Raw genomic sequence first — 57,671 nt, forward strand, 5'->3', positions numbered from 1 at the left:
GCCTTTGGCTAACACTTCCTACTGCTAAGCGTGTTCGGGACTTGCACCCTAGAGTTATCGCCCATGCCGGGCGCACAAACAAAAAGGAGGGGTCGCGAAAAGTCGCGCGCCCCCTCCTTTTACGGCAGATTTTCTATTATCAGCCTTTCCTTTCGAGCAGTCGCCACACCACAGCGGCAGCCACACCTCCCACGATGGGAGCCACGATAAACAGCCATAACTGGCTCAACGCGGCGCCGCCGGCCAGAATAGCCGGGCCGAAGCTACGGGCAGGGTTGACCGATGTGCCGGTAATCGGGATAGCGACCAAATGGATGAGCACCAAGGTAAAACCGATGGCGAGCCCGGCCATTGTGCCATTACCCCATTTGGAGGTGGTACCGAAGATGACAAAAAGGAACAGGAATGTCAGTACGGCTTCTGCCACGAACGCAGCGGTGGTGCCGTATTCATTCTGGTACCCTTCCCCCCAACCGTTGGCACCATAAGCCCATTCACCTGCTGTGAAACCCGCCAATTGGCCGCTTAGCACCTGCTGCAAGACGAATGCACCCAACAATGCACCGATGAACTGCGCAACGATGTAGGCGATGGCGTCGCCTACGGAAATTTTGCCATTGACGAGCATAGCGATGGTAACCGCCGGATTGATGTGGCAGCCCGTGATGCCCCCGATCGCGTAGGCAAACACAACCACCGAAAGGCCAAATGCCAATGCGATTCCTAATAAGCCCAAGCCCGAAAGGCCTGCAAGGGTGTCTACTCCTGCTACCGCAGCAGCTCCGCAACCGAAGAGCACCAAACCAAAGGTGCCTACCAATTCGGCCACGAGCTTCGTTGAAGTTTTGATTTCCATGATTCTATAAATTGGTTCACCCAAAGATAATAGCTTTCCTTGAAACGTGGTTACTTGCAACATAAAAAAAGCCCCACTTCACAGCGGAGCTTTTCCATTTAACCAAACCTAACAAAATGAATACTGCTTTGCTTCTTACTGATGCAAAAGTACCCACGGTTTGTTACGCTGCGATTAATTCGCAATTAACATATTATCATTAGCTGTCCAATGGCGAAATACGTCCATACCCAGCTTACACAGGATGGCTTGCATCAGATCACCAAACCGGTGCCTGGCTTAGCCACCGGAATGGCTTGCGCCCCCATACCCATGTGGAATTCCTCCGGGTGAGGACCGAACGTCACGTTCGAGTTCAATGCTCGCTCCCAGGTCACTTCCGCACCACTGTAAGCTGCCAACGTAGCCAATACACCGACCATGGTACTGTTGGTCATCCATTCGCCATCATTGATGGGCGTACCCGAACGGATGGATGCAAACAGTTCGTCGTGTTCCGTCTGATACATGTTATTGTTGGGACCCTCATATTTCCAAGGGTTCGGGCCCAGGATCTCATACCGACTACCTATATCGACCGCCATCTTACCTCCCGTTCCGACCACGTCGACGCTATTCCGGTTTGCCACACCCGTTTGCTGGCGCGCAAAATGGTATCCTTTCACGCCGTCTGGGTAGGTCAACTCCACTGCAAAATGGTCAAATACATTCCCTTTCTCTTCTTCTATCCGTACTTGCCGGCCACCACTCCCGATCGCCCTCTCGGGGGAAACATCACCCATTACCCAAGCCATCATATCCAAGCTATGTACCGCCTGTTCGATTACCAGGTCGCCAGACATCCAGCTGTAATAAAACCAATTGCGCAATTGAAATTCCAGGTCTGACCATCCAGCTTGGCGGGGTTTTAAGCTGAGGTCGCCGCCGTACCTGAATGACGACAACGATACCACCTCACCGATGGCGCCATCCCGTACCCGCCCGAAAACGGACCGGTTGGGATTGGCGTAACGGAAACAGAAACCTGAAACCACCGCAAGGTTCTTTTCTTTCGATTTACGCACCGCTTCCAATACACGCCGTACTCCCGGTGGATCGATGGCGACCGGCTTCTCACAGAAGATGTGCTTATCTGCATTTACTGCGGCTTCCAGGTGCAGCGGCCTGAATACCGGTGGTGTGGCCAGCAAAACGACGTCTACACCGGCGTCGATGACTTTCTGATAGGCATCGAACCCCACGTATTTGTGCTTGTCTTTCACCTTCATTTTGGCAGGCTCAATCTTCATCAATGCATCGTAAGCAGTGGCCAGCTGGTCTTCAAAAATATCGCCCATGGCCACCAATTGTACATCTGGATCGGCGCGTAACGCCTGCGCCGCGGCACCTGTACCCCGGCCGCCGCAACCGATCAGGCCAATCCTGAGTATCTTTTTCTTTGGAGGGAAAAGCTCACCCGCAAAACCGAACGGGTGTGCGAGCGGAAGGATTGCGGCCATTGTTCCAGCTGTCTTTAAGAATGTACGACGGGATGCACCCCCATTCGCGCTCGATGTGATTTCTGTCATGATGTAATTTATAGTGTTTCAGCATCTTCAAATAGGCCCCCAATATATAAATTTTTGCCGAAGTCGCTGTAATTTACCTACCCAGGAGCCTGTTCGAGCTTCTACGCACCAGCAACTCAGGTTCCAGTACGACCTTCTCGGGCTTATGCTTGTAGTAATCGCCTTTCTTAAGTAGTTTGAGAAAAAGACGGGCCACTTCCTCCCCCATCTCCACGGTACGCTGGTCTACGGTTGAAATGGTGGGACTTACCAGGTTCGTAAATGCCTCGTTGGCGAACCCTACCACCCCAACCTCTTCTGGAATACGCTTGCCCGCTGCTTTCAGCTCCTGCACAACGCCCATGGCTGTAAAGTCTTCCAAGGTGAATATCGCATCGAACCCGATACCCCTATCCAATAATTCCCGCACACACCCCCGTCCAAATTCAAGGGAAAAATCGCCCTTGATGATCAGGTTTTCATCGACCGGCAAGCCATACTGTTCCAACGCATCGAGGTAACCCCGCAACCGCTCGTTGAAGATATTGATGTTGCGGTACTGATTGATATGAACAATGCGGCGGTAGCCTGCTCGGATGAGGTGCTCGGTGGCCATGAAACCGCCCCGGTAATCGTCGATGGTGACGGATGGTACATTGAGCCCCGACGGCACCCGATCGAAAAAGGCCAACGGGATATTCCGTTCCTTGATTTCCATGAACCCGCCATTATGTTCCGTTTCGAGCGAGATGGAAGCAATGATGCCATCTACCCGCGAACGGAGAAAAGTATCTATCCCACGGCTTTCCTGTTTAATGGATTCCTGCGATTGGTACAACAAGATGGTATACCCATTTTCATTCATCACACTTTCAATGCCATGCACCACCGAACTAAAGAAACTTACGTCGAGACGGGGCACCAATACGCCGATAATCTTTGTTTTACCAGAGCGTAGCGAAGAAGCCACTTTATTGGGCCTATAACCGAGGCGATCGGCCGTCTCCCGGACCGCCTTTTTCGTATTGGCACTGATGGCCGGATGGTCATTGAGCGCACGCGCTACGGTAGAAAAGGTGATATCAAGTTCCTTCGCGATGTCTAGAATGGTGATTTTTTTCAAGTGAATATCGATTAAAAAAAGGTACGCTGTGCAAGCATCGGCTCGACTGTGAGCTCCAACAAAAGTAAAGATACATTTTGGAAATCAAAAAGTAATATATACCTTTATGCCAACGTTAGCATTATCCATGAAATTTATTAGTGTCCGATTATGTTATTATTAGGTGTCGATATTGGCACATCCTCCATCAAAGTCTCGGTGGTAGATGCTGACACGCAGGCATGCTTGGCCTCCGTCCGTTACCCGGAAGACCATGAAAACAACATCCTCTCGGTTGTACCGGGCTGGGCAGAGCAGGCTCCCGATATGTGGTGGGACCAAGTAGTGGCCGCCATCCAGAAGCTCACCGCGGATGCAACTTTCAAGGTAAACGACATCGGCGCCATCGGTATTGCCTACCAGATGCACGGCCTTGTGGTGGTGGATAAAGAAGGCAATGCGCTCCGTAATTCGATTATCTGGTGCGACAGCCGCGCTGTAGAAATCGGCGAAACGGCATTCGCACATATCGGCGAGCCGTTTGCGCTCGAACATTTGCTCAACTCACCCGGCAACTTCACAGCGTCAAAGTGGGCCTGGGTGAAGGCCCACGAGCCGGATGTCTATGCCAAAGCTCACCATATCATGCTGCCGGGCGATTACATCGCGATGAAGTTGACGGGAATCGCCACGACCAGCATATCGGCACTCTCGGAAGGGATATTTTGGGATTTCAAGAATAATTGCATCTCCAAGGAGGTGCTTGCGCATTTTGGCTTCGATGGGGCAATATTTCCGGAAATCCGGCCGTTGTTTGGCGAGCACGGCACGCTACGGAAAGAGGTGGCTGCACGGCTTGGGCTCCGGGCGGGGATTCCCGTGTCTTACAAGGCGGGCGACCAACCCAATAACGCGCTGTCGCTAAACGTGCTGCAACCCGGGGAAGTGGCAGCCACTGCCGGCACATCGGGGGTCATCTATGCGGTAAGCGACCAACTGGTATACGACCATGCATCGCGCGTTAATACCTTTGCCCACGTTAACTACATGCCGCAGGCTCCGCGCACAGGGGTCTTACTGTGCATCAACGGTACAGGCATACTGAACCGCTGGGTGAAGGACCATTTCGGGCATGGCCTCAACTACGCGCAAATGAATACCCTCGGCAAGGCGGTGAGTCCGGGCAGCAACGGCCTTAAAATCTTCCCGTTCGGTAATGGTGCCGAGCGCTTTCTGCACAATAAGATACTGGGTGCGCGTTTTGTGGACCTCGATTTCAACGCCCATGGCCGCTCGCAGGTGTTCCGGGCCTCACAAGAAGGCATTGCGTATGCTTTCCGCTATGGGCTCGATATTCTTCGCGAAAACGGCATGCACCCCGCAGTTATCCGTGCGGGCCAAGCGAATATGTTCCTCAGCGAGCTTTTCACTGAAATTTATGTAGAGGTTACCGGCGTGCCGGTAGAGCTGTACAACAGCGATGGCAGCGTAGGCGCCGCGCTGGGGGCAGGTATCGGTTCGGGTATCTTCGCGTCGCCCGCCGAGGCGTTCAGCAAGCAGGAACTATTGAAGACCGTTGAACCCCAGGGCACGGCCAGTTACGAGGCGCTATACCAGGAATGGAAGCAACTCCTCGACCAACAACTGGCTGAGGAGACGGCCCATGAATAAGCAGTTGAAACTAATAAATGAAATAAAAATATGTCAAACGTACTAATCGGCGAAAACGAGTATTTTAAAGGTATCGGAAAAATTGGCTACGAAGGCCCCGAATCAGACAACCCACTGGCTTACCGTTGGTATGACGCGGGCAGGGTAATTGCCGGCAAAACCATGGAAGAACACCTACGGTTTGCGGTAGCCTACTGGCATTCGTTCAATGGAAACGGCAGCGATCCGTTCGGTGGACCGACGCTGTTCTTCCCATGGGACAAAGACAGTGATGTCATCCAACGTGCCAAGGATAAGATGGATGCAGCATTCGAGTTTTTCACGAAGATAGGGATGCCCTACTATTGCTTCCACGATGTGGATGTGGTGGATTATGGCGACAACGTGGCCGAAAATGAAAAGCGGCTTCAAACACTCGTTGATTATGCCAAAGAAAAACAGGCAGCCAGTGGCGTAAAGCTGTTGTGGGGCACCGCCAACCTGTTCTCCCACAAACGGTATATGAACGGGGCCGCCACCAACCCTGATTTCGCTGCGGTAGCACACGCAGGCGCCCAAATCAAGGCGGCACTGGATGCCACCATCGCCCTCGGCGGGGAAAACTATGTGTTTTGGGGTGGCCGCGAAGGATACATGTCACTGTTGAACACCGACATGAAACGTGAGCAGGAACACCTCGCGCAAATGCTGCACAGCGCACGGGACTACGCCCGTAGCCAAGGTTTTAAAGGCACCTTCTTCATTGAACCGAAACCTTGCGAGCCCACCAAACACCAGTACGACTACGATGCGGCAACCGTAATCAGCTTTCTCCGCCAATACGGCCTCTTGGATGATTTCAAGCTCAACCTGGAGGTAAACCACGCCACGTTGGCGGGACATACGTTCCAGCACGAACTGCAGGTGGCGGCCGATGCAGGCCTGCTTGGATCGATGGATGCGAACCGGGGCGACTACCAAAATGGATGGGATACCGACCAGTTCCCGAATAACATCAACGAGTTGGCGGAATGCATGCTTATCATCCTGGAAGCCGGCGGTTTCGCAGGCGGCGGCATCAACTTCGACGCCAAGGTGCGCCGTAATTCAACCGATCGGGCGGACCTCTTCTATGCGCACATCGGGGGTGCTGATACCTTTGCCCGTGCACTCGTTGCGGCGGATAATATCCTCAACAAATCAGACTACCGGAAGTTACGGACGGAGCGCTACGCTTCGTTTGATAGCGGCAAGGGGAAGGATTTCGAAACAGGTAAACTCTCATTGACCGATCTGCGCGACATCGCTGCGGCGTCGGGCGAACCTGAAACAATCAGCGGCAAACAGGAATTGTTTGAAAATATCGTTAATCGATATATTTAATGGCTAGCAACGCGTGGTCGGCAGCAATAATTATCCGTCGACCACGCTTCATCACCTACCAAGCCGCTCAAACCCAAAAATCTTCTCCCTCTCATCTTTTACGCCTACCAGCTTATTCTTGATTACCTGTGCGGCGATCATGCTGAACGTAATCCCATTTCCGCCATACCCCAAGGCGAAATGCATCCGCTTTTTACCGGGCCAGGGGCCAATGAACGGCAGTCCGTCTTTGGTGGAGCTGAAGGTGCCACACCAAGCCATATCCACCACGAATGGGATTTCGGGGTATACTTCCCTGAACTTTCGTTCCAAGCGCTTGATTTTCCAACGCAACAACCGATCCCGCCGTTCGGGATTGCGGAACGGCACGTCCTCGCCGCCGACCATCATGCGGTTGTCTGACGTGGTACGCATATAGAAATACGGGGTGGCTGTTTCCCAAATCAGACTGCGTTCCGGCCAAAGTTGCGAGGGTTGCACGGGCTGCGAAATCAAGGCATACGTAGATATCAAATCCATTACTTGCTTGGGCAGGAATTGCCCCGCCTCGAATCCCGCCGCCACGACCACATACTTACAGCTGATAGGTATGCCCTCCCCCGTCAGCAGCTCGTATCCGCCTTTTCGCTCTTGGTAGCTCACAATTTCTGTATGCGAGAAGAGCAAAAGGTCGCTTTTCTTCCTATGGTACTTCAGCAATCCCGTAGCTGCCGAGTAACTATCCATCTGAGCGGCCGCGGTGTTTTTAAGTGCACCGGGTGCTTCGATCCGGTGTGCGGCAAGCAAGGCATCGGCGTGGAGGAATGATACGGGTAGGTTATGACGCCTGCGGACTTCATATTCCCGCTCAAGCAAACGGAAGCCTGATTGGTTGCTAGCGAGAAATAAGCTGGATACCCGCTTGAAGTTGGGATGTACCCCCGTGGATTCGAATACCTGTTCCAGATCGGTGATAGACTGCAAACTGGCGTGATAGGCAGTAACGGAAGCAGACTCACCCACTTTGTCGATCATGGCTGACAAAGGCACATCAATCTCATATTGCAATTGGGCAGTACTGGCACCCGTACTGCCGGTGGCGATGGTCCGTTTGTCGAATACCGCACAAGAAATACCCGCAAGGCACAACTCGTGGGCCACCAACGCTCCAGTAATGCCCGACCCGATGATCGCCACGTCAACGGTACATGCTTCTTTCAATGGGTGATGGTAGTTGAAAAGCTGATTTTTGACAATCCAATAAGGAAGCCCGGAATGTAGATCCATTTTCGGTTATTTCCCCAATAAACAGTATGCTGCCTGAATTGTTTCACGGCCGCACAGGGTTATCTAATGATATTTTTACCTATTATTGCGTGTATTTGGTTACAATGGACGTACAAACGCTCAAGAATCGGTTAACTGTCAGCAATGCGAACCAGGTTAGGGTGCCCGACTTAAAAGCACTTGGTAACGACTCGGGTGTCCCGATGGGCGAATTACATGACCTGTGCTATGATGACGAGCGACCCACACTAGCCTTCCGGGCGGCGTGGCTATTGGAATACATCGCCGTCCACCATCCGGACCGGTTTATGAGGGTGGCCCACATGTTCTTTACCCGATTGCCCCACCAAGAGAACCCAAGCTGCCAACGGCACTTCACCAATATCCTCCGGATGCTTACGCATCACAAAGCACCGAAATCCTACCAGGATATACTCCGATCGGCCGATCGCGAGCAATTGGTGGAAACCGTTTTCAATTGGTTTATCGATACACAAACCCCCGTGGCCATCCAAGCCAATTGCATGGACGTCCTTTTCCAGCTAAGCCATGAATTTACGTGGATCCGTGAAGAGCTTACACTGCAAATCGAATTTCTGCTCCGCGATGGATCGGCGGCGATACAAAGCCGGGGGAAGAAGGTATTGGAAAAATTGAAAAAACCGCTCAGAACCGGAGATTGACGCCTAGTGACAATAGCGCATAGATATCCCGGTGCTCATTACCCGGATAGGCGCCGCTATACCCATCCAGCTCATCATCAAGCGAGAAATTGAGCTGCCCATTCACGACCAGGTTCCATACATAGGAATCCAATAGGTTCGGTTTCAAGCTATGAAGGGGAATCTCAAACCCAACATCCGTGCTGACGATATAGCTGAAGCCGTGGTTCCGCCCTTCGTGTGCGGGCAGTACATTGTTGACAATTATAGTGTTACCAGCATTGTCTGTCGACCGTACCGGTCCCTCTGCACGCCGTTTATCCCATTGCAAGCTATGCAACACGCCTATACCGGCTCCTATGTACACGCTGTTCAGTGTGCGCTTCACAACAGACTCCCGGTATTCGACGCGCCGCAGGTGGTCGTCTTGCAGGAATTTGATTGGCTGGAAACGGACACCGAGAATCCCTGTATGGTATAAATTAACCGCTTTTCTTGTCTCACCATCCGTCTCGACACTGTCCTTTCCGCGAAGCAGCCCTTCTTGCAGTTCCAATCCGATGCTGAGACCGTGCGTAAGGAAATAATTTCCCCGGAGATAGACCCCGCCACCGATTTGCCGTTTATCTAGATCGCCATATAATTGGTTTGCTCCCAATCCACCCGTTACTGAATACCGGAAATACGGGACGGGCGACTCGTTACCAAATTGGGAATAACCAAGAAACGGAATGGCAAGACATAAAATGGCAAATAGCGAAATTCTTCTCATAATCCCTATTCCCCTCAATACTTGTACCATTTTTGATGAAAACGACTAAAAAAGTGTGTTGCCTTTGGCGTGATTTGTCTTCCCCAAATGTTTGTAAGCCAACTCCGTACACTCCCTGCCTCTGGAGGTCCGCATTAAATAGCCTTCTTGAATAAGGAAAGGTTCGTACACTTCTTCAATGGTTCCTTCATCCTCGCCCACCGCCGTCGCGATGGTTTTGACGCCCACGGGGCCACCTTTGAATTTATCGATGATTGTTAGCAAGATACGGTTATCCATTTCATCGAGGCCGTGTTCATCCACATTGAGTGCGTTGAGCGCATATTGCGCAATCGGGGTATCTATTTTACCGTCCCCTTTGATCTGGGCAAAATCACGCGTACGGCGAAGCAATGCGTTTGCGATACGGGGGGTACCGCGGCTCCTCCGGGCAATCTCATAGGCCCCCTCATCGGTAATGGGTGTACGGAGAATACTTGCCGACCGGAGCACGATGGTGGTCAGCAGCTTGGCATCGTAGTATTCCAACCGCGCATTGATACCAAACCGCGCACGGAGCGGTGCCGTAAGAAGCCCGGAGCGCGTGGTGGCCCCCACGAGCGTAAACGGATTCAACGTAATCTGTACAGAGCGGGCATTTGGGCCGGTCTCGAGCATGATATCGATCCGGAAGTCTTCCATGGCGGAGTACAGGTATTCTTCCACCAGTGGGCTCAGGCGATGTATTTCGTCGATAAACAGTACGTCACCTTCTTCGAGGTTGGTAAGTAGGCCCGCCAGGTCACCGGGCTTATCCAATACCGGCCCCGACGTAACCTTGATACCGGCACCCATCTCGTTGGCAATGATGTGTGACAGGGTGGTTTTGCCCAAACCGGGTGGGCCGTGGAGCAGTACATGGTCTAACGCCTCCCCCCGCAGTTTGGCCGCCTGCACGAAGACACTCAGGTTTTCCAATATTTTTTTCTGACCCGTGAAGTCTCCGAAAGCCTGCGGCCGCAACACTTTCTCCAACTCGCGTTCCGCGTTGGACAGCTTCTCTGCATTTGGGTCTAAATATTCGTTCATTTGCTGCGCTATGCCGTTTGTTATTTGCTATTCTGCTTTTTGCCAATATTCGCTCACCCGCAAGTCCCTATCAAGCGCTAAATACTAACTACTGAATAGTTACTATTTATACTTTCTGAACCAGCTACTTACTTTCATCTGTATGACACCGAAAAAGGCTTCGCGGAATATCCGTGTGCTCATTTTGGAGACGCCTTCCGTACGATCTGTGAAGATGATGGGTATTTCCACCACATGAAACCCATATTTGATGGCTGTAAATTTCATTTCTATCTGGAAAGCATACCCCACGAAGCGGATGCGATCCAGCGGGATGGCTTCCAGCACGTCACGCCTATAGCACACAAAGCCCGCAGTGGCATCGCGTATGGAAATGCCCGTAATCCACCGGACGTAACCTGAGGCAAAGTACGACATCAACACCCTGCTCATGGGCCAATTCACCACATTGACACCCTTGATATAGCGGGAACCGATGGCCATATCCGCTCCTGACATACACGCATCACGGAGCCGCGAAAGATCTTCCGGATTATGGGAGAAATCGGCATCCATTTCAAAAATGTATGAATAGGATCGCGAAATACACCATTTGAACCCATGTATGTAAGCCGTGCCGAGCCCGGATTTCCCTTTCCTTTCCTCTAAAAACAATCGATCGGCAAACTCCCCCTGCAAACGCTTTACAATGGTGCCTGTACCATCGGGAGAGCCGTCATCGACCACCAATATATGAAAACCTTCGGGGAGCGTATATACCTTTCGGATAATCTTCTCGATGTTTTCCTTCTCATTGTATGTAGGGATGATGACGATGCTATCTGACACTACCGCTCAAAATTTTGTACGTAAAGGTAAGGATTATAAGTAAAAGTCGAACACAAAATACCGTTACAGCGGTTCTTCGCCGTAACGGTATACCATTGGTTTCATCGCTGCTAATGGATGCCGTGCATCATCCGTCGCAACCGTGGTGAGAACAGAATCAGCAGCAATCCGGCGATGGCGGGTATCACAGCAAAAATCAGGAAAAACGTCGAGATGGAGTACGCTTCGCTGATGCGGTCGATTAAACTACCCGACATACCTGCCAAGAAATTGGCAACAGCACTACAGGCAAACCACACACCGAAAATCAGACCCACAAATTTTTTCGGCGACAGTTTGCTCATATAGGAAAGCCCTACCGGCGATACGCAAAGCTCGCCCGACGTATGGAAAAAGTAAGCTAAGATCAACCAGATCATGCTCACCTGTGCCGTCGCTGCACCTTGTGGGATGTCTTTCGCCCCATAGCCCAGTACGGCAAAACCGACGCCAAGCAGGATCAACCCGATGGCGAATTTCACCGGGCCGGAAGGGTTAATCACCTTTTCCCACATCTTGCTGAACACGGTGGCCAATGTGATAATGAAGAATGAATTTAATATCTGGAACCATGAAGCGGCCACTTCGGTCTCCAGGGCGTTGAATTCGCGGTGGATTTTCCATATACCCAGGCACCAAATAACCACGAAACTCAGCGCCGTAAACAGAATAGAAACCGGGTATGTAGAAAATATTTTCTTGGCTAGCGACCACAATACCCAAGAGACGATTAGCAAGGGAAATACGGTGAGTATGGCGTCTACCCATTTAAAAGTTACCGCCGCGTTACCGTCCAACAGCCGTTCGGTATAATCCAATGCAAAAATGCTCATTGATCCGCCCGCTTGCTCAAAAGCCATCCAAAAAAAGATACTCGACAACGAAAGGACAATGATCACGATGAGCCGATCCTTGACCACCCGCTTGGACGGAGGTTCGATCCCTTCCTCTTCTTCCTCGGTCGTCTGCACGGCATCCGCTACCGCTACGCCACGCTCGCGTGTCTCTTTCGGCGATTCGCCCAATACCCCGAAAATCCGCTGCGCATAATAAAATTGCAACATGCCGAAAAACATGAAGATACCAGCTAAACCAAAGCCCCAGTGCCAACCGATTTTTTCGCCGATATAGCCACAAAGCAGCATACCCAGGAAGGCGCCTGCATTGATACCCATATAGAAAATGGTGTACGCCGAGTCTTTCTTCTTGCTGTTATCCGGATAAAGCTGGCCAACGATCGAGGAGATATTCGGTTTGAAAAGCCCGTTACCTAAAATCATCAATACCAGTCCGATATAGAAAAACGACGAGCCGGCACCCTCAAGGGCCATGGATGCGTGGCCCAAGGTCATCACCAATGCGCCGATGACCACCGCCTTCCGGTAGCCCGTGAGCCTATCTGCAATGAAACCACCGATCAACGGAGTTAAATAGACCAATCCGGTATACCAACCGTATAATTTCATAGCGTCTTCCCGCGTCCATTCCCAGCCGCCGTTGGCAAGCTCAGACACCAAGAACAGGGTAAGGAGTGCCCGCATACCGTAATAGCTGAATCGTTCCCACATCTCTGTGAAAAACAGGACGAATAGTCCGACGGGGTGGTCAAATACGGTCTTCGTATCTACGCCATTCTTAACAAGATGTTTTGTTAATTGTTCATCATGATTGTGCTGCATATCTTGATATTAGGTGTTAAAAATTGGGGTTATTCATGTGCCCACGTTGCAAATAAAACAAACTTTTTGCGATTTCACTGTCGCGTAACGCAAAATTTATTTATCTACCAAGTTGGTATTCATTGTATGTTAAGACCGCTTTTAGGGTGGTTTCGGGGTTTTGTAGGGTCGTTAAATCGATGATCGTTCGGGCTAGGCGGATTCGTCAGCGACACATCCGAAATGAGTACCAGTCGCCCGTTTTCCACTTGCCAAGCATCATACGTCAAGTCGGGCCCGTATTGCTCGTATTGCCCTTGTTGCCGTAGATCTGCCGGTGCGAGGTGGTCAAACACGATGCGGCTTTCGAGGGTATCGTAGTCCAGATACATGCTGGCATTCCGATTGTACCGATAGATGGCCCGTGCTTGCATCCCACCGTCGGCAGCGTCAAAAATAGGCTGTCCCAATTGTGCTCCATTTTCCGTCAACCGCAGTACTTCGATAACTTTTTGCGTAACATAAGGAGTGTGTCCCTTCCAGCCAAGCAGGGCATAAACGCCATTGACGGGCACTATCCGGTAATATTGCGCCCCATACCAATGGTCCGGCGCGGTCACTGCCTGCTCCGGTGCCGCGATTTCATAGGTTTTATCCAGCAGCGGATACATTTTGAGGCTCCCGTCCGGCGTATTCAATTGAATGGTTCCGTAGTAGAGGTAGGAGCCGTCGTTCAGTTGGATGTGCCATGAAAATACACGGAAGCTATCGTCTGGCGCCCCAAGGATGGAAACCATGTGGAGCGAGTCAAACGGAAAGCGGTAGGAATACGGCTCTTTCAGCGCAGCCACTAATGTTTTGACGAACGTGAAGTTGGCATCCAACCGTTCGGGTTCGCTGGGCTCGTTGTACATGGTGTAACCCAGTTTGCTGAGGCTGTCTTGGAGCAATTGCATTTTCTGCCAGCCATCCTGCTGGGCGTAGACCGACCCGCCGTTGAGCAGTACAAATAGTCCGCACAACAACACCCATCGCGCAGCCACTACCATTTTCCGGGATTGCCCGACCACCGTAGCCAAACCTACCATGGGGCAAACTTAGCTAACCTGCCTTTCAAATGCAAGCGAACAAAAGCCGACCGATTATAACGATTTCGGCAGTCGCCCTCACGCATCGCTTCCTTTCAAGGCGCTAAGACGGGAGTATCCGCTCGATCACCAGCGCACTCGCACCGCCACCGCCGTTGCAGATACCGGCTACGCCAATACGGCCGTCGTGCTGCTGCAGTACTGAAAGGAGGGTGACGACGATACGCGCACCGGAAGCCCCCAATGGGTGCCCCATGGATACGGCGCCGCCGTTGACGTTCACGAGGTCGGCCGACAGGCCCAGCTCCCGGTTATTGGCGATGGCGACCACCGAAAAGGCTTCGTTTATCTCGTAGAAATCCACCTCGTGCGCGCCGACGCCGGCGTGCTGCAACGCACGGGGTATGGCTTTGGCCGGAGCAGTGGTAAACCATTCGGGGGCCTGCTGTGCATCAGCATACCCGCGTATGCGGGCCAATGGTTGCAGACCTAGCTCCTTCAGCTTGGTTTCGCCGATCAGTACCAGCGCTGCAGCTCCATCATTGAGCGTTGAGGCATTGGCAGCGGTTACTGTACCCTCTTTCTTGAATACGGGCCGCAACGATGGTATCTTATCGAACTTCACGGCGTGGATTTCCTCGTCTGCGTCGACCACGGTCACCTCCCCTTTCCGACTGGTAATCTCCACCGGAACGATTTCCGGTTTGAACCGGCCCGCCTGCTGCGCAGCCTGTGAGCGCCTGTACGATTCCTCCGCGTAGGCATCCTGGGCCTCACGGCCGATGCCGCATGTTTCTGCACAAAGCTCGGCCGCGGCCCCCATGTGGTAGTCGTTGTATACGTCCCACAACCCGTCTTTCACCAAACCGTCGGTCACTTGTTCATGCCCTAGCCGATAGCCTGTCCGGGCTTTATCGAGGTAATAGGGCACATTGCTCATGCTTTCCATACCACCGGCCACGATGATGTCTTTTGTACCCAAGGCAATGCTTTGGGCCGCCAGCATGATGGCCTTCGCCCCCGATGCGCATACTTTGTTGACCGTTGTGGCGGGAATATCAGGAAGTCCCGCGAATTTGGCGGCCTGCGTGGCCGGTGCCTGGCCCAGGTTAGCCGACAATACATTGCCGAAAAACACTTCTTCCACATAACCGGGAGATACATTGGCCCGATTCACGGCTTCCTTGATAGCGATACCGCCCAGTTGGGTCGCCGAAAGCGTGGATAAGCTGCCCCCGAAACTACCGATGGGGGTACGCACGGCCGAAACGATATATACTTCTTGCATAACGGATAATTGATTATCAAACAAAGGTACGGAATCTAGCCGGAATCGACGCGGCCGGCGAATCCAATCGAATAGTTAAAAATAACTTACAAAAAATGTTAGATTAATCTAAATTTTCTATTTTTGTATGAAATATGGGAAAAGTTTACAGCTTTTGCTCGGTAATTTCTTTGTTGATCTGTTGCCTTTCGTGCCAACAGCCGGTACGTGAGCGCACGGGATCGGGAAAGCCCTACATCCTCGCCACCACGGGGATGGTGGCCGATATGGTGCAGCACATCGCCGGCGACTCAGCTATCGTGGAAGCATTGATGCGGCCCGGTGTGGACCCCCATCTTTACAAAGCCAGCCAAGGTGATCTCCGGAAAATTCTGGACGCGGATTACTTATTCTACAACGGGCTGCATCTGGAAGGCAAGCTGGCTTCCATCCTGGAGAAACAGGCGCGGGTGAAGCCGGTTTTAGCAGTGGGCGATGGTCTTAATGGGCTGATCAAGATCAATGAAACGACATACGACCCGCATATTTGGTTCGACGTATCGCTTTGGAAAGCCGCCACGGCCAATGCCGTGCAGCAGTTGGTTGCATTGGATAGCACCAACGCGGTTTACTACCAGGAGAATGCGCGCCGTTATATGGAAGCCCTCGATTCGTTGGACACTTGGGTTCAAACCCGGATAAACACCATCCCGCCCGCCAAACGAGTATTGATTACCGCGCACGATGCGTTCAGTTATTTCGGCCGTGCGTATGGTTTGGAGGTACGTGGGCTGCAAGGCATCTCCACCATGTCTGAGTTCGGGCTGCGTGATGTATCGCAATTGGTGGATTATATCGTCGCGCGAGGCATACCCGCCGTTTTTGTAGAAAGCTCGGTATCCGACCGGTCGCTGAAAGCGGCACTAACCGGTGTGCGCCAGCGCGGTGGCACCGTACGTATCGGCGGCAACCTGTTTTCAGACGCTATGGGAACCGAAGGCACGGTGGAAGGAACGTATATCGGCATGGTGAAATACAATGTGAATACCATAGTAGACGCGTTAACGGAGAAATAGAACAACGATGATTATACACACACAAGAACCGATATTGGAAGTACACGACCTCACGGTCACCTACGGGCGTAAGCCCGTGCTTTGGGGTGTAGATTTCACCTTGCCCGCGGGGTGCATTGCCGGCATTGTCGGACCGAACGGTGCGGGGAAATCCACGTTGCTGAAAACCATCATGGGATTGATTCCACCATCCAGCGGGTATGTGAAGCTATTTGACAAGCCGTTGGACGACGTCCGATCGCGCGTTAGCTACGTGCCCCAACGCGAATCGGTGGATTGGGACTTTCCGGTTTCCGTACTGGATGTCGTATTGATGGGGCGCTACGGCAAGGTGGGGTTGCTGCGCAATACCGGTGCACGTGATCGTACCATCGCCAGCGAATGCCTGGATAAGGTGGGTATGTCGGCGTTCGCCAAGCGGCAGATTTCGCAACTCTCGGGCGGTCAGCAGCAACGTGTTTTCCTTGCACGTGCGCTGGCCCAGGAAGCGGACATCTATTTCATGGATGAGCCTTTCGCGGGGGTGGATGCCGCCACCGAGCAAGCCATCATCGAGCTGCTCCGCGATATGGCATCCAGGGGCAAAACCATCGTTGTGGTGCACCACGACCTGCAATCGGCTCGCAGCTATTTCGATTGGATCGTACTGCTCAATATGCACCTCGTTGCTGCCGGACCGACCGACGAGGCATTCACGGAAGAGACCGTCCAACAGGCCTATGGCGGGCGGCTCAACCTGTTGTCGCAGGTAGGTGATGTAATGGAGAAACGCGCATTCCCCAGCAGGGAGCGCTAAGCAAGCGAAACGATGGAAGGCTTATTTGACTTTTTCACACTTTCAGACCCCAATGTCCGCTACGTAGTGCTGGGCAATGTGTTGCTGGCCAGCAGCGCCGCCATGGTCGGCACGTTTATCCTTTTGCAGAAAAAGGCACTCATCGGCGACGCCGTATCGCACGCCGTACTACCGGGCATCTGTGCCGCCTTTTTGTTCTCAGGGAGTAAAAACATCGGTTTCATGCTGGCCGGCGCTTTCATAACCGGCTGGCTGGCATTGGTACTCATCGATTACATCGTAGCCAAGTCTAAAATCAAGAAAGATGCGGCCATCGGGTTGGTGCTATCGGTATTTTTCGGCACCGGCATGGTGATGATGACCTACATCCAGCAGTCGGGCAATGCGGCCCAAAGCGGCCTCGACCATTTCCTTTTCGGAAAGGCCGCTACCCTTATCGGTACCGACCTCGTGATTTTCAGTGTCCTATCGATCGTTCTCCTCACTGCCGTCGGCCTCTTTTTCAAGGCTTTTGCACTGGTCGCTTTCGACCGCCCATATGCCGAGGCTTTGGGTTATCCCGTACGCAAGCTCGACCTGCTGCTCACCAGCCTCACCGTGCTGGCGGTGGTAACGGGCATAACGGCGGTGGGCGTGGTGCTGATGGCGGCCATGCTGATCACGCCCGCAGCGGCAGCGCGGTACTGGACGGATAACATCCGGCGCATGGTCTGGCTGGCCGTTGCCTTCGGCGCATTGGCCGGATTGGCCGGAGCCTACATTTCGTACGCCGCACCCGCCATGCCCACCGGCCCGTGGATGGTCGTCGTGTCTTCGGCCATTGCCTTCCTTTCATTTTTCTTTGCACCCACCAAAGGCATCGTGCCGAAAATGTACACGCAATACAAAAACCAACGGATCATCGCCGAAGAAAACGCATTGAAACGATTCTATCACCTCGGGGAGCGGAACAGCCACCTCCTTGGGTTGCGGGCGACGAATGAATTGGTCGTTGCCGGCGACGTGAATGCACCAGCAGTAAGCGGGGCATTGCAGCGGCTCGTGGCGAAGAAGCTCGTCGTCACAAAAGGTGGTCGGTGGGGGCTTACGGAGGATGGCAAACGGAAAGCGGCGCGCGTGGTCCGGCTGCACCGTCTATGGGAATTGTATTTAACGAAGTATATGCATATCGCGGCAGACCATGTGCATGACGATGCGGAAACAATTGAACATATTATTACACCGGAGCTCGAGCGCGAGTTGGAACACCAATTGGGATACCCCGATAAAGACCCGCATAACACACAAATACCCAAAATTTAAGATTGAACACGGATGACACAGATTAAGCGGATTTAGACAGATTGAATACCATGATAGCATTTTGGATTATATTAACAGGGTCATTGGTGGCCGTTACCTGCGGGTTACTGGGGTGTTTTTTGGTTCTCCGCAAAATGAGCATGGTGGGCGATGCGATCAGCCACGCTGTACTGCCGGGCATCGTGATTGCCTTTTTACTCAGTGGCAGCCGTGAAACATTGCCCATGTTACTGGGGGCAGGCGCCACCGGCTTGCTGGCCACTTTCCTTATCGAGTATTTCCATCGGCGTGCGGGCCTGCAAACCGACGCCGCAATCGGTGTCGTCTTCACGTTCCTCTTTGCCGTGGGCATCATCCTCATCAGCGCCTTCGCGGGTCAGGTGGATATCGATCAGGACTGTGTACTGTACGGCGAAATCGCGTACGTGCCGATCGATCTTTGGGTGACCGGCAACGGCACCGTCATGGGTCCACGTCCGGTCTATATCCTATCGTGCGTATTATTACTGGTGGCCGCGTTTATCCGGCTGGGTTATAAAGAGCTCAAACTGACATCGTTCGATCCGGCATTTGCCTCCGCATTGGGCATTTCGACGGCGTTGTGGCATTACCTGTTGATGGCCGCGGTATCCATCACCACGGTCAGCTCCTTCGAGTCTGTCGGCGCTATATTGGTTATCGCATTCCTTATTGGTCCGCCCGCCACGGCTTACCTTTTGACACATGATTTAAAACGCATGCTGGCCATTACCGTGGCACTGGGTATATTCATCGCCTTCACCGGTTATTGGATGGCATACGGGCTCAATGCATCCATTGCCGGTTGCATGGCCGTGGTTACGGGTCTCTGTTTTGCAACCGTCTTTGTTGTGCAGCGGCTGGCCAGACCGAAAATCAGCCTACCCGCAGCCACGGAGGCTACCGGGTAGGGTGTGGAATGCTATTTCGTACCGATGGGGAAATTGATCATCCAGCGTACGCCGAACTTGTCTTCGAACGAGCCGAAATAATCGCCCCAGAACATTTCTTCCATGGGCATTTCTACTTTACCACCAGCCGATAGGCCGCTGAACAGCCGGTCGGCCTCCTCCCGGCTATCGGGCGTAATGGAGATGTAGTTGTTGTTGCCCACGTTCAGCACATGCCCGGCGGAGTCCAGGCAATCGGATGCCATCAGGTATTGTCCATTGCCCACTGGGATGGATACGTGCATGGCGTAATCGTGCTCTTTTTCCGGCAAGTTTTCTGCCTCCGGCGTTTCGCTCATTCGTTGGATGAACAGCTCGCCGCCAAAAACCGTTTGATAGAACTTGAACGCTTCTTCTGCGTTCCCTGCAAAATTCAAATAAGGATTGAAAACCATCGTATTTAATATTTAAGGGTTAACTTATTATTTCGCCGTTTAAATGACTTATCCTATAGTGATACAAAGATAATGTCCCTAATCGCAACCCGGGCGGGTAGATGCGCCAATCTGGAGGGGCTATTGTGACAAATCACGCGGCCCTACCGATAGGTGCTATTTTTGAAAAACATTTTGCGGAATACGGATTAATAAATACATTTGCATCCCCGATTAGGGGAATCGTACTTTAAAAGTTGCCCAGATGGCGGAATTGGTAGACGCGCTGGTCTCAAACACCAGTGGGGCGACCCATGCCGGTTCGATCCCGGCTCTGGGTACGAAACCCTCTTTACATGCTGTAAGGAGGGTTTTTCTGTTTTTCGGCAATCACAATATAGCTTCTTAAGCGCTAATTTCAAGCTTATACCCTTTGCCGCGTACGACAACGAGGTTGACATTAGGATCGAGTTCCAGTTTTTTCCGAAGTTTTGATATGAACATGTCCAAGCTACGCCCAACAATCACCCCTTCATCTTCCCATATCTCTTTTTGCAGCCGGCTTCTCGCTATCGTCTCGTTCGGAGACAACGCGAAAATGAGCAGTAGACGCGTTTCAGTCCTAGTCAGGTCAAAGGTTTCTTTATTTATGGTCAGTTGCCGTTCCTGCGCGTCAAACAAGACCGAGCCAAAAGTGAAAATCTTGGTGCGTTGACCCTTGGGTAAGACGCTTTGACGCTTAGCAGATCTAAAAAAAATAAAACCAACAAATGCTAAAAATGGCAGGCTGCCCAAAAGATATCCATCATTTGCCGTATACGTTTCTGTCGGTTTGAATTTAATGCTAATCATGTAACATGCAGGGGGTTGTACTCTCCCTATGCATGCAACGATATCATCTTTTTTACTTCCGGATATTGCGTATCCATAAGCTACACTGGCGTTGCCACAATTCAGCACATTAACTACATAGTCACGTGTAAGGGGGTCTTTGACCAACAAACGCCTGGTCGTATTCACCAAGGAGTCCGGTTGAAAAGTCAGCTCATTCTCAAACCAGATTTGGTATTCATCTTCTGCGATTTGTTTTACCGGGAGCACCCTTGATGAGCTGTCGCCCGACTGCAAGAGTAATTCGTGCCCGATCCTGCGGAGCAAAACTTCCCGTCTGGCAATGGCGAAGTCGTCGTTGCCTTCCATATGGAAAGCCACGCAGATTACGGAGATAAACAGGAGTATAGTCAATCCGAACACGTACTTGCGTTTCCCGGAGAGGAGATTTCTGCTGTTTGACATGCTATTGAGATTTTATTTACAAAGTTTACATTTTTATTTTACAATCCTGATGCCTCAATCTGAAAGATTACAAGGTATTTTCGCCGAATCCAATAGGTGGAATGTAAAATCTAATTAAAAGAAAAATGAAAAGCTACCCACAATTTTACAGCGTGTTTCTGATGCTTGTTTTTTGTATTTCCTGCAGGGGACAAGTCAAAACAGACCTGCCAAAAAGCGACAATAAACCCAAAATCAAAAACATAGTAACTTCCACTGGACCTAATGGCACCACCCGTAACATCATACAAGACAAGAAGGGTAACATTTGGATTGCTGCCTTCGATGGTATTTTTAGATACGATGGAAAATCGTTTGCTAATATCACCAATGAAGTAAGTTCGGCACGCTTCTTTTCTGTTTTGGAAGATAGGAAAGGCAACTTGTGGTTTGGCTCCATTGGATCGGGTGTTTATTATTATGATGGGAAATCATTTCGAAATTTCACAACCGAGGATGGGTTGCTTAATAACGAGGTTGGAAGTATTTATGAAGATACAAAAGGCAACGTCTGGTTCGGTGTTAATGGAGGAGCAAGCTGTTATGACGGGAAAACGTTTCGAAATTATAGGATGAACGGAGATGTTATGAGTGAAGATAGAACCGGGAAGACCTCTCCGGTTCTCAAGCGCCCCCCAAATGAAGTCAGTGCTATTATTGAAGACAAAACAGGCAAGTTATGGTTTGCTACCAGAGGCAATACGTTCGTGTACGATGGGAAAACATTTACCGTTTTCGCCCGTGACGGCAAACCTTTTACAAATGTCCGTTCGATTATCGAAGATAAAAAAGGCAATATTTGGCTCGGTGGCAATGACGGACTCTGGCGTTATGACGGCAGTACATTTACCCATTTCACACAGGAGTTTGTTGGTTATATCTACGAAGATAAAAAAGGAAACATTTGGACTAGCTCAGAACGTGATCAGACGAAAAGTTTCAAGATTGACCTACAAAACACGGGTAACCAAAAAGGCTGGTCACTTTCCCGTTATCACGAAAAGTCGCTAGCCAATCATGCCATGCTACCCGAACTCATAAGAACAGGAGAAGGAATGATTTTCGGAATCCTGGAAGCGGACGATGGAAACATTTGGTTTGGCACGTTAAACGGGGTTTATCGTTATGATGGAAAGACCATTACCCGTTTTAACGAAAAAAAAGGGGAGAACGCAAACTAACGCGGCAATAGATTGCCGATGCCATGTGTGTTGCCATACGATGGCGATGACTCCATTGAGCAACTGGCTTCCGTATTTATTAAACCGTAGGGCAATCGCAGCGCCCCTTTCTTTTTTTCAGCTATCTTTGCCCCTAAGCATCCACATGTATGGTAAAGCAGGCACTCCGTAATTTAAAGATAGACGCGCTCAACGAAATGCAGCACGCGGCGCTCCACGTACCGGAAAAGCAAGACCTCATCTTACTTTCGCCCACGGGATCCGGAAAAACGCTGGCCTTCCTGTTGCCCCTGCTCCACACGCTTCGCGCGGATATCACTACCATCCAGGCGCTGGTGATCGTTCCCTCGCGGGAATTGGCCCTGCAAATCGAACAGGTTTTCAAAAGCATGGGCAGTGGATTTAAAGTGAATTGCTGCTACGGCGGTCATTCCGTTTCCGTAGAAATCAAAAACTTGTCGCAACCCCCGGCCGTGCTCATCGGCACACCCGGACGACTGGCCCATCACTTGCGCCGCAATACATTCGACACCCGTACGGTGCATACGTTCGTACTTGACGAATTTGACAAAGCGCTAGAGCTTGGCTTCCAGGAAGACATGGCCTACATCATCAGCCAATTGCCGACGCTCGAAAAGCGGGTGCTTACCTCGGCTACGCCGATGGATGATATCCCCGCATTCACGGGTATCGACAAACCGGCAACACTTGATTATTTAGCGCATCAGGCATCGACACCCAACCTGACGCAAAAGGTGGTTACCAGCAGGGCGGCCGACAAGCTGGATGCGCTGTTTGCATTGGTCTGCAAAATCGGTAATACGCCCACGTTGGTTTTCTGCAACCATCGCGAGGCGGTGGAACGCATCAGCGACTTGCTGTGGGACAGGGGGCTACACCATGGCGTTTTCCATGGCGGCATGGAACAAGATGATCGGGAACGTGCCCTGCTCAAATTTCGCAACGGCAGCCACTGCATACTGGTGACCACCGACCTCGCCTCGCGTGGATTAGACATCCCCGAAATCGAGCATGTCATCCACTACCAGCTACCGCATACGGAGGAGGCTTTCCTGCACCGCAATGGGCGGACAGCACGGATGCATGCCTCTGGTACCTCCTACCTGCTGCTCGCGCCCGATGAAAAGCCCCGCTACTTAGCCGGATCGCCCGAACAGGAAACGCTAACGGAAAGCCCGATTTTACCGCCGCCGACCGACTGGGCTACGCTTTATATCGCCGCAGGGAAGAAAGAAAAAATAAACAAGGTCGACATCGTAGGGTTATTACTCAAAAAAGGCGGATTGGCGAAAGAAGACCTCGGACGCATCGAGGTGTTGGACCACTCGGCGTATGCGGCGGTAAAACGCGACCTTATCGAACGCGTTGTACAACGGGTCCGCAACGAAAAGCTAAAAGGCAAAAAAGTCAACATAAAAGTTTCCAGGTAACCGTATTGATAGGATGAGCAACAACGACATCATGAAAAAGCTCCGGGTAGCTTTAAAATTCACCGACGACGACATCATCGAGGTATTGGCACTCGCCGATTTCAGGGTAACGAAAACAGAATTGGGAGCGATATTCCGTAAGGAAGACCACCCGAATTTCAAACCGTGCGGCGACCAATTGCTCCGCAATTTCCTGAACGGACTTATTATTTACAAGCGGGGGCCCCGGCCGCGCAAGTAGGCGCCATCAGTTATTCACCCACACGCGTAGCCTTGAACGTACCATTAGGCTGGATAGCATACATGGTCGACGCCTGGGTTGCCCCTCCGTTTATTTCAAAACGGATGGAAAAACCATTCAGGGCTTTGAGCTTAAAGTTATGGTTACCCTGCGCAACCGTTTCGTAATTGGTCTGGCCGGGCACGTCCATGAATAGCACGCCGTTTTTTACCGTGATCGAGATCGTCATCCCGCTAACCACGTATTTTCCTACATAGGCTTGCAACTGGACTTGGGAGACTTCCGTAACCGTAGGCTGCCGCTTGAACTCGACCGGATTTCCCGACGGGTCGTCCATGGGAATAACGGCACTTTCCACCTTGCCATCCAGTCCGGTGCGGAAGTTGATTTTCGCCCCTCCCCCAGCGGTATCCGCCTCGCCATCTTCGCCTATATCCTTCATTTCAAACACATCGTAGTGGTAGTGGCTTAGCCATACCCGATCTTTGCCCACCGCTGCCTTGAGCGTATCGTCAACCACATTCACCAAAAACGTACCGTACGCTGCGTTTTCATAGGTTCCCGTGTAGTCTGGCAGTCCATGCGTCGGTCGCGTCCCCTTTATGCGCGCCAGATCCTCCTGTTTGGCGGTATCTGCCATGGCGGTATCTGGCTTAACGCTACGGGTATTCCAATCGATAGCCGGCAACTCCAGCCAACGGTCGGCAATCAAATTACGCACCACCGTTGGCACGGCAGAGCCATTCTGGTTAGTGAGCACTACAATACCCAGTCCATCGGCGGGAAAGAAGCTCGTGCTTGCTGAGAACCCATCGATGTTTCCCCCATGCTCCACTTGGTAGTGGCCGCGGTAGGAGCTGATCATCCAGCCCAACCCGTAATTGGCCAGGTAAATATCCTTATATTTTGTTGGCAATCCACCGGCTATCACCATCTGTGAGCTTGCCGCCTCTTTGACGAAATCCGACGGAATCAGTCGCTTCCCCCCATATTCACCGCCACCGATCCATAGCTTCAGCCAATTGGCCATCTCCAGCACGCTACTGTTTATACTTCCGGCGGGGCCCATCCCGCGGATTTCAAAATAGGGCAGCTTCTCTATAGCATCTTCTTCCGTCACGGTGTAACCCATGGATACATCGGCATCCGCCGCCATGTCGTTTACATCGAAGTTAGAACGCACCATACCAAGGGGTGCGAAGAATCGATCCTTTATATTTTCTTCCCACGTCTTTCCGGTCATCCGCTCGGCAATCATGCCCTGCGCCAGGTACATGAAGTTATTATATTGCCACTTGGCCCGCAGATCGGCATTGGGTTCCATATAAACTACCCGCTGCAATAGGCTATCCCGCGAGTCGGAGTTGAAGACGTACCACGAAAAATCGTACCGCGACAGCCCCGTGCGGTGGGTCATCAAGTCGCGCACGGTCACGTCGGCTTCCCGTCCGTCCTTGAAGTGGAGCTGTGGCAGGTGCTTGGTTACCTTATCATCCAGCGAAAGGCTATCGCCAAACAGCTTCCCCACCAGTGCCGCGGTGAACGCCTTTGAAGAGGAGCCGATAGCATAGAGCGTATTGGGTGTGGCCGGTAGCTTCTTCTCATAGTCTCGGTGCCCGAATCCTTTGGCATAGACTACGCTGTCTTTATGCACCACCGCCACGGAAAAACCAGCTACGTGGTAATCATCAAGCAGTTTCTCCAGTAATGAATCAATACCCTCCAAGCGGTGGTGGATGGGGGTTGGCTGTGCCCAAGCAAGGGATGCACCGGTCAACAAAACGGATAGCACTAATAAACGGCGAATTTGCATAGCAATCGATTAAGGTATTATAAATAAGTCTTTAATGGTCAGACGCCAAACTTCAACAATGATTACAGGCAGGGATCGATTTATTCATTAAACAGTTTACGCGGCTAGCCTTCTCCCGCCAGTTCAACCCACTTCATGCTGCTCCAAAGATAGTACTTAAAGACCATACTAGTTACTATATTTCAACTACCAGGTTGTTTTTCAAAGGCAGGTTTCCGGGGAGTCATTTTGTTTCAACGGAGTTAGTGAATGCCAAGCATTTTATCTAAGTTTGCCCCGTTTTCAAAAAACTCGATACTCATGGCATTACAGTGCGGCATCGTTGGCCTACCGAATGTAGGCAAATCCACCTTATTCAACTGCCTTTCCAATGCGAAAGCACAGGCAGCCAATTTCCCTTTTTGTACCATCGAGCCGAATGTCGGCGTCATTACTGTACCCGATGAGCGCCTAAACAAGCTCGCCGAGTTGGTAAAGCCACAACGCGTGGTACCCAACACCATCGAAATCGTTGATATCGCCGGGTTGGTGAAGGGTGCCAGTAAGGGCGAAGGACTGGGCAACCAGTTCTTGGGCAACATCCGCACGACCGATGCCATCATACATGTGCTGCGTTGCTTCGATGACGGGAATGTGGTGCACGTGGACGGGTCGGTGGACCCCGTGCGTGATAAGGAAATCATCGATACGGAATTGCAGTTGAAGGATCTGGATACGGTGGTGAAACGCGTACAGAAGGTAGAGAAACAAGCCAAAACCGGAAACGACAAGGAAGCGAAGCGCAGCTATGAAATCCTGTCGGTGGTGAAAAGCCACCTTGAATCCGGCAAATCGGCACGTACCGCACCGATTACCGAAGAAGATTTCGAGTTTATCAGCGATCTGTCGCTGCTCACCGTAAAACCCATCCTCTACGTCTGCAACGTAGACGAAGCCTCGGTAACCACGGGCAATGCCTACGTAGACCGCGTACGCGACGCCGTGGAGGACGAAGATGCCGAGATCTTGATTATTTCCGCGCAGATAGAAGCCGAGATTGCCCAGTTGGACAGCTACGACGAGCGCCAGCTTTTCTTGGAGGACCTCGGCCTCACCGAATCGGGCGTAAACAAACTCATCCGCGCAGCTTACAAACTGTTGAACCTAGCCACCTACTTCACCGCAGGCGTACAGGAAGTGCGGGCGTGGACCATCGAAAACGGTTTTACGGCCCCGCAAGCCGCCGGCGTCATCCACACCGATTTCGAAAAAGGGTTTATCCGCGCGGAGGTCATCAAATACGACGACTTCATCCAGTATGGCTCGGAGGCAGCCGTAAAAGAGGCCGGCAAATTGGGTGTGGAAGGCAAGACCTACCTCGTGCAGGATGGGGACATCATGCACTTCCGGTTCAACGTATAGGATAAAGCCATACGGGGTTTCCCACTTTTTCCTACCTTTGGATTCCCCTCATCGGCTACCGTATCGCCGATAGGGTGGATACGAAAACCGCTTTGCCGATAGCTTATGGTGCCCAGGATTTGCATGTTTCTTTTTTTATTTGCCTTCTCTGTGCTTGTACATGCCCATGAAGACAAAAAACTCAACGCGTTGTTGATCGAACTGGATAAAGCGATTGTGCAGGGCGAGCAGTATCGGGACGAAAAGGAAAAGCATATCAGCCTCCTCAAGAAGCAACTTGACACACCCAACCTATCCATTGCCGACCAATACGGCATCTGCAACCAGCTTACCGACGCCTATGAATATTATCGTTGCGATTCCGCCCGGTTATACGCGTTGAAACAGCTTTCAATCGCAACGGCTTCCGGAAACGGCCTGTGGATAACGAACAGCAAAATCCAACTGGCGTCCATCCTATTCAAGGCGGCCATGTTTGACAAGTCGCTGGAGCTGCTGGGCAGTATCGCAGCAGCTACCTTGACGGAAGCCCAGGAGATCGAATACTACAAGGCATATTACGAAACCTATGTCTTTTGGTTGGAATTTTACAATGACGGGTATGGCGACCCCACCATTACCCAGCAGCGCGATTTCTATTACGAGCAATTTTTGCACGTACTTCCCAAAAGTACTTACGAATATGCTTCGTATTACGGCATAAAACACATCAATACCGGCGAAATGGAAAAGGCAGAGCAGGTACTTTACATGTACCTGCCGAAGGCCAAGTTGGGCACCCGCCCCTATTCCATACTGAACTCCGTGTTATCTTTCTTTTACCGGGTGCAGGCCGACACCTCGAAAATGAAAGCACACCTGGCGCTTTCCGCGCTCTCCGACATCCGGGGAAATATCATGGAAAACGCTTCCCTACGGGAATTGGCTACCCTGCTCTACGAATCGGGTGATGTGGACCGGGCAAATACCTACATCAAGAAAAGCATGGAAGATGCCAACTTCTATAATGCCCGGATACGGAATTTCCAGACATCCAAAGTGCTGCAGATCATCAACAAAGCCTATCAAACCAACCAAGCAGCGCAACAGCGGAAACTGGAGCGCCTGTTAGTGGTTATCAGCATTCTATCGGGTATCTTGTTCATCGGGATTTTCCTGATTGTCCGCGAGGTCAGGAAAGTGTCTAAAGCAAAAAAGGAAATCAGTGCCATCAATGAGCAACTGAAGCTAAACAACCTCGCACTAGCAGAAACAAACCATATCAAGGAAGAATACATCGGCCACTTTCTGGGGCTTTGCTCGCTCTATATCGAGAAGATGGACAAGTACCAGAAAAAACTTTACAATAAAGCGAAGACCAGTTCCGCAGGCGAACTTTTCAATACGATCAAGTCTACCCAGTTCATTGAAGACGAACGGACGGAATTTTACCACAAGTTTGACGATTCCTTCCTGAAACTCTTCCCCGATTTTGTCAACAAGTTCAACGCACTCCTGCCATCCGACGAACAGGTAACCGTGAAACCCAACGAAAAACTCACCACCGAATTGCGGATTTTCGCACTCATCCGGTTGGGCATCACGGATAGCACCAAAATAGCCGAGTTCCTTAATTATTCATTGGCCACCATCTACAACTACCGCTCACGCTACCGGAACAAGTCGGTGGTGCCCAGAGACAAATTTGAAAACGAAATCATGAAAATCGGGGGAAACCACCTATAAAACGAACTACGCTGTTCACAAACCGTTTATATTTTTCACACCTTGTATTTCGTCAACTATCTGTAATACAACTACAAATAAGCAACCGAATCCGTTTCCATTTATATTTATTTTCTACACCGGATAACGCAAAGGTAATCCACCTACCTTCGTTGGCAGTTATTTTTCGTTAACCATTTATTAACCTCATCATGAACAATAAATTACTTATTGCTTTATTATGCCTCGTCGGCACGTGCGCCGTTACCGCTTGTAAAAAGGTGGAAAACGGAAAGTTCGTTGAGCCGATCACCCTTTATGAAAAAATAAAAGGCAGCTGGCAACTCACCGATCTGGTGCAGATCGATGAGACGGCAAAAATTTCGGGCATCAAGCCCGATGAAATCAGTCTGTTGGGCCAATTTGAAGCGGCAAGCCTACAGCTTACCTTGGATGTTGACGCCGATAACCAGCCGACGGCGTACCGGGTAGACGGGAGTGCACCGGAATTGTTTCCCAACGGCGGGTTCTGGGATCTCGACACGGCATTTCCTTATGCCGATGGTTCTGCCCCTACCATCCGCCTGTATTCGGATGCGGCGAAAACGGCACTCATCGGCCAGTTGACCATCGTATCGATGCCCGGTGCGGCTCCCGAAATGGGGCTGAAGCTCACCCGTAGCACCGCGGGCGTCCCGTTTGTATCTTACCAATATAAATTATCAAACACTAACCAATAATCCCGATGAAGAAACTGATATACTGTTTAACTGGGTGCATGCTTTTACTGCTACCGACGCTAAAAGCCCAAGAGGCGATTACCAATCCAGACCGGATGTGGACGGTGCCGGCGGTATACACCATGGACGAACCCGTCACCTGGTATTTCGACTTTGCCAGTGCGCCCCAGTTGGCCGATGGCGAAGCACTCTACCTGTGGATCTGGGCACCCACCAACCCAACGGGTACCCCGATACCCATTACTTATAATGGCGACCGCATCTGGAGCATCAGCTTCACCCCCACCGAATTTTTCGGGATGACCGTGGAAGAACTATTCGCCAACACCGAGGCATTTTACTTTCTGCTCCGGGATTTGGATGCCACCAAATTAACGGGAACACTTTCCTTGCCGAAAGTCGACTACATCAAAAATTTCGTGGAAAGCGGGAAGCAAATAAACTTTGCGCCCTCCGACTTCCAACTTGGCAGCACGCTGTCCATCCTCTTCAACGCCAACTTGGTCGATGGATTCCTCCCAGCACCCGCCACCGTGCACATGCACGGCGGCCTCAACAATTGGGATGCACAGCAGCAGTTCCAGGCCTGGCTGCCTGAGATCCGGGAAAAAACCGCGTTCAGGCATATCGGCAATGGGATTTACAAAAAGGACCTCGTGCCCCAAACCTACTTCGGCGTAACCGAAGAATACGAAATGGAAAACATGGTCTTCCTCGCCGTCAAGTACAATGGCAATGAAGCCTCCCCAGACTGGGCAGGAGCCTCACCCGACTACCAAATCATAGCGCCCGGTGTACCCGAACCCCTGCCCCCGAGCCTGTCGTTCTTTCCGTTGAAAATCAGCATAAACGACATACTGGTCATCACCCGCGATAACAACGTGCGCGGCCAGCGGCTCACCTACACCATCACCGGCGGATCCAAAACACTTACCGGCGACATGGAGGGTGCCATGGCGCGGCAGCGCGCGTTCGTCAACGTAGCCCATGAATTTAAGGGAATGGCCATCTCTTCGCTCCACATCCTCATCAAGGATCAAAATGGCATAACCATCTATGACGAAGACATGCCATTGGTCACAGTTGATAATCCGATAAAGAACTAACGAATGAACCTCCATAGATTTTCCACATTGATGGTAGTTTGCTTGGCATGCTTCATCAACACGCTATACGCGCAAGACAACATCACCGTAGCCGGCACGGTCGTTAACCAAGATCAAGCACCGCTTGCCGGGGTAAGCGTGGCCGCCACCTCGGGAGCGGGTACCGTAACAGGCACCGACGGCAAATTCATATTGACCGCCTCCCGGGGTGAAACCCTCACTTTTTCGCACGTGGGCTACCGCACCACCACCGAGACTGCCGCGCCAACGATGCGCATCGAGATGCTGCCGACGGATGCGGTGTTGGATGAGGTGGTCATCGTGGGCGTTGGCTATGGCACCATGCGCAGGTCTGACCTTACCGGGGCCATCACTTCGGTTTCGGCAAAAGACCTCCGTAAAGGAGTCATCACCTCGGCCGAGCAATTACTACAGGGCAAAGTGGCCGGACTCACCGTTACCCAACCCAGCGGCGACCCCACCCAAGGTTCGTCCCTGCGCCTCCGCGGGGGCACCTCGTTATCGGCCAGCAACAGTCCATTGATTGTGGTCGACGGAATCCCCGGCGCGGATATGAATGCCATCCAACCCGGTGAAATCGTTTCCATCGATGTGTTGAAAGATGCCTCCGCGGCAGCCATCTACGGCTCGCGCGGCGCCAACGGCGTCATCATCGTCACCACCAACCGCGAGCACGCACATCGCACGATGAACTACAACGGCTACGTAGCCGTGGGCAACGCAACCAATAAGCTGGACCTCCTATCCGCCGATCAGTGGCGCGCGTACGTGCGCAGCAATAACATCGGCGGCGCGGTAGACTACGGCGACAATACCGACTGGCAGGATGAATTGCAACGGACCGCCGTTTCCAATTTCCACAACCTATCTTTCTCCAACGGGGGCGAAGCCAGCGGCCTCCATGCATCCATCAGCTACCTGGATGCGCAAGGCGTTATCAAAACAAGCGCCATGAACCGGCTGGCCGGGAGCCTCACCGGCCACCAATATGGCCTCAACAACCGGCTGAAACTCGAAGCGAGCATCCATGCCAACAAAGACTCGTACCATCCGGTAGACATGGGCATCTATGAGCGGGCTTATAACCTCAACCCCACGCTTCCCGTGAAGCAAAATGGCCAATATACGCAGATAGGGGGCACCAATGCCAACAATCCCGTAGAACTGCTCAACAACCGCAAGGACGACCAAAGCCGCACGCGCCTACTGGGCTATGGAAAAGCTGAGCTGCAAATCGCTGAAGGGCTCAAAGGGGTGGCCAACGGGTCTTATGAATACAATTCGCAGCAGGGGCGTTTCTACATGCCCTCGTACGCTTTCAATGGACGGACCGATAAAGGGTACGGCCGACGGAACATCGGCGACTATGCAAACCTGCAACTGGAAACTTACCTCACCTACGACAAAACGTTCCAAGACGTCCACCGATTGAACATCATGGCTGGCTATTCCTACCTGAAAAACAGTTATGAAGGCTACGGGGCCGAACGTCGCGGCTTTGATACCGACCTATTCGGGTACAACAACCTCGCCGCCGGCAATGATTTCCGCCTGAGCGATGTCTACTCCTACAAAGGGGAAGCCAAGCTCGTTTCATTTTTCGGCCGTGTCAACTACGTGTTCCATGACCGTTACATGGTTACCGCCACCTTGCGCCAAGACGGTTCATCCCGCTTCGGTGCCAACCACAAGTGGGGCTTCTTCCCCTCCGCATCGGTGGCGTGGCGTGTATCCGAGGAATCATTTATGGAGCCTACCCGCGATTGGCTGGATAACCTGAAGGTACGCGCAGGCTACGGCATCACCGGCAACCAAGACGGTATCGGCGAATACCGGTCGCTGTCGCTGATGGGCACGGGCGGGGGGGCCTACTACGACCAGGCCACCGATTCGTGGAAACAATCCTATGGCATAACCCAAAATCCCAATCCGGATTTGAAATGGGAATCCACGGCACAGACCAACATTGGCCTTGATATCGCTTTCCTCGGACGGTTCAATGCGACCATCGATGCTTACGTCAAGCAAACATCCGATCTGCTGTACACGTATGATGTGCCCCAGCCACCTTATCTTTACGACAAGATGCTGGCTAATGTGGGCGACCTGTCAAATAAAGGCATCGAACTCACACTGGGTGCCAACATTATCCGCAACGGCTCCTTCACCTGGAACGCCAACCTCGTCATGGCCCACAACAAGCAACGGGTAGAAAAACTATCGAATGACATCTACCAAACCGATGCAGTGGCTTCGGGCAACCTCCATGGGTTAACGGGCATGTCGGGCGTATTTACGCAACTGCTGAAAGAAGGCTATGCGGTAGGTACCTTCTGGGGGCCGAAGTTCCTGGGTTTCGACGAAGACGGCAAGTTCCTCCTCGAAACCGACGAAGCGGGCAACGTTATCCAGCAATACCTGGGCAATGCCCAACCAACCCTGACGCTGGGATTTGCCATGGATTTCGCCTATCGTGGGTTCGACCTCAACATCGCCGCCAACGGCATGTTCGGCCAGAAAATCCTCAACGCGCAAGCGATGAACATCAGCTATCCCGGCCGGTTGCCCGGTTATAACGTGCTGGACTCCTGGCTGGATAAAAACGTGGCCGACGGCCCTGTATTTTCGGATTACTGGATAGCCAAGGGCGACTTCCTGCGCCTACAGGCTGTTACCCTGGGGTATACGCTCCCCGTAAACAACGCGTGGTTCAGCAGGGCGCGGGTCTATGTAACCGGCGAAAACCTACTCACATTTACAGGTTACGAGGGGCTCGATCCCGAGGTGAACTTCAGCGGCCTCCGGAGCCCGGGCATCGATAAGTCCGTCGGCGAGGGAGATAATTATTACTACCCCCGGGCCACGACATTCTCATTGGGCGTTAACCTTTCCTTTTAGCTTAAAAAAAAGAAATACGATGAACATACTAAAATTAGCTATATGCTCCGTTGCTGGGATCTGCTGCCTGGGTGCCTGCACGGATTTGACCGAAGAGCTGTATGACCGGGTCCAATCGTCAGACTACGGCAAGACTCCTGCCGAAATCGAAACCATCGTGGGCCGTGCCTATTCGTCGCTCCGGGGCGGCGCATCCGACGGGGTGAACTTCTACCCTACCGGCGAATTTGTCTTCTTCGTCTCGTCGGTATCGTCTGACGAGTGCGTCATACCCACCCGCGTGGGGGGCGACTGGTACGACGATGGGGTCTACCTCGATTTGCACAAACATACCTGGGATGCCGACAACCCAAAAATCTGGGCACCTTGGAAATACAGTTACAACGGCATTGCAGCCACGAATGCCATCATTTACCAAGTGGAACAATCGGGATTGGATGCCGAAGCGAGCAAGCCGCTGTTTGCTGAGCTGAAAACCCTTCGGGCATACTACTACTACAAACTATTGGATATGTACGGCAACGTACCGCTCGATACCACGTACATAACCAACGAAGCGCCCGGTACCTCACCCCGGGCCGAAGTGTACGCATTTATAGAGAAAGAATTGCTCGAAAACGTAGACTACCTCCCCGAAACGGCATACGGCCGCTTTACCAAGAACGCCGCCAACCTGCTGCTCGCGCGGTTGTATCTCAATTCCGAGGTATATATCGGCCAAGCACGATGGGAAGACTGCCTCACGGCGTGTAGCCGCATTTCGGGGCAGTTGGAACCGGATTACTTCGCCAACTTCAAAACAGATAACCAAGTGGCTACCGAAGTCATCTTCGGCATTCCCTATGACAGCAAGATGGGTACCGTGGGCAACTACCTGGCGTCCATGACCTACCACTACGAGCAAATGTGGGCCTTCTCGGCCACCGGAAACTACCAATGGTGTGCAAACGGCATCTCTGCGCAGCCGGGGCTATACTCCGCCTTTGAAGAAAATGATATCCGCCGCAATTCCGTCCTTATCGGGCCGCAGATCGACCTCCGCTCGGGTTCCACCATCATCATGCCCGCATCGGGCAACCCGCTGGACTACACCGAAGAGATTTCCAATATCAACGAAGCACTCCAGAACGAGGGCGGCCGATTGAGCAAGTATGAAGACAAAGCCGGCGATGCTTGGGAACGGGACTACGACCTCGTGCTGATGCGCTATGCCGAAGTGTTGATGATGCAGGCCGAATGCAATGTGCGGCTGGGCAATCCCGCTGCCGCGCGGCCATTCGTGGAGCAGGTACGGAGCCGTGTGGGGCTAAACACCCCCGAAACCATCGATTTGGCCTTCATCGACCAGGAACTCCGGCGTGAATTTGTCTTTGAAGACCACCGCCGTACAGACAATATCCGTTTCGGAACATTTTTCGAGGCTTGGTGGGAAAAAGGCGAAGACCCGGCCGATAAGCACACGGGCATCTTCCCCATCCCCCGGCAGGAATTGAACAAAAACAGCAAGCTGGACCAAAACCCGGGGTATACCAACTGATGGACATAAGGATGACGATATGGCTACTGTGGGCGGTATTTCTTGTAGGTTGCAAGAAAGAGAAGCCCACCAGTGATACGAACAAGGAAACGAAAATCGAAACCTTTGAACCGGTGGCGGTAACGAAGGCCAACGCCATGAAGGTGTGGGTGCATTACATGCCCTGGTTCGAAGATAAAGCAACCAGTGGCAATGGTAAATGGGGCCAGCATTGGACGATGGCCAACAAGAACCCGGACATCATCGGGGCAGACGGCAAACGGCAGATCGCTTCGCATTACTATCCCTTGATCGGACCCTATGCCTCCAGCGACACGGACGTGCTGGAATACCATTTTTTACTGATGAAATATGCCGGAATCGACGGCATACTCATCGATTGGTACGGTACGCGGCAGTTGTATGACTATCCGCAAAACAAGCGCAACACGGAGGCCATCGTAGCTGTATTGGAGAAGGTAGGGCTCCAATATGCCATCGTGTACGAAGACCAAACCCTCCGCGATGGCTTCGACTCGGATGCCCAACGGCTCAGCCAAGCGGTGGCCGACATGAATTACCTGCGCACCAATTTTTTCAACGACGGCCACTACATCCGACTAGACGGCAAGCCGCTGTTGTTGACCTTCGGTCCGCAGATCATCAACACACCAAGCGGCTGGAACACCGTTTTCAATACGTTGGTCGATAAACCGGCATTCTTCACCCTGTACAACCACTCCCACCTCGCCAACAATGCTACCTACCAACTGGCAACGGGCGAATACATCTGGGTGGATGCTACGCCTATGGAAACAAAGTATGCCCGCAAGCACGAGGTGCCACAGCTCATCGGCGGTGCCTATCCGGGATTCGACGACTACTACAAAGAGGGCGGTTGGGGCGAACAAGTGCTGGGCGACATCGACCACGAGGACGGTGCCTTGTTCGACCGCTCGCTGCAGATGGCTACCGACGAGAACAGGACGCAATTACAGCTGATCACGTGGAACGATTTCGGAGAGGGAACGATGATCGAACCTACCCACGAGTTCCAGTACGCGTTTTTGGAAAAGCTACAGGACTTTACCGGGCTCCCGTACAACAAAGCGATTTTGGAGCAGATTTACGCATATTACACGCTCAAGAAACAGTTTGCAGACCAGCCCGAAAAACAAAAGCAACTGCTGCAAGCCTTTTACTACCTTATTTCCCTGCAACACAACAAAGCCATGGGATTGATTAATGAAATAGCCAATTAATAAGATGATGAAGCAATTTGCATATGTACTCATACTCGCATTCCCATTCTTTTCCTGTAAACAAAGCGGGCAGGTGTCATCGCCCGATAAATCCATTTCCATCCGTGCGGGCGTGGAAGACGGGCGGATTTTTTATACCGCCAGCAAAAATGGCGATGTGCTGTTGGATAAGTCTTTTTTGGGCTTCACCTTGCAGAACGGGCCTCTTGGCGAAAACATGGCTATCTCGGAAATAGTACATACGTCGTTCAGCGGCACCTGGGACCAAACGTGGGGCGAAGAGATCGTGGTAGACAACACCTACAACCAGATGACTGTGCACGTGGAAGAAAAAACAGGGGCCAAGCGGAAGTTTGCGGTCGTATTCCGGCTTTTTGACGACGGCTTCGGCTTCCGGTACGAATTCCCGGCGCAGCCACACCTCGCAGACTTCACCATTATGGATGAGCATACCGAATTCAATTTCACCGCCAGCCATAAGGCGTGGTCCATTCCCTACGGCTCAAATTATTACGAAGCATTATATGAGCCCCATCCCCTCAGCGAGCTGGATACAGTATGCACACCGCTTACCATTGAAACCGACCAAGGTCTCTATTTAGCGGTGCACGAAGCCAACCTGACAGACTACGCGGCGATGAACCTACGGACGGAAGGTGGATCGCCAAAACTTCAGGTTTACCTTACTCCTTGGTCTACGGGAGAAAAGGTTTTCGCCCACGCGCCGGGTGTAACCCCGTGGCGCACCGTGATCATCGCCGACAATGCCGGCGACCTGCTGCTCTCGCGGCTGATGCTCAACCTGAACGAACCTGCCAAGATCGAAGATACATCGTGGATCCAACCCGGCCGTTATATCGGCATCTGGTGGGGGATGCACATGGGAGCGTACACCTGGCACATGGGCCCCAAGCACGGGGCAACCACGGAAAACACGCAGCGGTACATCGACTTTGCCGCCAAACACGGCTTTTCGGGTGTATTGGTAGAAGGGTGGAACACCGGATGGGAAAACGACTGGACGAAAGAAGGGGATAAATTCAGCTTTACGGAAACTTATCCGGATTTCGACCTGGAAACGGTTACCGACTACGCCGCTTCGAAGGGAGTAAACCTTATCGGGCACCACGAGACGGGGGGTGCCACGGTGAATTACGAGCGCCAGCTGGACAGCGCCTTCGCGCTTTACCAGCGTCTCGGTGTCAACGTCGTTAAAACCGGCTACGTGAGTCCACTGCTTGATGGGAAAGAGCGGCACAGCAGCCAATACGGGGTACGGCATTACCGCAAGGTAATCGAAACAGCCGCGAAATACCACATCATGATCGATAACCATGAGCCCGTGATGCCTACCGGCCTACAGCGTACCTACCCCAATCTGATGACCCAAGAGGGAGTGCGCGGCCAGGAGTGGGACGCGTGGGATGCGAATGGCGGGAACCCGCCCGAACATACCACCATCGTTCCCTTTACCCGCGGATTGGCCGGCCCGATCGATTTTACGCCCGGCACGTTCCATTTTGATAACCCAGTTTTTCCCAACACGCGTGTGAAGACCACCTTGGCCAAACAGCTGGCCCTTGCGGTGGTGATGTACAGTCCGTTACAGATGGCATCCGACATGATTGAGAATTACGAAAAAAATCAGGAGCCATTCAAGTTCATTGCTTCCTGCCCCGCCAATTGGGCGAAGACAGTGATTCCCCACGCCGAAATCGGCGAATACATAACCATTGCCCGCAAAGACCGGGAGTCAGCAGACTGGTATGTGGGTAGCATCACCAACGCAGAAAAGCGGACGCTCACCCTGCCGCTGGATTTCCTGGATACCGGCGTGGACTACCGAGCCACTGTTTTCAAAGACGGGGCGGGTGCCCATTACGCTTCGAACCCCTATCCCGTTTCGATCGAGCAGATCGATGTGACCTCAACGGATGCACTTGACCTGCAACTTGCCCATGGTGGCGGAACCGCCATCGTTTTCAGCAAAAAATAAAGACTGTGCTGCTTCGTAGAAAACAAATAATTAATATCTTTGCACTCCCGTTCCCGTAGTTCAATGGATAGAATTTCAGATTCCGGTTCTGAAGATAGGGGTTCGAATCCCTTCGGGAACACTAAGAAAGCACCTTAGCAAGGTGCTTTTTGTGTTTACAACCAGATTCGAATAGAAGCGGTGGCCGGGGTTCGAACAATTTCGCTGTGGCGATGTGCTTGGGATAGTGCGACGCAGCAAATCCCTTCGGGAACACTAAAAAAGCACCATCAAGGTGCTTTTTGTGTTTACAAGGGATGAGAACAGAAGCGGCGGCCGGGGTTCGAACAATTTCGCTGTGGCAATGCGTATGGGGCAGCGCGACGCAGCAAATCCCTTCGGGAACACTAAAAAAGCACCATCAAGGTGCTTTTTGTGTTTGAGAACCAACGCCCTCCCTCTCAATAAGGCGAAGGACTTACCGTTGTCCACCCCCCGTCTACCACCATCGTTTGCCCGGTAATATGCCGTGCCGCATCGCTTACCAGAAAGAGGGCCGCAGCCGCGATGTCCTGTGGGGTGGCCGCCCGGCCCATCGGTGTGATCGAAGACCAGGTTGCCGCATATTCGGTATCCTCGGCCGTGCGCTCTGTCAGCGTGGCACCCGGGGCAACCGCATTCACATTGACACCATAAGGGGAAAGTTCCAATACCAGGTGCTTGGCGAGCATTTCCAATGCCGCCTTCGACATCCCATAGGCGGCGAGGTTTTTATGGGCTTGGTGCCCCGTTACCGACGAGGTGAACAGCAGGGAGCCGCCGCGCCCCTGCCGGATCAACTCCTTTGCCGCCGCCTGGGCAAGGAAAAAGGTACCACCGAGATTCACAGTCATCACTTGGTGGAATGCCTCCGGCGTATACTGCAGGAAATCGCCGAACAGCGTAATCCCCGCGTTGGCGATGACGATATCCAATGTACCCGTTTCCGTTACGGCACGTTTCACCATCCCGTCGATAAACGGAACGTCGCCCGAGTCGCCGGGGCATGCCAGGCAACGCCCTTCCTTGCCGATCCGTGCTGCCGCACGTTCGGCCAATGCCCCGTCGATGTCATTCAGCAGCACCGTAGCCCCTTCGGATGCCAGTTGGCGTGCTATTTCAAACCCGATGCCTTGCCCCGCACCGGTGATGATTGCTGTCTTGCCAGCAAACCTACCTGTTATCATTTTGTCCATGTAGTGTTACAGTAAGCTTAATCAGTGTGAATCGCGCGACACCTCGCTGCCCGAACCGCCCTTCAGGAAATCGAAATCCGCTCCCAGGTGCGCCTGCTCCACGTGGTCCACATACAGCTTGGCGTAGCCACGCGCAAACGGGTTGGCAACCGCCTGCATCCGCTCCCTTCGGCGGGCCAACTCCCCTTCGTCTACCAGTAGTTCCAGCCGCCGTCCGGCCACATCCAGCCGGATCAGGTCACCATCGGCTACCAGCGCCAGCGTACCGCCGGCAGCCGCCTCCGGCGAAACGTGCAGCACGACCGTGCCGAAGCCCGTGCCGCTCATGCGGCCATCCGAGATGCGCACCATGTCCGTCACGCCCTTTGCCAGCAGTTTCATCGGGATGCCCATGTTGCCCACTTCGGGCATGCCCGGGTATCCCTTCGGGCCCACGTTCTTCAGCACCAGCACCGAGGTCTCATCCACATCCAGCTCCGGATCGTCTATCTTGCGTTTGTAATCCTCTATGTCGTCGAATACCACAGCCCTACCCGTATGCTGCATCAGCTCCGGCGAAGCCGCCGACGGCTTCATCACCGCCCCGTCTTCGCACAGGTTGCCCCGTAGCACCACCATGCCCGATACCGGGTTGATAGGGGTCTCCACCGTGGAGATCACCGTCGCATCCAGGCTTTCGCAGCCCGCGGTGTTCTCCGCCACGGTCCTGCCGTTCACCGTCAGCGCATCGGTATGGAGGTGCTTTCCGATTGCGTGCATCACCGCGGGCAGCCCTCCTGCATAGTACAGGTCTTCCATGAAATACTGCCCCGAGGGCTGTAGGTTGGCCACCAGCGGCACCTCCCGCGAGAACCGGTCGAAATCCTCGAGCTCCAGCCCCACCCCCATGCGGCCGGCAATGGCCATTAGGTGGATAGCGAAGTTGGTCGAGCCGCCGATGGCGGCGTTCACCTGGATGGCGTTCTCGAATGCCGGGCGCGTGAGGATGTCCGACAGCTTCATCCCCTCCCACACCATTTCCACGATGCGGCGGCCCGAGAGCTGCGCCAGCACCTTCCGGGTCGCATCCGCCGCCGGTATGGCCGCGTTGCCCGGCAGGGTGATCCCCAGTGCCTCTACCATCGCTGCCATCGAGGAGGCCGTGCCCATCACCGCGCAGTGGCCACGGCTGCGGCACATGCCCCCCTCGGCCTGGTTCAGCTCCTCCTCGCTCATCACCCCCCGGCGGGCATCCTCCGAAAAACGCCATATGTCGCTCGTGCCGATGTCCCTGCCGCGGTACTTCCCCGTCAGCATCGGACCACCCGAAACCACCAGCGTGGGCAGGTCCACGCTGCACGCGCCCATCACCAGCGAGGGCGTGGTCTTGTCGCAGCCGCACAGCAGCACCACCCCGTCAACCGGGTTCGCACGGATGGATTCCTCCACGTCCATGCTCGCCAGGTTCCGGAAAAGCATCGCCGTGGGCTTCATCAGCGTCTCGCCCAGCGACATCACCGGGAACTCCACCGGGAAACCACCCGCCTCCAGTACACCCCGCTTCACCGATTCGGCCAGCTCCCGGAAATGCGCGTTGCACGGTGTCAGCTCCGACCAGGTGTTGCAGATGCCGATCACCGGCTTGTCCCGGAACATATCGGCCGGCATCCCTTGGTTCTTCATCCACGCGCGGTAAATGAAACCGTCCTTGCCCGAACGGCCGAACCAGTCCGAACTCCTTAGTTTCTTCATCGTTGTTTTCGTTTGTTGACTCATAAATCGGTAGTTGGCCAGGGTTTAAATCCGCTTGCCTTGATAGGCAAAGGTAACATTTACTTGATAAGATGGAAACGCGGTTTCGTTAGTTCCGTCCCCTTTTCACCAACCGGTCTACCCGGTACATGAAAAACAAGCCGAGGATGGAAAAGGCTACCACCACATAACCCACCGTATCGTAGTGTTCCAGTGGACTGAAATTGGTTTGCTGCACCACGATCTTCCCGGCTAGGGCCGCGGCAATACCTCCGGCCAGCTGCTGCAGGGAGGCGTTGATGCTCATGAACGCCCCGCGGTCCTTCAGCTCCGGCACCGCACTGGTCAATGCCGACGAAGGAATCATCCGGCTGGTTACGCCCGCCATCAGCAACACATTCAGCGCAATGGCCACCCACAGGGGTACCACGGATAGGTTGGTATACCAGATACACATTGCCATCAGCCATACCGAAGCAATCACAAACAGCCGGTATTTATCCACCCGGTCGCTGAGGCGGCCGATGAACGGCATGATAACCAAGGTGCCGAGGCCCGCCACCATGAACAAAAGCGGTAGTTGGTGCTCGGTAACATGGAGGTTGTTGATGGCAAAGGCACTGCCGAAAGGCATCATCATAAAGCCCCCCACGGACAGCATCGCCGTGGCGGCAAAACCGATCCGGTAATCACGGCGGGCCAGCGTATGCCACAGGTGGGTAAAAGCAGATTTTTCGCTTTTCACGTGGAGATGCTCGTCGATGGGTTTGAGGTAAAAAGCAATCACGCCCACGATTAGCGCCCCCAAGGCCGCCACCATGAGGAAAGGCATTTCCCAGCCCCAAGTGGTGGCAATATACAGGCCGATGGGTATGCCCAGCACCTGGCTGGCGCCGAAAGCCATCTGTACGAACCCAAGCACGCGGCCACGCTGCTGCAGGGCAAACAGGTCGGCCACGATGGCCATGGAAATCGATCCGATCACCCCGCCGAATAATCCGGTGATGATCCGGGCAGCCACTAAAAACCAGTACGTGTGCGCAATGCCGCACAGCACCGTACCGAGTACGAAGCCAACGTAAAAGAAAAGCAAGAGTTTCTTGCGGTCAAACCGATCGGAAAAACCAGCGGTGAGGAATCCCGAAAAACCGGCACTAAAGGCATAAGCCGATACCGCCAATCCAAACTCCGATGGGACAAGATGCATCGACTTCATCAAGATATCACCTAGCGGCGACATGATCATGAAATCAAGCACGACCGTAAACTGGGTAACGGCTAAGATAATAACTACCAAGATTTGGTAACGGGTAAACGACGGAGCGTTCGCGGACGTTTGGCTCATTCTATGAAGACGTCCAAATACACCGATTGTTACTTCGCCGACCGATTATTTTTTCATGGCCCGCTATTTACCCTTGCCTTGGGCCATTACTTTCACTGTCTCCAGGATGATGTCGATATCGGTCTTGAGGCTCATGCTCGAAAGGTAATCCAGGTCGTAGTCCACGCGTTCGCACATCTGATGCACGTTTTCGGCGTAGCCATAATACACTTGCCCGATGGAGGTGATACCCGGCTTCAGTCGGAACAGCTGCATGTATTCGGGCCTGTGCTCCTTGATCTCCTCAATGAAATGCCTGCGCTCGGGGCGCGGGCCCACAATGGCCATGTCGCCCTTCAGCACATTCCAGAACTGGGGCAGCTCATCCAGGTGTGTCTTCCGCATGAATTTGCCCCATTTGGTAATGCGGGGGTCATCGTCTGAAGCCAGCTGCGGTCCCGCCTTTTCGGCGTCTACCTGCATGCTCCTGAATTTATAGATAAAAAAAGGCTGCTCGCCCTTGCCGATCCGCTCCTGCTTGAAAAACACCGGGCCACGCGAGGTGAGTTTGGTAAGCACGATCAGCAGCAGGTATACCGGCAAGCCAAGGGTGAGCACCAAGGATGAAAACACGATGTCTACCACGCGTTTGATCACGATGGTCTCCTGGTAAACCAAGAGTTTCCTTTTTACAGCGTTCAAATCGATACGGAATGCAGCCGGATAGCTGATCAACTCGTATATCGGGTTATCGACTTTATAGGTCAATTGCTGTATTTGATTTTCTCTAACCATATATCTTCTGCACTTAATTATGCTTAGTTAAACACGAATAAAGTGCCATTTCCGAAAAATCAACGATAATGCCCTTTGTGGATAAGGTAGGCGGCTTAAGCGGGGCAAGAGGCCCCTTGAGCATGTGGAAAAATTCCCCACATTAGGGCGCGGGCGGCCAAGGATTTACGTCCAATACCCTTTGTACATGGAAAACGCTCTGCGGAACTTACGGGGTAGCCTGCGGTAGGCCAGGCCCAGTTGATACCCCAGCCATTTCGCTAAGATGGAACCGCCAACTTTAGGGAGGAGGAAAGCGTTCCGGCGGCCCACATACCCGATTTCCGATTGGGCATAGCGGAGCCCTTCGCCACCGGCACGGCCGAACGCGTCAAATATCCAGCGGTTGTCGCTGTGGAACACGCCGATGTCAAAGTAGCGCTCAAACTCTTCGCGGATGGAATAGTTGTGCGAGTGGTAAACGCACGCCCCAGCCACATACGCCATTTTCCAGCCGCTCAGCAGCAACCTGCCCGCCACGATCACGTCCTCGCCCATGATCGTACCATGGGGGAACCCGCCCACTTGTTGGAGCGCTTCGCGGCGATAGGCCGCAAACGAGTTGGAGCAGGAAATGGTTTTGATGCCGTAGGTGGGCGCATCGGCCAACGAACGGAGTTGGCTGTGCGCCGGGTAATTGAACAACCGGGCGTGGCGCTCGGGCAAGGTGGCTTCCCGGTTTGGCAGTTGCCTGCCGTAGGCCATGCCTACCTCCGGGTTGGCAAATACCTGCACCAGGTTGGCGAGCGCCGACTCATCGGCGGGGATGGCATCCTGCGTCAGCAGGCAATAAACATCGGCATCGGGGTAGGCATCGATGGCCCGTTGGCGGGTGCCGCCGTGGTCAAACCCTTCACCACCCAGCCCCATCACCGTGCAACCGTGGGCCTGTGCGGCTTCCAGCGTGCCGTCCGTCGAGCCGGAATCGATTACTACGCACCGCTGCAGCGGCCAGGCCTGGCGGGCCAGTATGGCCAGCAGCTCCACGAATCGCTCACCGCCGTTCAATGTCGGTATATACAGGTTTACCCTCATGGCCGTCCGCCCATCTCCACGTGTTCCTTCACGTGGTTTTTGTTTATCTTGATATCGGGCGGCCGGAAATCGTGTATCCACGTACCGCCGGACGTTACGAAATTGCTATCGATGCGCACGTTCAGGGCCGTTTTCCGTACCGTGATGGCTGCGTTTTTCGCATTGGAAATGTGGTTGCCAAGCAACGAAGCGCCTGCCACTTTAACCAGCAGCAGCGCGCCCGACTCATGGCCGCTTGTCAACCGGTTGCCTTCGAACTTGAAGTGCCCTTCCATATTGACGTTGATGGGTCCGCTGGCGATTTCGTTTTCCATGATGCGTAGGGAATCTATCCGGATACCATTCGGCAGCATCACGCTGCCCATTTTGCCATGCCTGATGTCGAGCAGCTTGCCGCTGGCATTGGCCAACAGCCGGAGGGTATGGAACGTATTGCCTTCCATCCGGATGTTTTCCCAATGGCCCACCAGTTCGAATGCGCCGTCGGTCACATTCCGATTGGCCGTGATATCGCCGCACCCCTCTATATAGAGAGCTGGCCGGTTATTGCCAAAAGCCCGGTTGCCGCTCAGGGTTACCCCCGAAATACCGATCAGCGTGCCGATTCCCGAGCCATCCGGTGTTGATTTGCCTTTCACGAAGCCGTTGCCATAGCTGTAGTTTCCGGCGATGAGCGCATTGATGGCCACTACCCGGCCGTGTGCGCGGTTGTTGATGTCCACGGCGTCGGCGGCGTTGTGTTCAAGGCGGTTGTTGCTGATGCGGTAGTTGGCCACCCGCTCCGCCACATTGAATGCGATCTGGATGCCGCTCATGCCGTTATGGTGGATGTGGTTGCCCTCGATTTCCACGTCGCCACTATCGTGGATGAAAATACCGTTTTCGCCATTGTGGTGCAGGTCGTTGCCCGACAGGGTGATACCACGGCTAGACAGCACCCGGATGGCCGTGCCGGGGTGGTAAGTGGTGGTCGCTTGCCGTGCGCTACCGTACTGGCTGATGGTCGTCCCTACCACGCGCGATGCCGAGCAATCGTACCACAGCACCGCCGGAAACGACTGGCGGTTGGTCGAGTCGCCGGTGAAACGACTATCCGCAACGGTGATGTTGCTGCTTTGCGAAGCGTAGATGGCTTCGTTCACCGTTTCAGCACGCACGGCGAGGTATACGTTGGATACCCGGTGTGCGCGGAAGAGCGGTGCCGGCGAATGCTGCTTTTCCACCGTAAATTGTGCAGAAAGCTCCTCCGGTTGCTTCAGTACACCATCGGCAACGATGTGCACATTGGAAACCAACCGGATGGAACGGACCCGGTAGGTCCCTTTGGGCAGGTACACCGTATCGCCCACCGCCGCACTGTCCAGCGCACGCTGGATTGCCTCACTGTCGTCCGCTTTCCCATCACCCACGGCCCCATGCGCCTTCACATCGATGCGTTGGCCACCCCCGGGTACCGGGGGCTCCGCCTGCGAACGGCCCTCGCCGCATGCCGCCGCGAGCAGTACCACCATCATCCAACCCAGGTATCGTATATCCGGCTGTTTCTTCATTTCCGTCGTTTATCCGTTATCACTTCCCATGTCCGGGCGGCCGTATCCGCCCACGTAAATTGGGCTGCCCGGTCCAGCCCCGCCGCTTTCAGTTGCCCGTGGCGGTCGCTATCGGTGGCCAGCACCTCCATGCCGTGCGCGATGGCCCCGATATCGTGCGGATCCACACATAGCGCCGCCCCTCCCGCCACTTCGGGCAATGGGCCCGCGGTAGAGGTGAGCACGGGCGTGCCGGCCGCCATGGACTCGACAATCGGCAGGCCGAATCCTTCCATCAGCGACACGAACAGCGTGGCGTGCGCTCCGCGGTACAGCGCGGGCAGGTTTTCTTCGGGCACATGCCCCAAAAACCGGACCCGGTTACCGATACCGAGCTGTTCGACCAATACCGCTGTCTCCCCGTCGCTGTTTCCCGTGAGGAAAAACTGGAAGTCGAGCGGAACGGCCGCCCGCGCAAACGCCGTCAGCATAGCAGGGAGATTTTTGTTTTTCCGCCGATTGCCCACATACAGGAAATACGGCGCATCGCTTTCGTAAATATCCCCATTCGCCCGGTATCGGTCGTCCACGCCGTTGTAAACCACGGTAATCAGGCGCTCGTCGATGCCCAGCAAATCCACCAGCTGTCCTTTGCTGAACTGCGATACAGTGATGATCCGGTCGGCCTTCGCTGCCAGCCTTGCGATGACCTGTTGGTAGTAGAGGCGATGCCACCGGGTGTAGTAAAACAGGTGCATCAGGTCGTGGATGGTAAACACCACGGGAATGCGGCTGTAGAGGGGCGGCATGAACGAGGGGCTGTAAAACACATCGGCGTCGTTGTGCATACGTATCTGGCGGGCCAGCATCAGTGGTGTCAATAGGTTGCCCAGCCCCATGCCGCTCTGCACAAATGTGGGTGAAATATAGGCAGGTGCCCGCGCCATCACCTCGCGGTACAGCTTACCGATACCCGTATCGGCATCCCATCGGCTGTCTATCAATACCCGCATCAGCCCATCCTCCCTTTTAGGTGTCTCGCCGATACCGGCCCCGCACTCCCCAGGAGAAAGGCCAACACCAGGTAAAGCACGATATCATTGTCATATCCCGAGTAGAGGATCATCATGATGGCCAGCAGCGGGATGGCGGCCACCCACCAAAACCACTGCCCCCCGTACTGCTGCACCCCGAACCGGAAGTACTGGCAGAGGAACAAGGCGTACGAAACGAGACCCACGATACCGAAATCGAGGTAGCAACTCATAAACGTATTGTGGATGTGCGGCTCGCCGTGGTAAAACGCCGCATACCGGCCAAGGAAATCGGACCCGCTCATAAACCCATTGCCCATCGGCGAAATCGCCGAAAAATGTTCAAAAAATGCTTTCCAGTAGGTGAGCCGCACCCCCATCCCATCGTTGGAGGCCGTGATGTTGCCCACCCGCACCACCTGGGCAACCACCGGCAGCGCCAACACTACCAGCACCCCGAGTGCCACGCGCCAGCGTGTATTAGCCGCCAGCCACACCAAAAACCCCACCCCCATAAGTAGCGCAACCATCGGCGTGCGCGATAGGGACAACCAGGCCAGCAACAATACCAGCGCGATGCGCCACCATACGATGGCGTGCCGCCTCACGGTGGGCAGCAGTACATACACAAACCCCAATAAAGCGATACGGGCACCGAACATGTTCTTGTCGTCCAGCCCCCAGAAGTAGGTGCCGTACTGGTACAACGCGCTCCCCTGTGCAGAGGTTGCTGCGCCGCCCAGCCACCGGAAGCCGGCGGCTTGGTGATAGACCAGCAATTGCAGCAGGGTCAATGCCAATGCGATGTGCAGGGTGATATCTACCCATTGCAGCAACCGCCCGTTGTGGCGTTGCACCAGCCACGCCACGGCAGCGTATAGGAACGTGAAGTTGACCAGCAGTTTCAGGAAATTGGTCAGCTCCCTCGCTTCGGCGGGCAAGCCCATGAGGAACGCGGCCGCGGCATATCCCGCAAAAACGGCCAGGAACCATACCCACCCGTGCCGCAACCAGCCTTTCGTATCGAACGCAAAAAAAGCCGAAGCCACCAAAAATACGAGCGGATAGATTTTGACGGGCAGGAACACCGCCAGCAATGCCAGGCAGAACCACACCTCGCACCACATGGACTGATTGCCCCGTATGTTGCTAAATTTCTGCATCACCTGCCAATGCGGTGCGTAGCACCTGTTCATATTCACTTACCATGCGCTCCACGCGGAGGTATTCACCCACGGAGTCCCTTGCCACCGCGGCCATCCGGTTATAAACCGCCACGTCTTTCCACAAGGCCACGAGGGCATCGCCGAGCGACGCCGGCCTGTCCGGATCGCACAGGATGCCATTCACGCCATCCACCACGGTTTCGCGCAACCCGCCCCGATTGCTCGCCACCACCGGCAAATGGTTTGCCAGCCCTTCCACGGCTACCATGCCGAGGGGTTCTTCCCACAGGGAAGGCACCACCAGCGCATCGATGGTTTCATAGAAATCTGCAGGCGTTACATAACCCACGAAATCGATGCGGCTATCGTGCCCCGCGAGCTGTTTGAAGCGCTCCACATCCTCCGCCTTGCCCTTTCCGGCAATCCGCAACCGGCCATCCACACCGGATGATTTGAACTGGCTGATGAGCCACTCCACCCCTTTCGCAGTAGCGAGCGTACCGATGTAACCCACCGTCAATGGCTCACCGTTGCCCCGTTTGCGGGGCGTACCAGCCACGGGGATAGCGCGTGCATTGTGCACCACGTAGCCGGGCACATTGTCGAAATAGCCGTACGCAAGAAAGCGGTCCAGTATGCTGCGGCTGATGCCAACGACCGCCGCCAGCTGGGCGGATGCCCGGCGGTGCCTGCGCCGCAACAGGCGGCTAAGCCAATCTTGGTGGGCATGCGTATGCCCCGGTTTAAAAAGCGTGCTATTCGGGCTAAGGAGGTACATGTCGTGCAATACCTGCACGATGGGGATACCGGCACGGCGCACCTCGTCCCACACGGCAATCGACCACCCCACGAGGTTGTGGCACGATACCACGGTGGGCCGCTCGGTCGCCAGCACCTCGCGTACATACGCAGCCATGGACCCGTTGTAGCGGTCGCGCAGATGCCACCGCAGCCGGCTGAACGTGCCAGGGCGCTCTTTGGTAAATGGCCAGTACCGGTTTTTGAGGCCCGCCCGGTAAACCTTTACGCCATCTACCCAATCGCTGCGCAGCCCCCCGTCCGGCACATGGCTCAACACCACCACCTCATGGCCCCGGGCATGCATGCCATCTACCAGCAGCTTCAGGGAGATTTCTGCGCCTCCGGCTACGTATGGCGCGTAAAGCGCATGGATATACAAAATCTTCATCCGGTCCATTTTCAACGGTGCTGTTTATCGGTTATCCGGCGGTACAGCCGATCCAGTTCGTCCCCTATGCGGCGCGGGTCATGTGCCGCCGCCACATGCTGGTACAGGCGCCTCCCCCGGCTGGCCAGTGCTTCCGGATCATCCTGTTTCAGCACCAACGCCCGTTCGATCTGTTGGGTCAATGCCACCCGGTGCTGTTCGGCGGTGCGGTACCGGTAATAAAACGTATCAGCCATGCGGCCGTCCAAATCCGAAACCGTACCGATTTCGGGGCATATCACCGTCTTCTTATAAGAAAATGCCAGGATCGCCGTGCCCGAGTTCAGGCTGCTTGCCAGGTCGTAGGGCAATACCACCGCATCCGCGCGGCCAAGCAAGGTGGGCAGTTCGCCATCGGGCACGAAATACGGCAGCAGCGTCACATTGCCCACGGCCTGCGCCCGGCCAGCCAATTGCTGCTGGTAGCGGCTGTCTGTTGCCCTGCCGGCAATGGTAAGCTGTACACGACGGCCCAAGGCACCCACCACATCCATCAGCAGCTCGAGGTTTTTGTAGGGCTTTACCATCCCGATGAAAAGCAGCTGCAGCGCAGTGCCCTCCGGTGGGGCCGCCGCCACGGGATCCCCATACACGCCGATGAAATGCGGATGCGGCACATAGGTAGCCCGCTCCAATACCTTTGCCCCATACGCCGCAAGCACCGTTTCCGACTGCGCGGAATGGATGATGATGTGGCTGGACCACCGCACCAGCAGGCGGGTAAGGATACGGCTGAAGAAAGCCGCCCCCTTTTCGTGCGATGTCCGGTTGTGGAGCGTCCAGACCAACGGCTTGCCGCTCAGGCGGATGATGGTGAGCACGGCCACCTTACGCAAGAAGCTCCGTAATGACTTGAAAAAATGGCTGGTATCAATGTTTTCGAACCAGTTGAGGTGTACCAGCTTGATGGACCGGAAATGCCGGTAGCTCGAAAAAATGGTGTCAAGCGGATGGATGCGGTACCCGTTGGCACGCAGTTCCCTCACCAATAGCCGGATGTATCGGTTCTCCTCATTCGCCGGTGGGTTGAAAATGATATCCATGGCCGTCAGTTCGACAATCGTTTTGCAAGCCCCCGCGCCTTTGCCGCTGCCACCACGATATCCCGTAGCCGGAGGCCGAACTGCTTGCGGTGCCTGTACCACATCCAAAACCGGCGCACCCGGTGGCTCCGCATGGAAAGCGCCATGGTGTATTGCTTGCGCCGCAGCATAAGCCTGTCTTGCTGTTCGAGCAGGGTATGGTACACCACCCTTTCCGTCTCATGGGGGGTGTGGTTCGCCAAAAAGTCGCGCAGCCACACCGCATAGCGCAGGTTCGCGCGCATCTTTTCCAGGTCGTTGCCGGTAGCGGTAATGGAAAGACCATTGCTGCGGTAATTGAACACCGGCCTGTTGGTATGGGCCATCCCCTTACCGGCACAGGCCCTGTAGGCGGTGATGTCGTCAGATCCCCATGCCAGCGGCAGCGCATAGCATCCGCCCGCGCTGCGTAGGGCGTCCGCGCGGTACACGAAATCGGAGATGTACTGCGATCGCCATTGGTTCAGCCGGTGCCAAATATGGTCGCACACCCGTTCGAACGATGGCGCGGCAGGCGTTAGCCGCAGGGCGTTGCCTTGGTCATCGATAACGAGGCTGCGGCAGTGGTACACGTCCAACCCCGGGTAGCGGGCCATCAGCACCGTAAAGGCTTCGAGGTAATCGGGCTCCAGCCGGTCGTCATCGCCCATGATCATTACATATTCTCCATCTGCCAGTGCCACGCACCGGTTCCAGTTGTCGGTAAGCCGTACCGCCCCCACGTTGCGTTCGTTCTCGTAGTAGCGTATGCGGGCGTCTGCAAAAGACCGCACCGTCGCTTCCACGGGCTCGGGCGAGCAATCGTTGAGTACCACCACTTCAAAATCGGTGTACGACTGCCCCAGCACACTTTGGAGGCATTCCGATAAAAAGCGGCTTTTGTATGCCGGTATGCAAATAGAAAATTTAGGCATCCTTTTTCCTTTTTCCAATGAATGTTTCCTTCAGTTCGCGGATCGCTGCCGGTTTGAGCACAAATAGCAGGAGATATCCCAGATAAATCACCCCAAAGATAGCCGTATGGACGATAACCGTGCCATATCCGCTGGTGGGGGGCAGCCATCCGACTGCATAACGGCTACCTGCCCAGGCCACCACACCCCCAATGGCCGCGGGCAGGAAGGCACGGCCAAACAAGCGCCATGCATCGAGCCGGAGTACCTTCGGGATGTAGTAAATATAGAAAAAACCGATTTGGAGCACCATATACACCAGGTAGCCCACCACGGCCGCACCTACCTGCAGGGTAGGCGCGAAGATGACAGTAACGGGCAGCGAAACGAGGCAGGCCACGGCCGAAGAATAAACCAGCGCCCGTGTTTTACCGGTGGAAAGCACAAGGCTGGCCACGGGCGTATTGTGCATGGAAAGCAACACGGTGAGTAACCAGAGGGACAGCCACAGCGACAAGCCGCGGTAGCCGCTGCCCATATACAACAACAGGATGTCGTCAGCATTCAATATCAACACGAACACCACGAAACTCAAAAAAATGGAGATGTACTTAGTGGCGTTAAACACCATGCGCCCAATCCGCTGTGGATCGCCGGCGGCGTAGGCTTTGGAAGTAGCCGGAAGCAGCACCTGCATGAACACACCGCCGAATGCCACGATCAGCATGGCAATGGTTTGGATAACGCGGTAATCGGTCAGCACTTCCACCCCGCCGGCAAACTTACCCAGCAGGAGCGGCCGCAGGTTATTGGCCGTAAGTTGGAAGAGCCCCATCGTAAAAATCGCTAGGCTATACACCAGTATCTCGCGGAAAGCGGCCCCATCCCATCGGGGTGCCAGCAACGTGCGCCGCGGAACAGGGAATACCTTCAGCCGCCACACATAGCAAGGGATCGGCATCAACGTAACCAGCGTATAGGCAATGAAGTAAGTGATGAGCGGCCATTGCAACTGGATGGCCACCAGCGCCACGGCAAAATTGAGGATGCTGGTTAATGCGGTGATGCGGTTGATGAAACCCAGTTCACCCATGGCGCTCAACAGTTGGATGGCCACGCCCGAAAGCCAGTTCAGCACCGTCGAGAAGGCCAGCACGGTCATCATCTGCCGGTAGATTGGCAGCTGGTCTTCGGTGAGGTTAAACAGTTGCTGCCCGTAGGCAGCCATCACGAGGAATATAACCGCATTGACCAATCCGATTACGCCGTAGAATACGATGCTTGAGCGGGATACGTCGGCAACTTTCCCCCACTTGTGGTCTGCCGTCCACATCGAGAAAAACCGTACGGCCCCCACGTTGAACCCGAGGTCCATGAGCCGGAGGTAAGCATTGAGCGAAAAAGCGAGGGCAATCAACCCGTAATCGGCCTTCCCATAAAAGCCGACCAGCAACGGGATGGTAACGAATTTGGCGAGCGCATCCAGTGTCTTGGCCAAAACACCCCACAGGGAACCGGAAAAAACCCGCTTGGAATCCATATTCAGCCAACCAATATCAAAAAAAATGCCGATTGGCCAAAATGGGCGGTCACTCCGCCACGATGTGCCCCACGCCGGTTGTTCCCCTCGTGCAGCACATGGAGTCTTTCACCGGGCAGTAGCCCGTAGCGCCACGGAGAATCAACGCCCCGCCCACAGCTACTTCGGCCAGGGACGAAAGCGGGGTCTTGAACATGCGCGTAATGCCTGTGTATAACACAAAGGCCCCCGCTGCAACAGACAGCAGCCGTTCCGAATTGGCAATATTGCGGTTGTCGTTGGCTTCGCGGAGCCTATCTCTCACATCTTCCAATATTTCTTTGGTCTTGGTATCCATATCATTCAGTCTCTTGAACAAATTTACTTAATTATCCACTCATAGTACAAACAACGCCGCCGCCTTTTGGTTTTCGGCTACGCATAATTCGCTAAATTAACCGTACTTTGCCGACGGTACCGATTCCCAGCTGCACACTGATGGAAATTATTGGTTATATCTTGGCCGTCTTTATCGGCGTTTCACTGGGCCTCATCGGTGGCGGGGGGTCCATCCTTACGGTGCCCGTTTTTGTGTATCTCTTCCATATCGAGCCCGCCTTGGCCACCTCCTATTCGCTGTTTATCGTGGGGATGACCAGCTTCACCGGGGCGGCCTACCAATACAGCAAGGGCTATGTAGATATGAAAGCCGCCCTTTCGTTCGGCGTGATGTCTGTGGTCACCGTTTTTGTGGTGCGGAAGTACCTGCTGCCCCTCATTCCCGATGTGCTGTGGCAGGCCGGTGGCCTCGTCCTCACCAAATCCACGGCCATCATGGTCCTCTTCGCTGCGTTGATGCTGGCGGCATCGGTATCCATGGTGCTGGGCCACCGCGAGCAACCTAGCGGTGTGCGTACCAGCCTACCGGTGCTCCTGGCCTTCGGCATGGGTGTGGGCCTGGTAACGGGGCTGCTGGGGGCAGGGGGTGGCTTCCTCATCATCCCCGCGCTCGTGCTGCTGGCAAAGGCTCCCATGCGGGTGGCCGTGGGCACCTCGTTGGTTATCGTTACCATCAACTCGTTGGTCGGCTTTGTGGGCGATATAGGCCACGTGTACATCGACTGGCCGTTCCTATTCACCATCCTGGGCATCACCGTATGCGGTGTGCTCATCGGCAGTGTTGTAGGCCGCCGGATACCGGGCGAGCGGCTGCGGGTGGGCTTCGGCTGGTTCGTGCTCACCATGGGCATCTATATTTTGAGCAGGGAGTTGTTTTGAGTGGTGCTATTTTAACTACCTTTGCCCATATGATCAAGCAACTCCTGTTGGTAGGGATCGGTGGAGGCATCGGCAGCATGCTCCGGTTCCTTGTGTCGGTGCTTACCAGTAAGTTCGTACAAGGCACGTTCCCGTTGCCTACCCTGTTAATCAACCTTTCCGGCTGCTTCCTGATCGGCATCCTGGCAGGGCTATTTGCCCAACCGCCCTATACAGACAACAACCTGCGGTTTCTGCTCATCACGGGTTTTTGCGGCGGCTATACCACCTTTTCCACCTTCGCTCATGAGAACCTGCTGCTTATCGAAAACCAACAAATACTGCCAGCTATCGGCTATACGCTGCTGAGTGTGGTGCTCGGTATTGCGCTGGTTTGGGTGGGTATGTGGGTGAGCCAAGCAGCCTACTCCCGGTAAAAATCGATCAGGGCGGCGGCGTAGGTGTTGTGCCAGCCGTCTTCGATGTCTTCATAGGCCTCATCGGGGATGCCCGACTGCCGCACTTCCATAGACGTACCCCGTTTGTGGTCGTGCAGCCGGATGGTGACGATAGACTCCGTATCTTCACCGAAATACCACTGCTGCACGATTTCCTTGTCTTTTACGAACGATACGTTCTTTCCCACGATGGCGCCGCTCCATAGGGAAAATTCCGTGTCGGGTTCGGCAACCATGGTAGCTTCCTCGCCGGTCCACAGGTTGATGGTTATTTCCGTGGTCAGCGCCAGGTACACTTCTTCGGGTTGGGCGGGTATGATGAAATAGGCTTTGAAATCCTTCATGTTGTTGTCTGCTTTGCTGGTGCAAAAGTAGGGAAAATCAAATGCAGTAGTCCATAAACTCCTGCGGAAAAGCAACCGGACCGCCTTGGTAACATTTGTTACTGACCAGTCTTTATTTGATATATACCTTTACCATACATCAAGTATAACATAGAAATGAAACAACAATATCAAGTAGCGATTATTGGCGCGGGTACAGCAGGCATCATGACCGCCGCCCAACTGTTAAAAAAAAACCGGTCGCTCAGCATTGTCATTATCGACCCGGCAGACACCCATTACTACCAACCCGCATGGACGTTGGTGGGGGCTGGCACGTATGATTTCGATAAAACGGCCAAGCCCATGAAAGACCTCATCCCCCATGGGGCGGAATGGATCCAGGACGAGGTGGTGGAAATGCTGCCTGACCAAAACGGGGTAAAGACAAAATCCGGTCTGGAAATCGCTTACGAATACCTCATTGTCGCACCGGGACTGGTCAACGACCTCACTTTGATCGCAGGGCTGCAAGACGCCGTAGAGAAGGGCGTGGTCTGCAGCAACTATATCGACGCCAAGCACACGTGGGAAAGCCTGAAGAATTTCAAGGGGGGCACAGCACTCTTCACGCAGCCGGCCACGCCCATCAAATGTGGTGGCGCACCCCAGAAAATCATGTACCTGGCGGCGGATTACATCCGGAAGAAGGGGCTATCGAACAAAAGTAAGGTGATTTTTGCTACCCCGGGCACGGTTATATTCGGCGTACCCCAGATTGCGCAGACACTTATGGAAGTGCTTCACCGCTACCATGTGGATTTCAGGCCGTACCACACACCGGTGAAAATCGACGCCGATAAAAAAATCGCCTACTTTCTGGACAAAACACCGCAATCCGGCAATACAGATGGTACGGACACGGCATCCAAAACCGTAGCCGTAGCTTTCGATTTCCTACATTTGGCACCACCCCAAACAGCTCCGAAATTCATCCAAGAATCGGTATTGGTCAACGATGCCGGTTGGCTAGCGGTAGACAAGCACAGCCTACAGCACCCAAAATATCCGAATATTTTCGGGCTGGGTGATGTGGCCGGCTTACCGACCGCCAAAACCGGTGCTGCCGTACGCAAACAAGTACCGGTGGTAGTCGACAATATCCTTAAATTAATCAACGGAAAAACTGCCGATAATACCTCTTACCAAGGCTATTCGTCGTGCCCACTCGTAACAGGATACGGAAAGATGGTCCTTGCGGAATTTAACTACAAGAACGAGTTTACGCCCGACCCGAAGCTAAGGCTGATGCTCATCGGCGACAGTTCCAAAGAACACTGGCGCCTGTGGTTACTGAAAAAGTATATGCTCCCTTACCTCTATTGGCATAAAATGATGAAAGGCAAAGATGTATGATGTTGTGTAACCTATGTAACAGATTGCCTCGCGCGGAAAACCGAGCTTTGCCGCGTTAAAAAGTAATTGATTTATGGAATGGATTTTAGAACCCTGGCCGTGGTATGTAACCGGGCCGCTGATTGCGCTGACCATGTTTATCTTACTTTATGTAGGTAAGAACTTCGGCATGTCTTCCAACCTGCGCACCTTATGCACCCTGTGCGGCGCAGGCAAAACGTGCAACTTCTTTTGCTTCGACTGGAAAGGACAACGCTGGAATTTGTTGGTCATGACCGGAGCCATTATCGGCGGATTCGTCGCTTCTAACTACCTGTCGGAAAACCAGGTGCCTGATCTCAACCCCGCAACGATCGAGCAACTACATGCCGCAGGGTTCGAAAGCGCAGGCAACGCGTATGTGCCCACCGAACTGTTTGGCAACGAATCATTTTCAGACATCAAGACGCTGGCCATTTTGTTGATAGGCGGCCTGCTGGTCGGCTTTGGCGCCCGTTATGCCGGCGGTTGCACGTCAGGTCATTCCATTTCAGGCATCAGTAACCTACAGCTACCATCATTGATAGCCACCATCGGTTTTTTCATCGGTGGGTTAATTATGGTCCATCTCATTTTTCCGCTCATCTTTTAGGTAAGATCATGATAAAAAGTATCATTTATCTCATTATAGGCACCTTTTTCGGTATCGTCATGTACAAATCCGAGGCCGCATCCTGGTTCAGGATTTACGAAATGTTCAACTTCCAATCCATCCACATGTATGGGTTGATGGGGTCGGCCCTGGCCGTAGGCATCGTCATCGTGCAGTATATCAAAAGGAAAAAAGTAAAAGACATCCATGGGGACCCCATCGTCATTGCAGATAAAGACAAAAGCATTGCGAGGTATTTAATCGGCGGTGTGCTGTTTGGTCTGGGGTGGGCGCTTGCCGGAGCGTGCCCGGGTCCGATGTTTGTTCTGACCGGTGCTGGATATTTCCCGATATTAGTGGTAATTTTGGGTGCGGTTCTGGGAACCTGGCTTTACGGTTTGGTCAAAAACAAGTTGCCCCACTAGAAACATCGGCATAAAGACAAACAGATGAAAGCATCATTATACGAAGCGTACGGAACAGTATTCGAGGGGGCACTGATCGAAGAAATCGCATCGGTGGCCAAGCTCGTGGATTTCAAAGAGGGCGATGTGCTGATTGACATCGGGCAGTACATCAAAACCATGCCCCTGCTTATCCAAGGCGCCATTCGAATCATGCGTGAGGATT

General features: G+C 53.6%; 51 protein-coding genes, 2 tRNA genes and 1 pseudogene (1 of these 54 running past the window's edge). 27 read left to right on the top strand and 27 right to left on the bottom strand.

Going from position 1 to position 57,671, the window contains the following annotated elements; translation table 11 throughout:
* Positions 1-139: 139 nt before the first annotated feature.
* From ACEVG1_RS17325 to ACEVG1_RS17335, 3 genes are all read right to left on the bottom strand, one after another.
* A complete protein-coding gene (locus ACEVG1_RS17325; RefSeq protein ID WP_374744986.1) occupies positions 140-856 on the bottom strand; it encodes an MIP family channel protein in 717 nt (238 codons plus the stop codon).
* Positions 857-1,110: 254 nt separating this feature from the next.
* Positions 1,111-2,424, bottom strand: a complete 1,314-nt coding sequence (locus ACEVG1_RS17330; RefSeq protein WP_374744987.1) for a Gfo/Idh/MocA family protein — start codon at positions 2,422-2,424, stop codon at positions 1,111-1,113.
* Positions 2,425-2,497: 73 nt separating this feature from the next.
* Positions 2,498-3,526, bottom strand: a complete 1,029-nt coding sequence (locus ACEVG1_RS17335) for a LacI family DNA-binding transcriptional regulator (RefSeq protein WP_374744988.1) — start codon at positions 3,524-3,526, stop codon at positions 2,498-2,500.
* Positions 3,527-3,676: 150 nt separating this feature from the next.
* Between ACEVG1_RS17335 and ACEVG1_RS17340 the strand changes: the two genes are divergently transcribed.
* The gene (locus ACEVG1_RS17340; protein ID WP_374744989.1) at positions 3,677-5,176 is read left to right on the top strand and encodes a xylulokinase; all 1,500 of its coding nucleotides are present in this window, start codon (positions 3,677-3,679) and stop codon (positions 5,174-5,176) included.
* A 30-nt stretch (positions 5,177-5,206) separates the two neighbouring features.
* Positions 5,207-6,538, top strand: a complete 1,332-nt coding sequence (xylA, locus tag ACEVG1_RS17345; protein WP_374744990.1) for a xylose isomerase — start codon at positions 5,207-5,209, stop codon at positions 6,536-6,538.
* A 51-nt stretch (positions 6,539-6,589) separates the two neighbouring features.
* Here xylA and ACEVG1_RS17350 read toward each other — a convergent pair whose 3' ends face one another.
* Complete coding sequence (locus ACEVG1_RS17350) at positions 6,590-7,804, bottom strand: NAD(P)/FAD-dependent oxidoreductase (protein ID WP_374744991.1); 1,215 nt, start codon at positions 7,802-7,804, stop codon at positions 6,590-6,592.
* A 104-nt stretch (positions 7,805-7,908) separates the two neighbouring features.
* Here ACEVG1_RS17350 and ACEVG1_RS17355 point away from each other — a divergent pair, with 104 nt between their 5' ends.
* Positions 7,909-8,487 carry a hypothetical protein gene (locus ACEVG1_RS17355; protein WP_374744992.1) on the top strand — a complete coding sequence of 193 codons (579 nt, stop codon included), beginning with the start codon at positions 7,909-7,911 and terminating at the stop codon, positions 8,485-8,487.
* On the opposite strand, the gene ACEVG1_RS17360 is transcribed toward ACEVG1_RS17355, so the two are convergent.
* The 6 genes from ACEVG1_RS17360 to ACEVG1_RS17385 all read right to left on the bottom strand — a co-directional run bounded on the left by ACEVG1_RS17360 (position 8,471) and on the right by ACEVG1_RS17385 (position 15,207).
* Entirely contained in the window at positions 8,471-9,238 is a 768-nt protein-coding gene (locus ACEVG1_RS17360; protein WP_374744993.1) for a hypothetical protein, read from the bottom strand. The two genes, ACEVG1_RS17355 and ACEVG1_RS17360, sit on opposite strands and share 17 nt — an antisense overlap.
* 45 nt (positions 9,239-9,283) lie before the next feature.
* Positions 9,284-10,306 (bottom strand): Holliday junction branch migration DNA helicase RuvB, encoded by a 1,023-nt coding sequence (ruvB, locus tag ACEVG1_RS17365; protein WP_374744994.1) that lies wholly within the window; start codon positions 10,304-10,306, stop codon positions 9,284-9,286.
* 102 nt (positions 10,307-10,408) lie between these two features.
* Entirely contained in the window at positions 10,409-11,134 is a 726-nt protein-coding gene (locus ACEVG1_RS17370; protein ID WP_374744995.1) for a polyprenol monophosphomannose synthase, read from the bottom strand.
* 110 nt (positions 11,135-11,244) lie between these two features.
* Positions 11,245-12,852, bottom strand: a complete 1,608-nt coding sequence (locus tag ACEVG1_RS17375; RefSeq protein WP_374744996.1) for a peptide MFS transporter — start codon at positions 12,850-12,852, stop codon at positions 11,245-11,247.
* A gap of 119 nt (positions 12,853-12,971) precedes the next feature.
* Positions 12,972-13,919 carry a hypothetical protein gene (locus ACEVG1_RS17380; RefSeq protein ID WP_374744997.1) on the bottom strand — a complete coding sequence of 316 codons (948 nt, stop codon included), beginning with the start codon at positions 13,917-13,919 and terminating at the stop codon, positions 12,972-12,974.
* Positions 13,920-14,022: 103 nt separating this feature from the next.
* Positions 14,023-15,207: an acetyl-CoA C-acyltransferase gene (locus tag ACEVG1_RS17385; protein ID WP_374744998.1), complete on the bottom strand. Its 1,185-nt coding sequence runs from the start codon at positions 15,205-15,207 to the stop codon at positions 14,023-14,025.
* Between the two features lie 134 nt (positions 15,208-15,341).
* Between ACEVG1_RS17385 and ACEVG1_RS17390 the strand changes: the two genes are divergently transcribed.
* From ACEVG1_RS17390 to ACEVG1_RS17405, 4 genes are read left to right on the top strand one after another with little or no spacing between them, the layout of a single operon-like run.
* Positions 15,342-16,262, top strand: a complete 921-nt coding sequence (locus ACEVG1_RS17390) for a metal ABC transporter solute-binding protein, Zn/Mn family (protein ID WP_374744999.1) — start codon at positions 15,342-15,344, stop codon at positions 16,260-16,262.
* Between the two features lie 7 nt (positions 16,263-16,269).
* Positions 16,270-17,058, top strand: a complete 789-nt coding sequence (locus tag ACEVG1_RS17395; RefSeq protein WP_374745000.1) for a metal ABC transporter ATP-binding protein — start codon at positions 16,270-16,272, stop codon at positions 17,056-17,058.
* 12 nt (positions 17,059-17,070) lie between these two features.
* A complete protein-coding gene (locus ACEVG1_RS17400) occupies positions 17,071-18,360 on the top strand; it encodes an iron chelate uptake ABC transporter family permease subunit (protein WP_374745001.1) in 1,290 nt (429 codons plus the stop codon).
* Between the two features lie 50 nt (positions 18,361-18,410).
* The gene (locus tag ACEVG1_RS17405) at positions 18,411-19,289 is read left to right on the top strand and encodes a metal ABC transporter permease (protein ID WP_374745002.1); all 879 of its coding nucleotides are present in this window, start codon (positions 18,411-18,413) and stop codon (positions 19,287-19,289) included.
* Between the two features lie 11 nt (positions 19,290-19,300).
* On the opposite strand, the gene ACEVG1_RS17410 is transcribed toward ACEVG1_RS17405, so the two are convergent.
* A complete protein-coding gene (locus ACEVG1_RS17410; RefSeq protein WP_374745003.1) occupies positions 19,301-19,723 on the bottom strand; it encodes a VOC family protein in 423 nt (140 codons plus the stop codon).
* A gap of 238 nt (positions 19,724-19,961) precedes the next feature.
* Here ACEVG1_RS17410 and ACEVG1_RS17415 point away from each other — a divergent pair.
* Positions 19,962-20,043 (top strand) — tRNA-Leu (locus ACEVG1_RS17415).
* Between the two features lie 64 nt (positions 20,044-20,107).
* Here ACEVG1_RS17415 and ACEVG1_RS17420 read toward each other — a convergent pair.
* Complete coding sequence (locus ACEVG1_RS17420) at positions 20,108-20,902, bottom strand: winged helix-turn-helix domain-containing protein (protein ID WP_374745004.1); 795 nt, start codon at positions 20,900-20,902, stop codon at positions 20,108-20,110.
* 221 nt (positions 20,903-21,123) lie between these two features.
* On the opposite strand from ACEVG1_RS17420, the gene ACEVG1_RS17425 reads away from it, so the two are divergent.
* The 4 genes and pseudogenes from ACEVG1_RS17425 (at position 21,124) to ACEVG1_RS17440 (ending at position 23,910) form a co-directional block, all read left to right on the top strand.
* The gene (locus ACEVG1_RS17425) at positions 21,124-22,218 is read left to right on the top strand and encodes a two-component regulator propeller domain-containing protein (RefSeq protein ID WP_374745005.1); all 1,095 of its coding nucleotides are present in this window, start codon (positions 21,124-21,126) and stop codon (positions 22,216-22,218) included.
* Positions 22,219-22,367: 149 nt separating this feature from the next.
* Positions 22,368-23,309 (top strand): annotated as a pseudogene (locus ACEVG1_RS17430) (DEAD/DEAH box helicase); the annotation flags it as partial.
* Positions 23,310-23,453: 144 nt separating this feature from the next.
* Positions 23,454-23,669: a DbpA RNA binding domain-containing protein gene (locus tag ACEVG1_RS17435; protein WP_374745065.1), complete on the top strand. Its 216-nt coding sequence runs from the start codon at positions 23,454-23,456 to the stop codon at positions 23,667-23,669.
* A 13-nt stretch (positions 23,670-23,682) separates the two neighbouring features.
* A complete protein-coding gene (locus tag ACEVG1_RS17440) occupies positions 23,683-23,910 on the top strand; it encodes a DUF1456 family protein (protein ID WP_325641356.1) in 228 nt (75 codons plus the stop codon).
* A gap of 10 nt (positions 23,911-23,920) precedes the next feature.
* On the opposite strand, the gene ACEVG1_RS17445 is transcribed toward ACEVG1_RS17440, so the two are convergent.
* Positions 23,921-25,723 (bottom strand): serine hydrolase, encoded by a 1,803-nt coding sequence (locus tag ACEVG1_RS17445; RefSeq protein ID WP_374745006.1) that lies wholly within the window; start codon positions 25,721-25,723, stop codon positions 23,921-23,923.
* A gap of 300 nt (positions 25,724-26,023) precedes the next feature.
* Here ACEVG1_RS17445 and ychF point away from each other — a divergent pair, with 300 nt between their 5' ends.
* From ychF to ACEVG1_RS17490, 9 genes are all read left to right on the top strand, one after another.
* Positions 26,024-27,124, top strand: a complete 1,101-nt coding sequence (gene ychF, locus ACEVG1_RS17450) for a redox-regulated ATPase YchF (RefSeq protein WP_374745007.1) — start codon at positions 26,024-26,026, stop codon at positions 27,122-27,124.
* A gap of 123 nt (positions 27,125-27,247) precedes the next feature.
* Positions 27,248-28,849, top strand: coding sequence for a DUF6377 domain-containing protein (locus ACEVG1_RS17455; RefSeq protein ID WP_374745008.1), 1,602 nt, complete (start codon positions 27,248-27,250; stop codon positions 28,847-28,849).
* 191 nt (positions 28,850-29,040) lie between these two features.
* Positions 29,041-29,568, top strand: coding sequence for a DUF5004 domain-containing protein (locus ACEVG1_RS17460; RefSeq protein WP_374745009.1), 528 nt, complete (start codon positions 29,041-29,043; stop codon positions 29,566-29,568).
* Positions 29,569-29,606: 38 nt separating this feature from the next.
* On the top strand, positions 29,607-30,674 hold the full coding sequence (locus ACEVG1_RS17465; RefSeq protein ID WP_374745010.1) for a hypothetical protein: 1,068 nt from the start codon (positions 29,607-29,609) through the stop codon (positions 30,672-30,674).
* A 3-nt stretch (positions 30,675-30,677) separates the two neighbouring features.
* Positions 30,678-33,593 (top strand): SusC/RagA family TonB-linked outer membrane protein, encoded by a 2,916-nt coding sequence (locus ACEVG1_RS17470; protein ID WP_374745011.1) that lies wholly within the window; start codon positions 30,678-30,680, stop codon positions 33,591-33,593.
* Positions 33,594-33,612: 19 nt separating this feature from the next.
* Positions 33,613-35,130 carry a RagB/SusD family nutrient uptake outer membrane protein gene (locus ACEVG1_RS17475; RefSeq protein WP_374745012.1) on the top strand — a complete coding sequence of 506 codons (1,518 nt, stop codon included), beginning with the start codon at positions 33,613-33,615 and terminating at the stop codon, positions 35,128-35,130.
* Positions 35,130-36,371 (top strand): glycoside hydrolase family 71/99-like protein, encoded by a 1,242-nt coding sequence (locus tag ACEVG1_RS17480; RefSeq protein WP_374745013.1) that lies wholly within the window; start codon positions 35,130-35,132, stop codon positions 36,369-36,371. The genes ACEVG1_RS17475 and ACEVG1_RS17480 overlap by 1 nt, the downstream gene beginning before the upstream one ends.
* A 4-nt stretch (positions 36,372-36,375) precedes the next feature.
* Complete coding sequence (locus ACEVG1_RS17485) at positions 36,376-38,367, top strand: glycoside hydrolase family 97 protein (RefSeq protein ID WP_374745014.1); 1,992 nt, start codon at positions 36,376-36,378, stop codon at positions 38,365-38,367.
* Between the two features lie 49 nt (positions 38,368-38,416).
* Positions 38,417-38,488: transfer RNA gene (locus tag ACEVG1_RS17490), tRNA-Arg, on the top strand.
* Between the two features lie 319 nt (positions 38,489-38,807).
* Here ACEVG1_RS17490 and ACEVG1_RS17495 read toward each other — a convergent pair.
* From ACEVG1_RS17495 to ACEVG1_RS17555, 13 genes are all read right to left on the bottom strand, one after another.
* Positions 38,808-39,581 carry an SDR family NAD(P)-dependent oxidoreductase gene (locus ACEVG1_RS17495; protein ID WP_374745015.1) on the bottom strand — a complete coding sequence of 258 codons (774 nt, stop codon included), beginning with the start codon at positions 39,579-39,581 and terminating at the stop codon, positions 38,808-38,810.
* Positions 39,582-39,602: 21 nt separating this feature from the next.
* On the bottom strand, positions 39,603-41,312 hold the full coding sequence (locus tag ACEVG1_RS17500; protein WP_374745016.1) for an IlvD/Edd family dehydratase: 1,710 nt from the start codon (positions 41,310-41,312) through the stop codon (positions 39,603-39,605).
* A 109-nt stretch (positions 41,313-41,421) separates the two neighbouring features.
* Entirely contained in the window at positions 41,422-42,657 is a 1,236-nt protein-coding gene (locus ACEVG1_RS17505) for an MFS transporter (protein WP_374745017.1), read from the bottom strand.
* A 63-nt stretch (positions 42,658-42,720) separates the two neighbouring features.
* Positions 42,721-43,431, bottom strand: a complete 711-nt coding sequence (locus ACEVG1_RS17510) for a sugar transferase (protein ID WP_374745018.1) — start codon at positions 43,429-43,431, stop codon at positions 42,721-42,723.
* A 165-nt stretch (positions 43,432-43,596) separates the two neighbouring features.
* Complete coding sequence (locus ACEVG1_RS17515) at positions 43,597-44,505, bottom strand: glycosyltransferase family 2 protein (RefSeq protein WP_374745019.1); 909 nt, start codon at positions 44,503-44,505, stop codon at positions 43,597-43,599.
* Positions 44,502-46,055: a right-handed parallel beta-helix repeat-containing protein gene (locus ACEVG1_RS17520; protein ID WP_374745020.1), complete on the bottom strand. Its 1,554-nt coding sequence runs from the start codon at positions 46,053-46,055 to the stop codon at positions 44,502-44,504. Before ACEVG1_RS17520 ends, ACEVG1_RS17515 begins: the two co-directional genes overlap by 4 nt.
* On the bottom strand, positions 46,052-47,047 hold the full coding sequence (locus tag ACEVG1_RS17525; protein ID WP_374745021.1) for a glycosyltransferase family 4 protein: 996 nt from the start codon (positions 47,045-47,047) through the stop codon (positions 46,052-46,054). Before ACEVG1_RS17525 ends, ACEVG1_RS17520 begins: the two co-directional genes overlap by 4 nt.
* On the bottom strand, positions 47,047-48,264 hold the full coding sequence (locus ACEVG1_RS17530) for an O-antigen ligase family protein (protein WP_374745022.1): 1,218 nt from the start codon (positions 48,262-48,264) through the stop codon (positions 47,047-47,049). The genes ACEVG1_RS17525 and ACEVG1_RS17530 overlap by 1 nt, the downstream gene beginning before the upstream one ends.
* Complete coding sequence (locus tag ACEVG1_RS17535) at positions 48,218-49,423, bottom strand: glycosyltransferase family 4 protein (RefSeq protein ID WP_374745023.1); 1,206 nt, start codon at positions 49,421-49,423, stop codon at positions 48,218-48,220. Before ACEVG1_RS17535 ends, ACEVG1_RS17530 begins: the two co-directional genes overlap by 47 nt.
* A gap of 11 nt (positions 49,424-49,434) precedes the next feature.
* A complete protein-coding gene (locus ACEVG1_RS17540) occupies positions 49,435-50,505 on the bottom strand; it encodes a glycosyltransferase family 4 protein (RefSeq protein WP_374745024.1) in 1,071 nt (356 codons plus the stop codon).
* Positions 50,506-50,510: 5 nt separating this feature from the next.
* Positions 50,511-51,458 (bottom strand): glycosyltransferase family 2 protein, encoded by a 948-nt coding sequence (locus ACEVG1_RS17545; RefSeq protein WP_374745025.1) that lies wholly within the window; start codon positions 51,456-51,458, stop codon positions 50,511-50,513.
* Positions 51,451-52,977, bottom strand: a complete 1,527-nt coding sequence (locus ACEVG1_RS17550) for a lipopolysaccharide biosynthesis protein (protein ID WP_374745026.1) — start codon at positions 52,975-52,977, stop codon at positions 51,451-51,453. The genes ACEVG1_RS17545 and ACEVG1_RS17550 overlap by 8 nt, the downstream gene beginning before the upstream one ends.
* A gap of 49 nt (positions 52,978-53,026) precedes the next feature.
* Positions 53,027-53,314, bottom strand: coding sequence for a DUF2892 domain-containing protein (locus ACEVG1_RS17555; RefSeq protein ID WP_374745027.1), 288 nt, complete (start codon positions 53,312-53,314; stop codon positions 53,027-53,029).
* 140 nt (positions 53,315-53,454) lie between these two features.
* Here ACEVG1_RS17555 and ACEVG1_RS17560 point away from each other — a divergent pair, with 140 nt between their 5' ends.
* Positions 53,455-54,234 carry a sulfite exporter TauE/SafE family protein gene (locus ACEVG1_RS17560; RefSeq protein ID WP_374745028.1) on the top strand — a complete coding sequence of 260 codons (780 nt, stop codon included), beginning with the start codon at positions 53,455-53,457 and terminating at the stop codon, positions 54,232-54,234.
* A gap of 29 nt (positions 54,235-54,263) precedes the next feature.
* Positions 54,264-54,650, top strand: coding sequence for a fluoride efflux transporter CrcB (gene crcB / locus ACEVG1_RS17565; protein WP_374745029.1), 387 nt, complete (start codon positions 54,264-54,266; stop codon positions 54,648-54,650).
* Here the strand turns inward: crcB and ACEVG1_RS17570 are convergent.
* Positions 54,638-55,015, bottom strand: coding sequence for an SRPBCC domain-containing protein (locus ACEVG1_RS17570; RefSeq protein ID WP_374745030.1), 378 nt, complete (start codon positions 55,013-55,015; stop codon positions 54,638-54,640). The genes crcB and ACEVG1_RS17570 overlap by 13 nt on opposite strands.
* 156 nt (positions 55,016-55,171) lie before the next feature.
* On the opposite strand from ACEVG1_RS17570, the gene ACEVG1_RS17575 reads away from it, so the two are divergent.
* The 4 genes from ACEVG1_RS17575 to ACEVG1_RS17590 form a co-directional block, all read left to right on the top strand.
* Complete coding sequence (locus ACEVG1_RS17575; RefSeq protein ID WP_374745031.1) at positions 55,172-56,410, top strand: FAD-dependent oxidoreductase; 1,239 nt, start codon at positions 55,172-55,174, stop codon at positions 56,408-56,410.
* Positions 56,411-56,483: 73 nt separating this feature from the next.
* On the top strand, positions 56,484-57,041 hold the full coding sequence (locus ACEVG1_RS17580) for a YeeE/YedE family protein (RefSeq protein ID WP_374745032.1): 558 nt from the start codon (positions 56,484-56,486) through the stop codon (positions 57,039-57,041).
* 8 nt (positions 57,042-57,049) lie between these two features.
* The gene (locus tag ACEVG1_RS17585) at positions 57,050-57,466 is read left to right on the top strand and encodes a YeeE/YedE family protein (RefSeq protein ID WP_374745033.1); all 417 of its coding nucleotides are present in this window, start codon (positions 57,050-57,052) and stop codon (positions 57,464-57,466) included.
* A 24-nt stretch (positions 57,467-57,490) separates the two neighbouring features.
* A protein-coding gene (locus ACEVG1_RS17590; RefSeq protein WP_374745034.1) for a Crp/Fnr family transcriptional regulator crosses the window boundary here: on the top strand, positions 57,491-57,671 show its beginning. 449 nt of this gene lie beyond the right edge of the window; the window shows 181 of its 630 coding nt (coding positions 1-181); its start codon is at positions 57,491-57,493; its stop codon lies off the right edge, out of view.

This window comes from Parapedobacter sp. 2B3, from assembly GCF_041925275.1.
In the GTDB taxonomy this organism is placed as follows: Bacteria; Bacteroidota; Bacteroidia; order Sphingobacteriales; family Sphingobacteriaceae; genus Parapedobacter; species Parapedobacter pyrenivorans_A.

Excerpts from the sequence above, each read along its gene's own strand:
- ACEVG1_RS17350 (WP_374744991.1), bottom strand. The coding sequence starts at position 7,804 with ATGGATCTACATTCCGGGCTTCCTTATTGGATTGTCAAAAATCAGCTT.
- ACEVG1_RS17460 (WP_374745009.1), top strand. The coding sequence starts at position 29,041 with ATGAACAATAAATTACTTATTGCTTTATTATGCCTCGTCGGCACGTGC.
- ACEVG1_RS17480 (WP_374745013.1), top strand. The coding sequence starts at position 35,130 with ATGGACATAAGGATGACGATATGGCTACTGTGGGCGGTATTTCTTGTA.
- ACEVG1_RS17495 (WP_374745015.1), bottom strand. The coding sequence starts at position 39,581 with ATGGACAAAATGATAACAGGTAGGTTTGCTGGCAAGACAGCAATCATC.
- xylA (WP_374744990.1), top strand. The coding sequence starts at position 5,207 with ATGTCAAACGTACTAATCGGCGAAAACGAGTATTTTAAAGGTATCGGA.
- ACEVG1_RS17465 (WP_374745010.1), top strand. The coding sequence starts at position 29,607 with ATGCTTTTACTGCTACCGACGCTAAAAGCCCAAGAGGCGATTACCAAT.
- ACEVG1_RS17445 (WP_374745006.1), bottom strand. The coding sequence starts at position 25,723 with ATGCAAATTCGCCGTTTATTAGTGCTATCCGTTTTGTTGACCGGTGCA.
- ACEVG1_RS17540 (WP_374745024.1), bottom strand. The coding sequence starts at position 50,505 with ATGGATATCATTTTCAACCCACCGGCGAATGAGGAGAACCGATACATC.
- ACEVG1_RS17425 (WP_374745005.1), top strand. The coding sequence starts at position 21,124 with ATGAAAAGCTACCCACAATTTTACAGCGTGTTTCTGATGCTTGTTTTT.
- ACEVG1_RS17515 (WP_374745019.1), bottom strand. The coding sequence starts at position 44,505 with ATGAGGGTAAACCTGTATATACCGACATTGAACGGCGGTGAGCGATTC.
- ACEVG1_RS17405 (WP_374745002.1), top strand. The coding sequence starts at position 18,411 with ATGATAGCATTTTGGATTATATTAACAGGGTCATTGGTGGCCGTTACC.
- ACEVG1_RS17470 (WP_374745011.1), top strand. The coding sequence starts at position 30,678 with ATGAACCTCCATAGATTTTCCACATTGATGGTAGTTTGCTTGGCATGC.
- ACEVG1_RS17550 (WP_374745026.1), bottom strand. The coding sequence starts at position 52,977 with ATGGATTCCAAGCGGGTTTTTTCCGGTTCCCTGTGGGGTGTTTTGGCC.
- ACEVG1_RS17485 (WP_374745014.1), top strand. The coding sequence starts at position 36,376 with ATGATGAAGCAATTTGCATATGTACTCATACTCGCATTCCCATTCTTT.
- ACEVG1_RS17520 (WP_374745020.1), bottom strand. The coding sequence starts at position 46,055 with ATGAAGAAACAGCCGGATATACGATACCTGGGTTGGATGATGGTGGTA.
- ACEVG1_RS17440 (WP_325641356.1), top strand. The coding sequence starts at position 23,683 with ATGAGCAACAACGACATCATGAAAAAGCTCCGGGTAGCTTTAAAATTC.
- ACEVG1_RS17330 (WP_374744987.1), bottom strand. The coding sequence starts at position 2,424 with ATGACAGAAATCACATCGAGCGCGAATGGGGGTGCATCCCGTCGTACA.
- ACEVG1_RS17545 (WP_374745025.1), bottom strand. The coding sequence starts at position 51,458 with ATGCCTAAATTTTCTATTTGCATACCGGCATACAAAAGCCGCTTTTTA.
- ACEVG1_RS17560 (WP_374745028.1), top strand. The coding sequence starts at position 53,455 with ATGGAAATTATTGGTTATATCTTGGCCGTCTTTATCGGCGTTTCACTG.
- ACEVG1_RS17575 (WP_374745031.1), top strand. The coding sequence starts at position 55,172 with ATGAAACAACAATATCAAGTAGCGATTATTGGCGCGGGTACAGCAGGC.
- ACEVG1_RS17325 (WP_374744986.1), bottom strand. The coding sequence starts at position 856 with ATGGAAATCAAAACTTCAACGAAGCTCGTGGCCGAATTGGTAGGCACC.
- ACEVG1_RS17390 (WP_374744999.1), top strand. The coding sequence starts at position 15,342 with ATGGGAAAAGTTTACAGCTTTTGCTCGGTAATTTCTTTGTTGATCTGT.
- ACEVG1_RS17360 (WP_374744993.1), bottom strand. The coding sequence starts at position 9,238 with ATGAGAAGAATTTCGCTATTTGCCATTTTATGTCTTGCCATTCCGTTT.
- ACEVG1_RS17375 (WP_374744996.1), bottom strand. The coding sequence starts at position 12,852 with ATGCAGCACAATCATGATGAACAATTAACAAAACATCTTGTTAAGAAT.
- ACEVG1_RS17340 (WP_374744989.1), top strand. The coding sequence starts at position 3,677 with ATGTTATTATTAGGTGTCGATATTGGCACATCCTCCATCAAAGTCTCG.
- ACEVG1_RS17555 (WP_374745027.1), bottom strand. The coding sequence starts at position 53,314 with ATGGATACCAAGACCAAAGAAATATTGGAAGATGTGAGAGATAGGCTC.
- ACEVG1_RS17385 (WP_374744998.1), bottom strand. The coding sequence starts at position 15,207 with ATGCAAGAAGTATATATCGTTTCGGCCGTGCGTACCCCCATCGGTAGT.
- ACEVG1_RS17570 (WP_374745030.1), bottom strand. The coding sequence starts at position 55,015 with ATGAAGGATTTCAAAGCCTATTTCATCATACCCGCCCAACCCGAAGAA.
- ACEVG1_RS17380 (WP_374744997.1), bottom strand. The coding sequence starts at position 13,919 with ATGGTAGGTTTGGCTACGGTGGTCGGGCAATCCCGGAAAATGGTAGTG.
- ACEVG1_RS17535 (WP_374745023.1), bottom strand. The coding sequence starts at position 49,423 with ATGAAGATTTTGTATATCCATGCGCTTTACGCGCCATACGTAGCCGGA.
- ACEVG1_RS17395 (WP_374745000.1), top strand. The coding sequence starts at position 16,270 with ATGATTATACACACACAAGAACCGATATTGGAAGTACACGACCTCACG.
- ACEVG1_RS17580 (WP_374745032.1), top strand. The coding sequence starts at position 56,484 with ATGGAATGGATTTTAGAACCCTGGCCGTGGTATGTAACCGGGCCGCTG.
- ACEVG1_RS17355 (WP_374744992.1), top strand. The coding sequence starts at position 7,909 with ATGGACGTACAAACGCTCAAGAATCGGTTAACTGTCAGCAATGCGAAC.
- ruvB (WP_374744994.1), bottom strand. The coding sequence starts at position 10,306 with ATGAACGAATATTTAGACCCAAATGCAGAGAAGCTGTCCAACGCGGAA.
- ACEVG1_RS17475 (WP_374745012.1), top strand. The coding sequence starts at position 33,613 with ATGAACATACTAAAATTAGCTATATGCTCCGTTGCTGGGATCTGCTGC.
- ACEVG1_RS17500 (WP_374745016.1), bottom strand. The coding sequence starts at position 41,312 with ATGAAGAAACTAAGGAGTTCGGACTGGTTCGGCCGTTCGGGCAAGGAC.
- ACEVG1_RS17505 (WP_374745017.1), bottom strand. The coding sequence starts at position 42,657 with ATGAGCCAAACGTCCGCGAACGCTCCGTCGTTTACCCGTTACCAAATC.
- ACEVG1_RS17410 (WP_374745003.1), bottom strand. The coding sequence starts at position 19,723 with ATGGTTTTCAATCCTTATTTGAATTTTGCAGGGAACGCAGAAGAAGCG.
- ACEVG1_RS17400 (WP_374745001.1), top strand. The coding sequence starts at position 17,071 with ATGGAAGGCTTATTTGACTTTTTCACACTTTCAGACCCCAATGTCCGC.
- ACEVG1_RS17455 (WP_374745008.1), top strand. The coding sequence starts at position 27,248 with ATGTTTCTTTTTTTATTTGCCTTCTCTGTGCTTGTACATGCCCATGAA.
- ACEVG1_RS17510 (WP_374745018.1), bottom strand. The coding sequence starts at position 43,431 with ATGGTTAGAGAAAATCAAATACAGCAATTGACCTATAAAGTCGATAAC.
- ACEVG1_RS17585 (WP_374745033.1), top strand. The coding sequence starts at position 57,050 with ATGATAAAAAGTATCATTTATCTCATTATAGGCACCTTTTTCGGTATC.
- ACEVG1_RS17420 (WP_374745004.1), bottom strand. The coding sequence starts at position 20,902 with ATGGAAGGCAACGACGACTTCGCCATTGCCAGACGGGAAGTTTTGCTC.
- ACEVG1_RS17525 (WP_374745021.1), bottom strand. The coding sequence starts at position 47,047 with ATGCGGGTATTGATAGACAGCCGATGGGATGCCGATACGGGTATCGGT.
- ACEVG1_RS17530 (WP_374745022.1), bottom strand. The coding sequence starts at position 48,264 with ATGAACAGGTGCTACGCACCGCATTGGCAGGTGATGCAGAAATTTAGC.
- crcB (WP_374745029.1), top strand. The coding sequence starts at position 54,264 with ATGATCAAGCAACTCCTGTTGGTAGGGATCGGTGGAGGCATCGGCAGC.
- ychF (WP_374745007.1), top strand. The coding sequence starts at position 26,024 with ATGGCATTACAGTGCGGCATCGTTGGCCTACCGAATGTAGGCAAATCC.